Consider the following 57,671-nt stretch of genomic DNA (forward strand, 5'->3'; position numbering starts at 1 on the left):
AAACCCATCTCCTCACCCCGCAACCCAGGTTATCCCCCCCCCCCCCCCCCCCCCCCCCCCCCCCCCCCCCCCCCCCCCCCCCCCCCCCCCCGCCGCCCCGCCTACGGGCACGACGCGCTGATCGCCTGCGACCGGCTGGTACGGGTCTTCACCACCGACGGCGTCGAGGTGCAGGCCTTGCAGGGGCTCGATCTGCTGGTCGCCGAGGGCGAGTTGATGGCGCTGGTCGGCGCGTCCGGCAGCGGCAAGTCCACGCTGATGAACATTCTGGCCGGTCTGGACGTGCCGACCGCCGGCGCCGCCAGGGTCGCCGGCCGCGATCTGCTGACGATGGACGCCAGGGCCCGGCTGGGCTACCGCCGCGAGGTCGTCGGCTTCGTCTGGCAGCAGACCGCCCGCAACCTCCTGCCGTACCTGACCACCCTGCAGAACGTCATGCTGCCGATGCAGCTGAGCGGCGGCCGTCGCCGGGCGGCCCGTACGAAGGCCGCCGAGCAGCTGCTGTCGATGCTCTCCCTGGACCACTGCCAAGACCGCCGGCCGCACCAGCTCTCCGGCGGTGAGCAGCAGCGCACCGCCATCGCGGTGGCGCTGGCCAACACCCCGTCGGTGCTGCTGGCCGACGAGCCGACCGGCGAGCTGGACTCGCACACCGCCGAGCAGGTCTTCACGGCCTTCCGCACCGCCAACGAGGAGCTGGGCACCACGATCGTGATCGTCACCCACGACCAGGCGGTGGCGGGCGAGGTGCGGCGCACGGTCGCGATCCGCGACGGCCGTACGTCGTCCGAGGTGCTGCGGCGCACCGAACGGGACGCCGCGACGGGCCGGGAGTCCCTGGTCGCCCGCGAATACGCGATGCTCGACCGCGCGGGCCGCCTGCAGCTGCCGGCCGAGTACACCGGCAGCCTGGGCATGGAGCATCGCGTCCTGCTGGAGCTGGAGAGCGACCACATCGGGGTGTGGCCGGACCGGCCGGCCGACGCGGAACGGGCGGCCGGGGATTCTGGGGAGGTGCCTGGTCAGGGACCTGGGCAGGCGCGGGATCCCGGGGACGCTCGGCGCGCGGACCGGGACTCCTAGGGGTCCCTCCAGGGGGGGGCAGCCCTTCAGGACGGCGGACGGGGCGGGCGGCCCCGCCCCCTCAGACCGGCGTGACCGTGAGCCCCGACAGGCCCGTGAGCCCGGCCGGTCCCCCGGTCCGTACGGCGATCGATCCGTACGGGGTGCTCAGCCGCAGCCAGCCGCCCGCGGAGAGCAGGCTCAGCGACGGGGCTTGGGGCCGCTCGTCCTGGACGGCGGCGGTGGTGGGACGGCCGGCCAGCGCCCCGGCCCGCGCCGGACGCAGGAAGCCCAGCGACTGGGCGGCGTGCGCGGCGCGCAGCGGGAGGTGGGTGTCGCCGAGGGTGCGCGACCAGATCTCCCGGCCGATGCGGTCGCGTTCGGCGCGGGTGCGGTGCTGCGGCGGCAGCGCCTCGTCACGGGCCCGGAACTCGGCGACCGCGGCGGCCACCGCGCGCACCAGCGCCTCGGGCGCCGGCAGTCCCGGCACCCGCTGCCAGCCGCCGCGCGGCGGCAGCAGCCCGGTCCACGGCGGGCCCGTGACGGCGGCGGGCACGGTCAGCGTCCCCGCCGGCTCCTCGATGCCTTCGAGGAGGTCACCGGCCGAGACGGTGGTGTCCAGGTCGACGTCTCCGGCGAGCCGGGCGGTGCGGATCGCCAGCACCTCGAAGGACGGCGGGCGGCCGAAGACGGCGAGCACCCCGCCGCCGGCCTGGAGCCGTACCGCCGCGGCGCGGTCGTAGTGGATCAGCCGGGCGAGGAAGGCGGCGAGGTCCGCGGCCTCCCCGGCATCGGCCAGATGCAGCGCCGTCATACCGCGACGGATCCCTCCTGACGCGACGCGTCGTCCAGATACTCCTTGAGGATGCCCTTCTCCTCCGCGCTGAGGCGCCGCGGACGGCCCTCGGCGAAGTCGAACGGGACGACGACGGTCGCGGCCCGCGCATAGAGCGCGTCCTCGTCCTTGACCTCGTAGCCGACCGTCAGCGACGCGGCGCTGATCCTCGTCACCCACAACTCGACGGTCACCGGGGAGTGCCGGTGCACCAGCGGCCGCAGATAGTCGATCTCGTGCCGGGCGACGACCGAGCCGCCCTTGAACGACGGGCTGCCGCCCCCCGGCGCCAGCCGGCGCATGAAGTCGATCCGCGCCTCTTCGAGGTAGCGGACGAAGACCACGTTGTTGACGTGGCCGAACGCGTCCATGTCCGACCAGCGCAGGGGGCAGGAGTAGAGGTGACGCACGACGGTCAGCCCCGGGTGAGCTTCTTGTACGTGGCGCGGTGCGGGCGGGCTGCTTCCGCGCCGAGCCGCTCGATCTTGTTCTTCTCGTACGACTCGAAGTTGCCCTCGAACCAGAACCACTTGGAGTCGCCCTCGTACGCCAGGATGTGGGTGGCGACGCGGTCGAGGAACCAGCGGTCGTGGGAGACGACCACGGCGCAGCCCGGGAACTCCAGCAGCGCGTTCTCCAGCGAGGAGAGCGTCTCGACGTCGAGGTCGTTGGTCGGCTCGTCGAGGAGGAGCAGGTTGCCGCCCTGCTTGAGGGTGAGCGCCAGGTTCAGGCGGTTGCGCTCACCACCGGAGAGCACCCCGGCCGGCTTCTGCTGGTCCGGGCCCTTGAAGCCGAACGCGGAGACATACGCCCGCGAGGGCATCTCGACCTGGCCGACGTTGATGTAGTCCAGCTCGTCGGAGACCACGGCCCACAGGGTCTTCTTGGGGTCGATGTTCTCGCGGCTCTGGTCGACGTAGGAGATCTTGACGGTGTCGCCGACCTTGATGTCGCCGGAGTCCGGGGTCTCCAGGCCCTGGATCATCTTGAACAGCGTGGTCTTGCCGGCGCCGTTCGGGCCGATGACGCCCACGATGCCGTTGCGCGGCAGCGTGAAGCTCAGGTCGTCGATCAGGACCTTCTCGCCGAAGGCCTTGTTGAGCTTCTCCACCTCGACGACGACGTTGCCCAGGCGCGGGCCCGGCGGGATCTGGATCTCCTCGAAGTCCAGCTTGCGCATCTTGTCGGCCTCGGCCGCCATCTCCTCGTAACGCGCCAGACGCGCCTTGGACTTGGCCTGCCGTCCCTTGGCGTTGGAGCGCACCCACTCCAGCTCTTCCTTCAGGCGCTTGGCACGCTTGGCGTCCTTCTGGCCCTCGACCTTCAGACGGGTCTGCTTGGTCTCGAGGTACTTGGAGTAGTTGCCCTCGTAGCCGTGGGCGCGGCCGCGGTCGAGCTCCAGGATCCAGCCGGCGACGTTGTCGAGGAAGTACCGGTCGTGGGTGACGGCGACGACGGTGCCGGGGTACTTGGCCAGGTGCTGCTCCAGCCACTGCACGGACTCGGCGTCCAGGTGGTTGGTGGGCTCGTCGAGCAGCAGCAGGTCGGGGGCCTCCAGCAGCAGCTTGCACAGCGCGACGCGGCGGCGCTCACCACCGGAGAGGTTGGTGACCGCCCAGTCGCCGGGCGGGCAGCCCAGCGCGTCCATGGCCTGCTCCAGCTGGGTGTCCAGGTCCCACGCGTTGGCGTGGTCGAGGTCCTCCTGGAGCTTGCCCATCTCCTCCATCAGCGCGTCGGAGTAGTCGGTCGCCATCAGCTCGGCGACCTCGTTGAAGCGGTGCAGCTTGCCCATGATCTCGGCGGCGCCGTCCTGGACGTTCTGCAGCACGGTCTTCGACTCGTCCAGCGGCGGCTCCTGAAGGAGCATGCCCACGGTGTAGCCCGGGGAGAGGAAGGCGTCACCGTTCGACGGCTGCTCAAGACCGGCCATGATCTTCAGCACCGTGGACTTACCGGCGCCGTTGGGACCCACGACACCGATCTTCGCGCCCGGCAGGAAGCTCAGCGTCACGTCATCAAGGATGACCTTGTCGCCGTGCGCCTTGCGCGCCTTGCGCATCGTGTAGATGTACTCAGCCAAGAGAAACCGTCCGGCAGATTGGATCGAAAAGGGTCTGTGAGCGGCACCGCCCGGGGCCTTCGTAGGACATGGCCGAGGGAGGGCAGATACACCCCATCTTGCCGTACGTCCATCCCTGGAAGGAAACGGGTTCCGACGAGCGGACGCCCGTGGCCCCGGAGCCGTACAACGCTCCGGGGCCACGGGATGTTCCTCGACCACCGCCCGGTCACCGGACGGTCGCCGATTGTTACTGGGCGGGGGTGCCGGTCTTCTTCTTGCGGAGGAAGAACACCGCGGCGCCGCCGACCACGACCAGGACGACCGCGATGCCCGCGATCATCGGCGTGGCATTGCTGGAGCCGGTCTCGGCAAGGTCGCCGTGGCCGCCGCCGGTGCTGCCGCCGACCGAGGCCGGGCTGGGCTGCGGGGAGGGCTTGCCACCGCCGCTGCCGGCGGTCTTGCAGTCCAGAACACCGGTAAAGGTCTTCTTGAAGCCGCCCGCACCCTTGATCGTGATCTCGTACGGCTGGTCCTCGGCCACCGGGACGGTCACGGTCTGCGACTTGCCCGGGGCGACCTCGTACTGCTTGCCGGACAGCTGGAAGCCGAACGCCTCGTCGCCCTTGTTGGTCGCGGTGACGTCCACGCCGCCCTTGGAGCAGTTCTTCTCGGCGGTGATCGCCGGGATGGCGCCCTGCTTCTTCCAGGAGACCGTGGCGGCCGCGGAGACCGTGGACTCGCTGGAGCCGGCCAGGATCTGGGTCTGGCTCTTGGCGTGCTCGCCGATGCCGGTGAAGGCACGGCCGACCGGGACCTTGGTGGCGGCCTGCGCGGTCAGCGAGGTGCTGCCGTCCGCGGCGCCCTTGGGCACGTCGAAGAAGAGCTGGGTGCCGTCGGTGGCGCTGGTGACCGGCTTGCCGTCCTTGCCCACGACCTTGACGCCGGCCGGCACGTCGGCGGCCGGGGAGATCGTGACGCTGTCGGCGTTGGTGTGCACGGTGACCGGGCCGAGCTTGCTGCCGGACTTGCCGGAGACGGCCGGCGGGTCCAGCGTCAGCGAGGCCTTGGGCTCGGCGACGTTCTGCGCGTTCTTCTCCAGGAAGTCGGCGAGCTTCTCGGCCGCCGGGTCGACCGCGTCCACCTTGGCGTGGTCGGAGAAGCGCCAGATCGCGACCTGGGTGCCGGCCGCGGCGGTCTTCTCGGTGAGGTTCCCGGCACCGGCCTTGGCGGCGAGCGCGGCCAGGTCGTTCACCTGCGGGTAGGAGTTCTGCAGGATCCAGCGGATCTTGCCGGCGTCCCCGTTGTTGTGCAGCGACGAGGCGCTCCAGGGCACTTCCTGGTACTTCGCCTGCTGCTGCGTCGGGTTGTGGATGTCGATGCAGTACGTCTGGAGGGTGCCGCCGTTGTCGACCGACATCTCGAAGAGCCCGGCGCCGACGCGCTGGTCCCCGCCCTCGTTGTGCACGACCGCCTGGTCGAAGGTCTTCAGACCACCGAGCGTGGCGGTGGCACCACCGTGCGCGGGGGTCGTCTCGTCCGCCGCGGCAGTGCCCGCGGTGGCTATCGCACCGGCCGCGACCAGGCCCGAGGCCACGACCGCGGCGGCAAGGCGGGCTGCGCCCCGCCCCTTCATCGAAAGCATGAATTTCCCCTCTGGGCGAGGCGGTCGAGTGGGGAAGATGCCTCGCCGAAAAGATCGCAAAGAACTCAGCAGCCGAACGTCAGCCCCCGTGAGCCCCCGTGAGTACCTGTCGGATCTTATGGAGCGGGCGCATCAGGGTCCCCACTAATGGCATCTCATAAGCGATCCGAATCGCAATCGTTACCGACATCAAGCACCCTGACCTGGCATTATCGACAAATCCCTGATCCCTTTCAGGGCACTGACGCCGTCTGCGGCGAATTGCCCGTATCCCGGGGAGCCGATGCGGCGCCGACGGACAACGGGGTTTCCCGCGGGCGCTGTTGGCGCAGGGCCGGAGGCTGCGACTGCGACTGCGACTGCGACGGCGGCTGCTCAGGTGACTGGGACCGCGGCTGCGGCTGCTCCTCCGGCTGCGGCGGTGGTGTGCCCGTCGGCACGAGGTCCCCTCCCGTGCGCGCCGCGCGCAGGACTCTGCGGAACGCCGCGGTGCCGCGCGAGAGATCGTGGCCGATCGCCACGGCGTCGACCTCGGCCGAGAACCAGCGCTGCCCGCCCCGCTCGGCGGACTGCTCCCCTTCGCGCAGCCGCAACCGTCCCTGGACCACGAGCGGTTCGCCCACCGCCACCGACGCGGCGACGTTGTCCGCCAGCGCACGCCACGACCGGACCGTGTAGAAACTCGTCTCCCCGTCCGCCCAGCGCTCCTGCGCCTTGTCCCACCGCCGGGACGTCGCCGCCAGCCGGAACCTCGCCACCGTCACGCCCGCCGTCGTCTGCCGGTGCTCCACCGCCGTCGCGGCGTTGCCCACCAGCGTCACCATCGTGTCGTTCACGGAACACGCCTCCCCCGCGTCCTGCGCGCTCGCCCTGTGCCGCGTGCGCTGCGTTGCTCTCATGCTGCACGGCTCGGGCGCGGCCCGCGGCGGCCTGTGGACGGGTGGCCGAGTGTGGACAACTCGGCCACCCGCAAGGGGGGTCAGGCGCCCGACGCCACCGCGTACTGCTCGCGCACCTCCCGATAGCGCAGCAGCTCGGCGGCGACCGGCTCCAGCACCCGCGCCCGCCCGCACCCGGCCGCCGCACCGCGCAGCCGCCGCTCGGCGTCCTGCCCGTAACGCCTGGCGGGGCCGCGCGCCACCACCTTGCACAGCCACAGCAGGGCCGGTCCGCCCACCGAGCCGATGACCGCGAGCAGCAGCGCGAAGAGCCAGGCCGTCGCGCCGACCACTCCGGTGAGCGTGCCCAACAGCCACAACACCCCGACGACTTGGAGGACGGACAGCATGCCCTGCAGGGTGGCGGCCACCGTCCACCAGCGCGGCTTCACCACCGGCCCGGCCCGCAACGCCCCCTCGGCGTCGGCGGCCACCTTGTCCAGCGCCTCCGGCAGCCCGTACGCGCCCCGTTCCGCGGCCTCGCGGACCGCCTGCGCCCACGGCGCCGGCAACCCGTGCGCCGCCTCACCGGCAACGGCCCGTACGGCCTGCTCCACCACGGGCCGCGCCGCCGCCCGGCCGTCCCCCGCCGCACCACCGCCACCGGCCGCCCCGAGGCCGACCACCGAATTGGGGCCCCGGCTCCTTCCCCGCCGGCCCCGCATCCGCGCCCACGGCGACCCGCACGCCCGCTCCGCGTGGCGCAGCCAATCGCGTTCCGCCGCGCGCCCGGTGGCCACCGCCCCCACCGCCTCGGCCACCCGGTCGTCGAACTCCTCCCGGGCCCGCTCCGTCAGCCCGACCCGGCTGCGCGCCACGTACACCGACCGCAACCGCTCGGCCGCCGCATCGACATCGGCCGCCAGCCGCCGGTCCGCCGCCCCCCGTTCCGCGACGAACTGCGCGAGCGCCTCCCGTAGTTCCCCCACGCCCTGGCCGGTCGCGGCCGACAGGGTGAGCACCGCCGCCCCGGGCTCCCCGTGCTCGCCGAGCGCGAGCCCGTCCTCGTCCAGCAGTCGGCGCAGGTCGTCCACCACCTGGTCCGCGGCGTCCCCCGGCAGCCGGTCCACCTGGTTGAGGACGACGAACATCACCTCGGCGTAGCCCGCCAGCGGCCGCAGATAGCGCTCGTGCAGCACCGCGTCCGCGTACTTCTCCGGGTCCACCACCCAGATCACCGCGTCCACCAGCTCCAGCATCCGGTCCACCTGGGCACGGTGCTCGGTGGCCGAGGAGTCGTGGTCGGGCAGGTCGATCAGGATGAGTCCGCCCAGCCCGGCGCTGCCGTCCGCGGGGGCGTGCCGACGGTGCGCGGGCACGCCCAGCCGGTGCAGCAGCCCCTCCGCGCCCGGCCCGCCGCCCGGCCACACACAGGCCACCGGGTCGGCGGTCGTCGGCCGCCGCGGACCGACCTGCGAACGGTGCGCTCCGGCCAGCGCGTTGAACAGCGACGACTTGCCGCTGCCGGTGGCCCCGGCGAGGGCGACGACGGTGTGCTCACCGGACAGCCGATACCGCTCGTCGGCCACTTCCAGCACCCGGCCCGCCGCCTCCAGCGTCCGCCCGTCCAGCCGTGTCCGCGACAGCGCGATCAACTCCCGCAACGCCTCCAGCCGCCCCCGCAACCCACCCCCGGCGGCCCGCGGTCCCCCGTCGGCGACCCAGCGGTAGCCGCCCCTGCCCGCCCCGGGAGACGGGCCCCACGATCCGTCGCACGACGCGTCACGCGACGCCGACTCGGCGCATGCTCCGGCGCCCGAACCGGCGTGCGCGCCGACGTATGACGGCGTACGCGACCCGGCGGGCGAAGCCCCACGAGAGGCCCCACGCGAGGCGGTACGAACGCCGCCTGACCCGACGCCCCCATCGATACACGAGCCGGCGGGCGAACCCGTGCCGTGCCCGCCGCGTGCATCGACGGGCGAGGCGGTGCGCGAGAGCGCGCGGGACCCGACGCGCGACCCGGCCCGCGGCGCGCCACACGATGCGGCGCCCGATACGCCACCCGATGCGTCCTGCGCCTCGACGCATGACTCACCACCCACTTCCGCAACCCCCGCCACACCACCCGGCGCGAGCCCGTCGGGGGGCTCCGCCCCGGCCTCGTCCCCGCCCCGCCGCACGCCCGGCCCGCGCACTCCCCCGTCCCGCACCCGCCGCGCGATCAACCCGTCATCCCACGCCCGCCCCCCTGCTCCCCCCACCGACCCCACCCCACCGGCAGCCTCCCCGCTCACGTCCTCCCCTCCCGCGTCCGCTCCGTCCGCCCGCACCTCACCCGCCCGCTCCCCCGTCTCCTCCTCCCCGGTCCCGTCCCTGCCGCTCTCCTGCACCCCGGCCGCCCGTCCGATCCCCGCTCCCGGCCCCGTCACCGTCGATCCGCTCACCCCGACACCTCCTCCTTCGCCATCTGAAGCCCCAGCCCGCCCCCGGGCACCGCACCCACCGCCATCTCCTCCCGCTCCCGCCGCTTCTCCGGCTCCCCCCGCTTCCTCGTCCCCCGCTGCCGCTCCCTGTGCAATACGGACACCGCGGCGATCAGCTCGGCCTGCTGTTCCGGCGGGACGGTGAGCCGGTCCAGCGGCACCAGCCGCCGCTCGCGCTCACCGTCCAGCGCACGCTCCAGATAGGTGGTCAGCAGCCGCCCGCCCCGCTCGCAGAGCCGTAGCGCGGCCTGCGCCCCCAACAGGTCGGCGAGGTTCTCGCCCGCCGTACGGGCGCGCCGCCCGCCGAGCAGCTCGGCGGCCAGCAGGGCGGCCGATTCCTCCGGCTCCACCGAGCCGACCCGGTCACCGGCCTGGCCGCCGCGCGCCTCACGGGTCTCCTCCTCGGCCAGCTCCTCCAGGCACCGCCGCCAGCGACGGACGATCACCCCCAGGCGCCCGGCCGCACCCGCCGCGCCGGCGGCCGCGGTCAGCGAGACCTCCGCCGCCGCGGGATCGCGCCGCCAGGCGTCCGCGGCCCGCTCGTCGGCCTCCTCGACGGCGCAGGTCAGCAGCGAGGCGAGCCCATGGGTCAGCGCGTCGAGCAGCTCGTCCGGCCGACCGCCGAGCCCATGGTCACGCCAGTGGGCACGCGCATCCCCGGCCAGCACCTCACCGGCCGCGATCTCCCGCCGTACCCGCATCGCGGCCCGCTCGTACGCCTCTTCGACCCGTCCGGTCAGCCTCAGCGCCGCGGCGTGCTGAGCAGCGGCGGCCCCGGCCAGCGCGGGCAACCGGCTGCCCAGCGAGGTGATCACGCCGGCGGCGGTACGTTCCGCGGCGGCGACGCGGGCCACGGGGTCCTGGGCGTGCCGCTCCAGCCACTCCCGCAGCGCCGCGACGGCCGTGGCCGGCAGCAGTCCGCTCCCGCCGCCCGCCGACTCGGGCAGCTCGGGAATGGTGAACCGCGGCACCTGGCCGAGCCCGGCGCGCTGCAGCAGTTCCGCGTACCGCCCGGAGATGTCGGTGGCGATCTGATGCGGCACCCGGTCCAGCACCGTCACCAGCGTGACGTCGTACTCCTTGGCCGTACGCAGCAGATGCCAGGGCACCGCGTCCGCGTATCGGGCGGCCGTGGTGACCAGCACCCACACATCCGCCGCACAGATCAGCTCGGCGGCCAGCTCCCGGTTGCGCGCGACCAGCGAATCGATGTCGGGCGCGTCCAGCAGCGCCACTCCGCTGGGCACCGCCGCATCCGCCTCGATCCGCACCGTCAGCGCCCCGGCCTCCCCCGCCGCTCCCCGCCCGCCCCCTTTCCCCTTCTCTTCTTCCTCCCCCGTACCGCCGTACCCCCTATACGCACCCGCCGCCCCGGCCCCCTCCTTCTCGTACTCCGCCCCCCGCTCGTACTCCCCCTCACCGCCGTCGTCCTGCTCGGGCACCCACACCCGGGTGAGCTGCGGCAGCACCCGCGGCCCGGCGAACCAGTGGACGTCGTCCGGATGGCAGACCAGTACCGGCGTACGGGTCGTCGGACGCAGCACCCCGGCCTCCGAGACCCGTCGCCCCACCAGCGAATTGACCAGCGTGGACTTGCCCGCCCCGGTCGATCCCCCGATCACCGCGAGCAGCGGGGCCTGAGGAGCGTGCAAGCGGGGAATCACATAGTCGTCGAGCTGGGCGAGCAGCTCGTCCCGGTTTCGCCGGGCCCGGGCCGCGCCCCTGAGTGGCAGCGGAAAGCGTGCGGCATCGACGCGGTCGCGCAGAACGGACAGTGCGTCGATCAGCCGGGGTCGTACGTCCAAGGTCGCCACATGTGCAGAATGCCCAATTTCGTTGGGTTTTTGAAGCGTATACCCCCTCGTGCGCGCCGCAAGAACCCCCACAGAACGGGACGAGTGACGCATGGGACGATCGCGACAAGCGAGACGCAGGCATAACGAGTGCACAACACCCGACGCACGAGACGCCAAAAGCGGTGCAGGATTCGTACCTGCCTGCGATTATCGGGACCGCTTCACCGAACCTCCACAACGTGCCACGGAGGTGAAGCAACCGGGACGAGGCACCCGGACCTCTATCCTTGTCCGCGGTCCGTGATCCACGCCCACACCGGCCCCCGTAGCTCAGTGGATAGAGCAGGTGCCTTCTAAGCACTTGGCCGCAGGTTCGAGTCCTGCCGGGGGCGCTCCGCAAGACCCTCCCTTCGGGAGGGTCTTTTTGCTGGTCAGGGCGGGTGTGGCCACCCACTTAGATCAGCCGCCCCTCCCTGGTACCCATGGAGAGGGTCCGACCGTGTCCGGCTGTCACCGGGTTTCCGCGGGTGGCAGTGTCGAATACGGGGCACGGTTTCCCGCTCCGCGACCCGTGCCGGCGGGACACATCGTTGAGCCCGTTGGTCAGGCAGGTGTTCCGCAGGCCGTAGACCCACCCACTTCCAAGCGGTGATCGTGGGGTGTGACACCGGCAGCCTCATGGGGGCGCGGGAACGGCATCCCGTGCGCTTCGCCATCCGCAGCGGATCACGGAGCCGGCGAGCATGGCGCCCTGTTCACCCTGGAACAGTCGGACCCGAAAACTACAGGCGTCAGCTTGACGAAAAGCCAGCGAGGTCAACCCCTCTCCCACTAACGTGCTCACATGCAGAGGCGGAAGAACTACAGGGACGTCCTGTTCTCGGTTGAGACGGTGAGGGCCGCCGCGCAGTCGTTCCTTGCGCTTGGGGAAATCGAAGTCAAGGGAGTGACGCGAGAACTGGCAAGGGGGGACGATCACTGGGATTTCGACTCCGACGAAGAGTACTTTGCCGAATGTAGAAGCGGCTACACGGAAACGACCTACAGCCTCAGGTGTTCGAATGGATATCTCTTCCGCCTCTCATCCTCGCCCCTCCTGAAGACCATGATCTCGGTGTCCGCCCCCTCGCGCGCCGAGATTGAAAGAGTGATCGACATATTCGACCGAGCCGTCGAAACTGGAGAGGTCGAGCGATTTCAGCGGACCTGGAAGCCCAGCACTGGGAAGAAAAAGGACTACCGGGACACCCTGTTCTCCACCGAAACGCTCAAAGATGCACTTCTGAGCTTTACGTCCCTCAAGAGGGTGCAAGTCCGTTCGGAAACGCGAGAACTGACACGCGGGCAAGAAAGCTGGGAATTCGACACCGATGAGGAATTCTTTGCCGAGTACCGGCGCGGGTTCCAAGGTGCATCGTTGACGCTGCACTGCGACAACGATCACTACTTTCACGTTCGCTTCTCGGAAATCACCTCAGGTACGACCGTTTCGATCAAGGCTCCCACTCGGGCCGAGGTCGAGGGAGTCTTTTGGGAGTTTGATCGCGTGGCCGAGTCATCCAGGATCGCGCGACCGGAAAAACCCGAGACGCAGCCCTCGCCTTCCATATTTATCGGCCACGGGCGTAGCGCAGCATGGCGAGACCTGAAGGATCACCTGGTCGAACAACAAGGGTACTCGGTACAGGCCTACGAAACGGGAGCTCGCTCCGGGCATACGATCCGCGACATTCTGGACGACCTTCTCAACAGTAGCTCCTTCGCCATCCTGGTCTTAACGGGGGAGGATGAACTGAGCGGTGGAGACATCCGGCCCCGGCAGAACGTGGTCCACGAGTTGGGCTTGTTTCAGGGGAGGCTCGGATTTCCCCGTGCGATCGCCGTGGTCGAAGAGAGCATCGATCTCTTTTCGAACATGGACGGAGTCCAGCAGATCCGTTTCTCGAAAGGCGAGATCCGCCAAGTGTTCGGGGACGTGCTGGCAACGCTTCGCCGCGAGTTCGGCGACTCTCGCTAGACGTGCCCTATGGCCCCCACGGGCGCGCCATCGAGAAGTTGGAAGAACACGGTCCGCTGACCCCTTTCATGAAGGTCGGCAAGACGAAAGCAACATCGAAGTCCTCTCCACCGCATGGGCGCGAGGAACTCGACGCCTGCGAGAGATGGACGCACGGATCGCCACAGGGGTGGCGGACCTGGGGGAACGCCCACTTCGCGCATGCCGCTCCCCCCGGATGCCGCCACTTGGACAGGCGGGTTCATAGGGGAGAGCAGCGTGCTCAGGTCAAGCCGATGGACTCTCGCTTCCCCTTGCGCGGGGAAGACGCCGGCTCATCGTCGAGTCAGGCTTCGATGCGATTCTCGGCCTTGCGGCCCTTGTTCCAGGCGTGCGCGACGAGGCGGTACGCGGTGGCCACTCGGGAACCCGTGCCGCTGTTGTTGAATCCGCCGCGCGACGCCTGGCTAAGGATCTCGGAGCGCCACTTGGCCGCTGTGCCCATGCCCATGCCCACGGTCTTCTGGCCAGCTCCTTGTCGTCGACAAGGTCGCCCCATCGGCCAAGGAACATGCCGATGCCGCCGAGGAGCATGCCGTCCCAAGTCTCCGCTGCACGGCCCCACGCTGCCTCCGCGACCGTGAGCGTGCGGTCGAACACCGTCGAACCGTAACGGTCCACGATCTGCAGCACACCCGACACGGCGCCCACGCCGTTCGTGGACGTCGAACCGAGGGTCAGTCCGTGCTTTTCCAGGATCCTGTCCGTGTCGACGAACTGAGGTACCCCGCCGGTGAGCCCGACGTGGTACTCGTCGATAGGACGCGGCTTATGGGATTCCCTGTTCTTGATCAAGAAGAGGATCGCTTCCTGAGCCTGTGTCAGGCCGTGATGAACCTCGGCCATGAGGGCAGGGATCCCCGCCAGCGCGCATGCGCGCCACCGGTGCTGCCCGTCAACGATGTACAGGTCGCCATCAGAACGTTCGGAGACGATTACTGCGTTCCTCGGACCGTGACTCTGGGCCTGCGGTGGAGAGTTGGCAGCAGTGGGCAGGCCAGGCAGTACCCGGCAGTGCCGTAGCCCCGGACTGCATTGGGCACCTCTGATCGCGACTGTCCGGGGCGCTGGACACCGACGGGATTCAACACTCCCGAATGGTGCAGCCCGTCGGTGGAGCCAGCCCCAGTCTCTTCTAGGCACGTGGCCACAAGTTGGAGTTCTGCCGAGGGCGCCAGGCGAGAGCTTCCCCTGGACTTCTTGTTGGACGGTATGGGGTGCCTATCGGCGGCTCGCGCCTCTGGGTGACGATGCCGGCCGTGGTCGCAACCAAGCCGGTCCGCGTCGCCTTGCCCGGCGGGCGTCAGTCGCTCGGTGGGAGCGCTGACGAGGAGAAGGTGGTCGGTGTACGCGTTACCTCTGATCGCCGGGGGTGGGTATGCGGCGGGGAGGGTGGGTGAGGAGGGAGAGGTAGTCGTCCAGGGTGATGGCTGCCGAGATGTCGTGGCCCTGTTGGAGCAGGGCGGTGACGGTGGCGGGGTCGTTCAGGGCGGTGTTGCGGGCGGAGAGGGTCTCTTGGGTGGGTGGGGCGAGGAATTCGCCTGCGCCGCGGCCGCCTTGCTGGCACTGGGTGACGTAGGGGCGGAGTTTTTGTTCGTAGCGGGCGAAGGCTGTTGAGTGGTCGCCGTCGGCCGCGGCCAGCTCGCCGGCGAGGATGTAGGCGCCGATGATCGCCGAGCCGGTGCCCATACCGCCCAGCGTGGCGCCGTATGCGGCGTCGCCGAGGAGGGCGATGCGGCCCGTGGACCAGTGCGGGGCGTCGACTCTGCTGATGGAGTCGAAGTAGAGGTCGTCGGCGTCCCGGAGGGTCTCGATCAGCTCTGGGGTGCGCCAGCCGGCGCCTTCGTAGGCCTGGGCTATGGCCGTCTTCCGGGAGTGGGGGTCGCGGGTGCGGCGGTCGTGGAGCAGTGCGTCGTCGGAGGCGAAGACGCAGAAGACTTCGCCGGTGTAGCCGGCTTCGCGGGCGCGGCGCGGGGTGCGGCCGACCGTTGCCAGGCGTCCGGGTTCGTTGTAGCCGACTGGGCGGCCGGCGAGGTCGGCGGCGGATTCGGGCAGGTCCCAGGCGGCGACGTAGTAGCCGAGGTGGCTGACGAAGTCCGACTCGGGGCCGAAGGCCAGCCGGCGCACGGTGGAGTGCAGGCCGTCGGCGCCGACCACGAGGTCGAAGGTGCGCGGCGCGCTCCGCTCGAAGGTGGCGTGGACGCCCTCGGCGGTCTGGCTGAGGGAGGTGAGGGAGTCGTTGAAGACGTACTCGGGCGCCGGTCCGCCACCGTCCGCGGCCAGGCTGTGTTCGTAGAGGAGGCGGGACAGGTCCGAGCGGAGGATTTCGAGCTCGCCGCCGGCGAACTCGGGAGGCAGGACGGCTGTCCGGCGGCCCTGGCCGTCGATGAACGTCGTGGCCACGCCGGTGCCCGTGGTGTGGTGTCTGACCGCCTCCAGGACTCCCATGCGCTCCAGAACCGCCAGCTGTGCCTCTCCCCGGAAGTCCACGGCGAAGCCGCCGCCGCGCAGGGCAGGGGCCAGCTCGACCACGGTGGGGCGGTAGCCGTAGCGGCGGAGCCAGTAGGCGAGGGCCGGGCCGGCCACGCTGGCGCCCGAGATGAGGACCATGGGGCGGTGTGCCGCCCGCTGTCCTGCGTCCTCGTCGGCGACCTTGCCTGTGACCTTTTCCGCGTTTTCGCCGGCGGCCTCTCTTGCGGCTCTTTCCGCGATCACGTCCGCACGCTGATGCGCCGTCCGCGCCGTGTGCGCTGCCCGTGTCATTGCGGCTTCCCCCGTGGATTCACCGTGCTGATGTACCGACGAGAGAAACTGTATCCGGCGGACACTGATTTGTGTACCCCGGACGCAGTTTTAGGATGCGGGGGTGGCTGGAGACGACGAGAAAAGCAGCGTGTTCGGGGACCAGGCGGCCAGCGTGGAGCTGCTGTGGGGCGGGCGGGAGCGGCCCAGCCGGGGGCCCAAGCCCGCGTTGAGCCTGGAGCGGATCACGCGTACGGCCATCGCCGTCGCCGACGCCGGCGGGCTCGGGGCGGTCTCCATGCAACGGGTCGCCGGGGAACTGAACTTCACCAAGATGTCCCTGTACCGCTACGTGCCGGGCAAGAGCGAGCTGGTCGCCCTGATGATCGACGCGGCGATGGGGGAACCACCGGTGGCGCACGGCACCCCGGCAGGGGGCGATGACGCCCGTGGCTGGCGGACCGCGTTGCGGGAGTGGGCGGAAGGGGTGGCGGCGGTGTACCACCGGCACCCCTGGCTGCTGGACGCCGCCGTGGGAGCCCGCGTCATGGGCCCCCACGAACTCGCCTGGACCGAGCGGGCGGTGGCCGCGCTCGCGCGGACCGGACTGAGTGGTGCCGAGCAGTTGGACGCCGTGGTCGTGGTGAGCGGGCACATCCGGGCCATCGCTCAGGTGTCGGTTTCGATGGGGCTGGGCGGCGCGCGGGCGAAGGAGCCCGAGCAGGCCGTCAGTGCGGCGCTCAACGAGTTGCTCGTCAGCCGCGGTGACCGCTTCCCGGCGGTCGCCGCGGCCGTGAGTGCCGCCGCGACCGACCGGGCCGCACGCGACCAGGCCTGGGAGTTCGGCCTGGAGCGGATCATGGACGGCCTGGAGGCCTATCTGGGCAGGGGGTGAGGCCTACGGCGCGCCGACGGGTGCGGGCAGGGCGCGCAGCCAGTCGAGCAGGAGGTGGTTGACCTCCTCGGGGCGTTCCTGCTGGACCCAGTGGCCGCAGCCTTCGAGGATGTGGGAGGCGGACAGGGCGGGGAGGGTGCGGGGGAAGGCCTTGATGGCGTCGGCCATCCAGTTGGTGGGGGCGTCGAGTTCACCGCCGATGAAGAGGGCGGGCTGGGTGAGCGGAGCGCCCTGCCAGGCGGCGAGGTCCTCCCAGTCCCGGTCGACGTTGCGGTAGCGGTTGAGGCCGCCGGTCAGGCCGGTCCGCTCGAACTCGTCGGCGTAGAAGTCGAGGTCGGCCTCGGTGAGCCAGGAGGACGGGGTGGTGCCGGCGGGGAAGCGGTCGGAGAGCTTGCCGCCCGGGGGGACCGAGAAGAGCGGGGAGACGCCCCCTTCGGAGGGGGACTTGGCGTCGCCGGAGAGGCCGGCGTAGAAGCCGGTGAGCCAGCCGCGGACGTCCGGTTCGATCTCCGCCTCGGCCCGGCCGGGCTCCTGGAAGTAGTTGATGTAGAACTCCTCGGCGCCGCCGAGCATCCTGAAGGCTTCGGTGGGCCGGACCGCGCCGCGGGGGGCGTACGGCACGCTCAGCAGCGCCACGGCGGTGAAGAGGTCGGGCCTGAGCAGCGCCGTGTTGGCGGCGATGGGTGAGCCCCAGTCGTGGCCCACGACGACCGCGGACTCCTCGCCCAGCGCGCGCAGCACGCCGACGTTGTCGGCCACATGGGCCAGCATCCGGTAGGCCGGGATCTCGCGGGGCTTCGACGAGCGGCCGTAGCCGCGGACGTCGATGGCGACCGCCCGATAGCCGGCGGCGGCGAGCGCGGGAAGCTGGTGGCGCCAGGAGTACCAGGACTCGGGGAAGCCGTGGACCATCAGGACGAGGGGGCCGGTGCCCTGCTCCACCAGGTGGATGCGGCCGCCGGGGACCTCCACCGAGCGGTGCACCGCGTCCGGGAGCGGGGAAGCGGGCGGGGTGGGCGTCGGCTGGGCGGGCTGCGACATGCGTCCTCCTTGGGGGCGGGGGTGGTCGGGGCTCTCTCAGGCGCTGCTGGTCCAGCGTGACCGGTCCGCCACGATCATGGGGTGCGTTTCACGGGAGCGGCTGCGGAGCGGCTTCGTAGTGGCTCCGTGGTGGCTGCGTAGTGGAGTCGTCTGCTGGCCCGCGCGGCTCCTTTCCGCGGGCCCGCGCCCGTTGCTCCTCCCTCGCCCCGTACGGGCGCCGCCCCCGACGCCCTACAGCCGGACCGTCTTCCTGGGCTGTTCCTTCGCCCCCGTCAGCAGGCCGTGCAGCGTGGCGAATTCGTCGACGCACTTGGCGGTGCCGTTGACCACGCAGTCCAGGGGCTCGTCGGCGACCGTCACGGGGACGCCCATCTCCTGGCGCAGCCGCTGGTCCAGGCCGCGCAGCAGGGCGCCGCCGCCGGTCAGCGCGATGCCGTGCTCGATGATGTCGCCGGAGAGCTCCGGGGGGCAGGCGTCCAGGGTGCGGTGGACGGCCTGGACGATCGCGTCGACCGGTTCGGCCAGCGCGTCGCGGACCTCCTCCTCGGTGATCTCCTGGATCCGGGGCAGTCCGCTGACGTGGTCGCGGCCGCGGACGGTGTACGAGGCGCGGCGTTGCGGTGCGCCGTCCTCGTCGACGTCGACGGGCGTCCAGGCCGCCGAGCCGATGGCGATCTTGATGTCCTCGGCGGTGCGCTCCCCGATGGCCAGTGCGTGCTTCTTCTTGACGTAGGCGGTGATCGCGGCGTCCAGGGCGTCCCCGGCCACCCGTACGGACTGCGCCGTGACCAGGCCGCCCATGGAGACGACGGCGACTTCGGTCGTGCCGCCGCCGATGTCCACCACCATGCAGCCGACCGGCTCGTCCACCGGGAGGCCGGCGCCGATCGCCGCGGCCATCGGCTCCTCTATCAGGTGCACTTCGCGGGCACCGGCACCCCGGGCGGAGTCGATGACCGCGCGCCGTTCGACGCCCGTGATGCCGGACGGGACGCAGATGACCACCCGGGGCTTGGAGAAGCGGCGGCTGGGCAGGGCCTTCTTCATCAGGGCGCGCAGCATCCGCTCGGCGGCGTCGAAGTCGGCGATCACGCCTTCCCGCAGTGGGCGCATCGCGGTGATGCCCGAGGGCGTGCGGCCGATGGTGCGCTTGGCCTCCAGGCCCACGGCGATGACCTCGCCGGAGGCGTTGACGGCGACGACGGACGGCTCGTTCAGCACCACGCCCTTGCCGCGGGCGTACACCAGGGTGTTGGCGGTGCCGAGGTCGATGCCTATGTCGTACGTACCGGACGAAGTGCTGGACGCCATGGGGAGTTCGTGTGCTCTCTCGCGACGGGGACGGGGGGAGAAGGGGGACGGGAAGCGTGAGGAAGGGGGACGGGGGCGCGCCCCAGGGCAAGCGGTGAGGAGCGGGGTGGGGCGGGCGGCTTCTCGGTCTTCGGGCTTGTGGGATGGGGCCTTGCGCGGCAGAGGACCCCATTGGCCACCAATGGGGTTCAATGCGGGCAATTAATAAGACTACTGAGGGCCCGGGATGGTTCCCGGTGTCGTCCGGTCGCCGTCCCGCGACGGCGGGGACAGCGCCTCCGCCAGGTCGTCGAGGGCGTCCAGCAGCAGGTCGGCGGCGCGCACCGCGACGCCCTGGCTCTCGTCCTCGGCGTCCCAGCGCTCCCACACGGTGCGTGCTGCGCTCCAGTCCAGGTCGCGCTCCTCGCGTACGGCCCGCGCGGCGCGCTCCAGAGCGGGGCGCAGTTCGGCGGCGAACGCGGCGGCGCCGGCGGAGGGTTCGGCGTCCTTGTCGGGGAGGTGGGCCTCCACGATCATCGTGACCCGGCCCATCGTGGCGAGCGCGGCGCTGGCCGCCTTCGCCGCGGTGAGCGACAGTCCGCGATGGCGTACCGGCTCCTTCTCGGCCCGGGCCTCGCTCTCCTCCCAGGCCGCGCGGGCGGCGCGGGCGTCCAGCAGGGCCTCGCGCACATGCCGCGGGCGGCGCCCGGCGGGCCGCGCGCAGGTGTCGAACACCGCCAGTGCGTAGCGCCCGTTGGCCTGAAGCCACTCGGCGAGGCGATCGCGCAGCTTGGGGGTCTCCCAGGCGGGGAACAGCGCGTACGACAGCATCGCGAGCAGTCCGCCGACGAGGGTGAGCACGATGCGCTCCTGGACGGTCTGCTCCCAGCCCTCGCCGGCGATGCCGAGCAGGAAGACGACGTAGCCGGCCACGCACGCCGAGGTCACCGAGAAGCCGGTGCGCATCAGCAGGTACATCAGCCATACGCAGACCACGGCGAGTGCGGCGCTGAGGTACTCGCTCGGGTGCGCCAGGGCCATCAGCGCGCCCGCGACGGCGACGCCGACGAGGGTGCCGCTGAAGCGGGCGACGCCCCGGGAGTAGGTCTGGGCGAAGTCCGGGCGCATCACCATGACCGAGGCGAGCGGGGCCCAGTAGCCGTGGCCGAACGGCAGCGCGGTGCCCAGCAGATAGCCGGCGGCGGCGACCGCGGCGACCCGCAGGGCGTGCCGGAAGATGTGCGAGGACCAGCGGGCCTCGCGGCGCAGGGCACGCAGCGCGACCGGCACGAGCTTGGGGACGCTGGGGCGCAGCAGATGACTGCCTTCTTCCCGCCCGCCCCGCCCTCGTTCCGCCTCGGTGGTGGGGCGGGTGGCCTGGACCGGCTCGTCGGTGAGCTCGACGGCGTCGGCCAGCAGGGAGATCAGGCGGTAGGCGGAGCGGCGGGCGGCGCCCTTGAGCATCGGCCCGGTCGCCGGGACTTCGAGGGTGGCCATCGCTTCGGGGGGCAGCCGTACGGGCTTGGCGTGCCGTACGGCGTGCGCGACGGCGTCCAGGACGGTGCCCGCGGCGCCCAGCAGGTCGCGGGCGCGGTCGCGTTCGGGGCCCTCCAAAGGGGCGCCGACGACGGGGTCGGCGAGCGAGGCGAGGACCGGCCGGACGCGTTCGGCGAGGCCGCGGGGGCCGTGCAGCTGGACGGGGCGGCGCCTGGCCTGACGCGGCGTCACGGTCGAGGCGAGCCGGGCGTCCATCAGCGGCGCCGGGTCGAAGGCCGCGACGGGGTCCTGCCGCAGCCGGCGGGCGTAGTCCGCCTCGGCGGCCAGGGCGTCGGCGAGCGCGTCGCGCTGGGTGCCCCAGGGGCGGACCGGGAAGACGACGATGAGGGCGGCCTGGACGAGACCGCCGAAGAAGATCAGTGCGGCGTGCACCAGGGCGCCCAGGACGGTCGTCGGCAGGGTGACGGTGACCAGCATGATCGCCACGGTCTGGGTGCCGGCCAGCCCCGAGACCGGGCCGATCGCCCAGGCCATCCCGGCCAGGAAGGTCCAGCCGGCGAGCAGCAGGACGAACCAGGCGGTATGGGCGGCGGCCAGGTAGCCGAGGAAGGTGGAGACCGCCAGCGCGCCGGCGACGGCGAGGGCGAGGACCGGACGCGGCCGCATGCTGCGCTGGAAGGTGACGATGCCGGAGGCGAACGCGCCGAAGGCGGAGGAGACCGCCAGGGTCGGATCGCCCCGCCACAGGCACAGCCCGATGACGATGGCGACACCGGCCGAGCCGCGGACCGCGATCAGCGGGGTGAGCTTGGTCCGCTCGATGGTCAGCCCGGAGCGGGCGGCTTCCTTCAGCGCACTCGACCAGGTCATAGCGGCAGGATACGGGCCATGGGTGACGGTTCCGCCGTGGCGGGGAGGGGCCCGTCCGCGCGCGTCCCGGCCGCCGCCCGCCGGGAAAATCCTGGTAAACCCGCCTTCCGCCCCGCGTAAAACATCCCAGGTCACAAGGGGATTCCCGGATTCCGGTGCGGGCGGTGCGAGCAACCCGACACCCCTGAGGGGAAACCCGCACCCGCCCCGGCCCCCTCTTGCCCGGTGCCCGGGACGACTCCCGGGCGGCCGGGAGGGCTCCCGGCAGGTTCGGCAAGGAGAAGGCCCCGTGCGCACAGCCCTGTTCCGTCCGGTGATCGCGCTGATCACCCTCACCGTGCTCGCCGCCACGGCCGGCTGCGGCACCGACGCCGCGCCGGCCTCCCCCGTACGGTTCGGCGACGGCCCCAAGGCGGGCGCCGCGCTGCACACCAGCACCAACGGCAGGCACTCGCTGGTGCAGTGGCCCACCCGCCCGATCACCTTCACCGAGCAGAGCCGGGTCGGCGGCGCCGGCCGGAACACCCCGATCGGCATGACCACCCTGCACGGCCCGAAGTCCGGCTTCACCGGGAAGGTGTGGGTGTGGGCGCCGCCGGAGTACTACGACAAGCGCAACGCCGACAAGGGCTTCCCGGTCATGGAGGCGCTGCCCGGCGCCTACGGCTACCCCGTCAACTACTGGATCGGCTCCGACCTCAAGCTGCAGGAGAACCTCGCCCAGTGGTCCCAGAACGGCACCAGCCTGCCGTTCATCGTGGTCATGCCGGTGCTCAACCCCGACAACAAGCAGTACTACGACGGCAGCGACATACCGGGCCGCCCCAAGATCGGCACCTGGCTCAGCCAGGACGTGCCCGACCTCGTACGGCAGAACTTCCGCACCCTCAAGACCCGCGACGCCTGGGCGATCATGGGTTCGTCCTCGGGCGGCTTCGCGGCGCTGAAGAACGTGCTGCAGCGCCCCGACACCTTCAAGGTGGCGATCCCCAACGGGCCGGACATCGTGCCCGACTCACCGCTGTGGAACGGCCACGCCCGCGAGGAGCGGGAGAACAACCCCGAGGTGCTGGCCCGCCGGCTGATCGCACGCGGCGGACCGCCGGTCTACCTCGCCTTCCAGGACGGCTCCCAGGAGCACACGGTGCTGCCGAAGGTCCACGAATTCATCGCGCGGTACGGGCACGGCCCGGTGCACACCCGGCTGCAGATCGTCCCCGGCGGCACGCACAGCGCGGCCACGTACGTGCGGGGCCTCGGCGAGGGCACGATGCGCTGGGTCAGCGCGCACATGCAGGGGCCGACCGCCTGACCGCGGCGGCCGGCCCGGGACGTGACGGCGCCCGGTTCACCGGCCGCAGTCGACGTCCTGCAGCTCGATCGGGTGGGAGTCCAGGCCCACATAGGCGGTGAAGGAGTCGCGGCTCCCACCGCCCCACACGGTGGTGACCGTCGCCCAGCCGACCCCGGCGGACTGGGCGGTGGTCACCCTGCCGACGGTGATCTCCCGCGGGACGTTCTGGGCACACAGCAGCAGGTCGTAGCCCTCGGTGTGGGCGGCCCGGTCCTTGAGGTAGGCGGATACCTGGTGCTCCCGGGAGTAGTCGCTGGGCCCGTGGTGGCCGTAGAAGGCGGTCAGGAAGCGGTGGATCTCGGCGGCGGTGTGCCGGCCGCCGGCATCCGGGCGGACGGTGCTCGCGGCCGGGCCGGTGCGCGGGTGGGCGGCGGCCGGGCCGGAGGCGGCGAGGGGCAGGGTCAGGCCGAGGGCCGCGGCACAGGCCGCGGCGACGGCGGTGGTACGCGAAGCGGTACGGAGCATGGGATGTCCTCAAACTTCGGGCATGTCGACGCTGTGCCCACACAGACACCCGGCCGCGCCGAATGGTTGCGCCCCGACGCCCGGCCCCGATGCGCCGGTCGCCCCCGCCCGGCCCGGCCGCCCCTCACCCCGCCGTCACGACACCACGTCCTTACGGGCGAACCCCCGGAACGCCAGCGCGCACAGCACCAGCGCATACGACACCGAGACCGCCGAGCCCTGGATCATCCCGGACCACTCCATCCGGGGCTGCAGGGCGTCCGCCCAGGAGTACTGCCAGTGGGCGGGCAGCGCGTCGCGCCAGCCGCCGAGCGCGGTGACCTGGTCCAGGACGTTGCCGACGATGGTCAGCCCGACGGCGCCGCCGACCGCGCCCAGCGGCGCGTCGGTCACCGTCGACAACCAGAACGCCAGCGCCGCGGTGACCAGCTGGCTGACGAAGACATAGCCGACCACGACCGCCAGCCGCACCGCCGCCTGCCCCGCCGGCAACGCGCCACCGGTGGGCAGTTGCAGCGGCCCCCAGCCGTAGGCGGCGGTGCCCACCCCCAGTGCGACCAGCGGCAGCAGCAGCATCGCGGCGGCGCTGAACGCCAGCGCGACGGTGAGCTTGCTCAGCAGCAGCCGGGCCCGCGGGACCGGCGCGGCGAGCAGATAGCGCAGCGAGGACCAGCTCGCCTCCGAGGCGATCGTGTCGCCGCAGAACAGCGCCACCGGGACCACCAGAAGGAAGCCCGCGGAGACGAACAGCGCGGTGGCGGCGAAGTTGGCGCCGGAGGCGGTGGCGCTGTCCATCAGGGTGATCCGGCCGTTGCCGCGGCCGCTCGGGTCGCCGCCGATCGCGAACGCCGCCACCAGCACGAACGGCAGCAGCGTCAGGATCGCGGCGACCACCAGCGTGCGCCGGCGGCGCAGCTGGCGGCGGGCCTCCACGCGCAGCGGGAGGGTGCGGCGCGGCCGGTAGCCCGGCGCGTGCGCCGTGGTGGTCGCGCTCATCGGTCGCCTCCGATCAGGGTGAGGAAGGCGTCCTCCAGACGCCGGTGCGGGCCGAGCCGGTCCACCGCGATCTCCAGCCGCAGCAGCTCGGTCAGCAGCCCGGTGGTGCTGAGGGTGCCGTCCAGCCGAACCAGCAGGCCGCCCTCGGCACGTACCGCCGAGGCGACCCCCGCCAGCGCGTCGACCTTCTCCACCACGGCGTCGCCGACACCTTCCGCGACGCCGACCAGCAGGGTGTCGCCGGAGCCGGTGATCTCCTCGACCGGCCCGGCCTGCACCAGCCGCCCGCGGTCCATGACGACCAGATGCGTACAGCTCTGCTCGACCTCGGACAGCAGATGGCTGGAGACGATGACGGTGCGTCCGGCGGCGGCGTAACGGATCATCACGTCCCGCATCTCGCGGATCTGCGGCGGGTCCAGGCCGTTGGTCGGCTCGTCGAGGATCAGCAGATCCGGCAGGCCGAGCATGGCCTGGGCGATGGCGAGGCGCTGCCGCATGCCCTGGGAGTAGGTGCGCACCGCACGCTGCAGCGCGTCGCCGAGGCCGGCGATCGCCAGCGCCTCGTCCAGGTGCGCGTCGGCGGCGGGCCGGCCGGTGGCCTGCCAGTACAGCTCCAGATTGGCGCGGCCGGACAGATGCGGCAGGAAACCGGCGCCCTCGACGAACGCGCCGACCCTCGACAGCACCGGGGCGCCCGGCCGGACCGCCTGCCCGAAGATCCTCACCTCTCCGTCGTCGGGTGTGATCAGGCCCATCAGCATCCGCAACGTGGTGGTCTTGCCCGCCCCGTTGGGCCCGAGCAGACCGAGCACCTGCCCCTTGTCCACGCCGAAGGACAGCTCCCGTACCGCATAGCGGTCCGCGGACCCGGCGTAGCGCTTGCTCAGCCCGCTGATCCGCAGCGGGACATCGGCGAGCGCTGGGTCGGGGGCGGGCGCCGCGGTGCGGCGGCGGGCGGTGAGCACCAGCAGCGCGGCGACGACCGCGGCCGCGGCGGGCAGCGCCCAGGTCCAGGCCGGCAGCGGGGCGGCCGCACTGCGCATCTCGGGCGCGGTGGGCACCCTCAGCGCGCCGCCGCCCCGCAACGCGACGGTGTAGGTGGTGGGTTCGGACGGTGAGGCGTAACCGAGGTCGGTGGCCGAGAGCACCAGCCGCAGCCGGTGCCCGGCGGCGAAGTCATGGTCGACGGCGGGCAGCCGGAGCCGGACGGTCCGGCCCTCATGGGCGCCGGCGACGCGGTACGGCGCGACGAGCTGGGCGGGCAGCACCTGACGGCGGCCGTCGGGGGCGACGTCGTAGAGCTTGGCGAAGAGCACCGCGTCCGGCGCCCCCGACCGCACCCGCACCGTGGCGGTGGGGCTGCCGGTGAGCCGGACGGAGTCGGTCAGCGGCGCCGAGTCGAAGCGGGCGTACTGGCCGGGGAAGTCCAGGGACAGACCGCCGGTGCCCAGGGCGGAGAGAGTGCCGAGCGCGCCGACGCCGGGCACCGCGGAGATGGCGGGCGGACCGGCGCCGGCCGGATTGCGGAAGGTCTGGGCGGGGCCGGTGAGCGGGATGCGCCGCACCTCGCCCGCGAGCCCCGGGTAGCGCTCCGCGCTCGCGCCGCGCAGCCGCACCGTGCCGTCGGTGGAGTCCACTGCGCCGGTCCGGCTGATCCGGAACGCCGGCCCGGTGTCGGCGCCCTTGTCGCCCTTGAGGTAGCGGTCGAACCAGGCCTTCGTACGTGCCTGGAGCCGGGCGCTCTCGCGGTCCCCGCCGTCGTGGCCGCCCGAGATCCAGTCGACGTCCACCGGCGCCCCGTTGCGCCGGATCGCCTTGCGCGCGGCGTCGGCCTGGTCGAGGGGGAACAGCGAATCGGTCTGGCCCTGCATGAGCAGGGTCGGCACCTTGATGCGGTCGCCGACGGCGGACGGGCTGCGGTCCGCCAGCAGCCGCCGGGCCGCGGCGTCCGGCGTGCCGCTCTCGGCGACCCGCTCGTACATCCGGCACAGCGCGGGCTCGAACCTCCCGCAGCCGCGGTACGAAGCGGGCGCGGTCGGGGCGGCTCCGGGCGCGCCGGTGGGGGCGCCCGCCGAGCCGGTGGTGAAGAAGATCCCCGCCCACAGCTTCTTGAACACCCCGTGCGGGAAGAGGGCGTCGGCGAGGTTCCAGTACGTGATCTGCGGGGCGATGGCGTCGACGCGCCGGTCGTGGCCGGCCGCCAGCAGGGAGATCGCGCCGCCGTACGAGGCGCCGGCGACGCCCACCCGGGGGTCGCCGGCCTTGTCGAGCCGCACCTCGGGGCGCTCGGCCAGCCAGTCGATCAGCCGGCTGACGTCGGCGACCTCGCCGTCCGCGGCGTTCAGCCCGATCTTCCCGGTGGACTTGCCGAAGCCGCGCGCCGACCAGGTCAGCACGGCGTACCCGTCCCGGGCCAACCGCTCGGCCTGCGGGCGCAGATCGGCCTTGCTGCCGCCGAACCCGTGGCCGAGCAGCACCGCGGGCCGCCGCCCGCCGGAGCCCTGCCGCGCGGTGAAGAAGGAGGTGTCGATCCGCACCTCCTTCTTGCTGCCGGGCCTGTGCGGCATCGTCAGCAGACGGTCCTCGCGGTGGACGGCGGGCGCCGCGTCCGAGGAGGCGGCGGCCCAGGTGCCGCCTCCCGCCAGCACGGCCAGCGCGCCCACCGCGGCGTACAGCCGCCGCCCGCGCAGTCGCAGTCTGAGACCTCGGAGATCCATACCGGAAATCCTAGGTACCGGCCGCGGCGGGCGGCCGGTACCCCGGACCGAATCCGGCCCTCTCCCCGGGGAGTAGGGTGCGCCGGCCGCGTACCGCGAACGCGGTACGCGGGGTCCGAACGGCGGCCGCCCGGCACACCGCTCTTCGCGGGTGCCGGGCGGCCGTCGTATCAGTACTGCGGCGGACCGAAACCGCCCTGCGGGGGCGGCGGCGGGTTGCCGGGCGGCTGCCAGGCGGGCGGGGCCGGCGGGACCTGCGGGCCGGGCGGCGGCATCTGCGGGGCCGGCGGCATCTGCGGGCCGGGCGGCGGGACGAAGCCGGGGACGGCGAACTGCGGGGCCTGGGCCGGCGGATACCAGGCCGGGGCGACCGGCTCGCCGCGGCCCATCAGCACCAGCAGCGCCACCGAGCCGAGCAGGTCGAGCAGCAGCTGGATGTCGCCGATGATGCTCAGGCCCGGCATGCTGTCGCTCAGCTCGAACAGGGCGCCGTTGCCGGCCAGCCCGATCACCGTCAGCAGGGCGCTGGGCAGCGTCACCATCGACAGCCCCATGGCCAGACCACGGGCCGCGCTGCCCCGCATCAGGCTGTTGAGCCCGGCCAGCGCGGTCAGCGCGAGGAACACCAGGGCCGACCAGCCGGGCGACATGGCCAGCAGGGAGCTGAGCACCCCCCGGCCCAGATAGAGCATCTCGAAGGAGCTGGTGCCGCCCTCCACCAGCATGTAGAGGTGCCAGGCCACATTGCACAGGACCATCGCGCCGAGCAGCAGCCCGGCCACCACGCCCGCCGTCGGCGCCGGGCGCATCGGCGGGTCGCTGGGGGAGGTGCGCGGCCAGGACCGCATACCGGCGAGCAGCACGATGCCGGCGACGACGGTCACCAGGAACAGCAGCACACTGCTGATGAAGACGCCGTCGAACGTCGAGGTGGCGGTCTCGGCGTGCAGGAACCACTTGTCGTCGCTGGTGTGGCTGCCGACGCTCACCGCGGCCTGCAGGGCGGTGGCCCAGGTGAAGGTGGTGGCGACGGCCAGCAGCCCGCCGGCCACCCGCTGCCCGGCGAACGCGGCGAGCGCCGCCGCCAGCTGCACCACTGCCAGGCCGAGGTGGAACGGACCGGTGACCTGGTTGGTGCCGCCGCGGCTCTGGAAGGTCCAGGAATCCCAGAGGCCGACGAGGCCGAACTCCCCGACGTCGACGGCCAGCCAGTACGCCGTGTAGAGGAAGAACAGCAGGCAGAACGCCCCGCCGGTGATACGGGCGCCCTTGGCGAGCGCCATGGATTGGTGCATTTCTTCCCCCGATGGAGTTGGTGTGCGGCGAGGATGCACGGTAGCAACGGGCCGAACCCCCTGCCGAGGGGGTCCGGCAAGGGGTTCGGCAGGGGGTCCGGTCAGCGCGTCCGGCAGGGCCGTCCGTCGGCGATGACGTCAGTGGTTGCTGGGGAAGCCCAGGTTGATGCCACCGTCGGACGGGTCAGGCCAGCGGGTGGTGACGACCTTGCCGCGGGTGTAGAAGTGCACGCCGTCGTTGCCGTAGATGTGGTGGTCGCCGAAGAGCGAGTCCTTCCAGCCGCCGAAGGAGTGGTAGCCCACCGGAACCGGGATCGGCACGTTCACACCGACCATGCCGGCCTCGACCTCCAGCTGGAAGCGGCGGGCGGCACCGCCGTCACGGGTGAAGATCGCGGTGCCGTTGCCCCACGGCGAGTTGTTCATCAGCGCGATGGCCTCGTCGTAGGTCTCGACGCGGACCACCGACAGCACCGGGCCGAAGATCTCGTCCCGGTAGGCGTCCATCTCGGGCGTGACGTTGTCCAGGAGGGACACACCGAGCCAGTGGCCGTCCTCGTAGCCCTCGACGGTGTAGCCGGTGCCGTCGATGACGACATCGGCGCCCTGGGCCGCGGCACCGGTGACGTACGAGGCGACCTTGTCGCGGTGCACCTTGGTGATCAGCGGGCCCATCTCGGAGGCCGGGTCGTCGCCGGGACCGATCCGCAGCTTGTCGGCCCGCTCCTTGATCTTGCCGATCAGCGGGTCGGCGGTCTCCCCGACCGCGACGACCACCGAGATCGCCATGCAGCGCTCGCCCGCTGAGCCGTACGCGGCGTTGATCGCCGAGTCCGCCGCCAGGTCGAGGTCCGCGTCCGGCAGGACCAGCATGTGGTTCTTGGCGCCGCCCAGCGCCTGCACGCGCTTGCCGTTGGCGGTACCCGTGGTGTGGATGTAGCGGGCGATGGGGGTGGAGCCGACGAAGGAGACCGCGGCGACGTCGGGGTGCTCCAGGAGGGCGTCGACCGCCACCTTGTCGCCGTTGACGATGTTCAGCACGCCGTCGGGCAGCCCCGCCTCCGCGGCCAGCTCGGCGAGCTTGAAGGCGGCGCTGGGAACCTTCTCGCTCGGCTTGAGCACGAAGGTGTTGCCGCACGCGATGGCGAGGGGGAACATCCACATCGGCACCATCGCCGGGAAGTTGAACGGCGTGATGCCGGCGACCACACCCAGCGACTGGCGGATCGCCGCCACATCAACCCGGGTGGAGACCTGGGTGGACAGCTCGCCCTTGAGCTTCTCGGGGATACCGCAGGCCAGCTCGACGATCTCCAGACCGCGGGCGACCTCGCCCAGCGCGTCGGAGTGCACCTTGCCGTGCTCCGCGGTGATCAGCCGGGCCAGCTCCTCGCGGTGCGCGTCGACCAGCTCGCGGTACTTGAACAGCACCGACGTGCGCTTGGCCAGCGAACTGGTGCCCCACGTGCGGAACGCTTCCTTGGCGGCGCGGACCGCCGCGTCGACCTCGTCGACCGACGCGAAGGCGACCTGCTTCTCCTGGGCACCGGTGGCCGGGTTGTAGACCGGGCCGAAGTTGCCGGAGACACCCTCGACGGGCTTGCCGCCGATCCAGTGGCTGATGGTCTTCATGCGAGGGGCCTTTCTGGGGTGACGACTTCGAACGGGGGTCAGGGTCAGAGGTGGCGGCGGCGCCCGGCGGCGTGCCGGTCGTACGCCTCACGGGCGGCGACCGCCGCCGGACGTGTCGCGGTCTCGGCAACAGGAACATCCCACCAGGCCTGCGCCTCCGGCGCGCCCGGCACAGTGTCGGCCGTTTCGGTCTCGACATAGACACATGTGGGCCGGTTCGAGCTCCGCGCCTCGGCGAGCGCGGTGCGCAGCTCGGCGACGGTGGCGGCACGCAGCACCCGCATACCGAGCGAGGCGGCGTTGGCGGCCAGATCGACGGGCAGCGGCGCTCCCGTGTACGTACCGTCCTTGTCACGGAAACGGTACGCCGTTCCGAAGCGTTCGCCGCCGGTCTGCTCCGACAGACCGCCGATCGACGCATAGCCGTGGTTCTGGACGAGGATGATGTTGATGTTGATGCCCTCCTGGACCGCGGTGACGATCTCGGTGGGGTTCATCAGATACGTACCGTCGCCGACCAGCGCCCACACCGGCCGGTCGGGCGCGGCGAGCCGGACCCCGATCGCGGCGGGGATCTCATAGCCCATGCAGGAGTAGCCGTACTCCAGGTGGTACTGCCGAGGCGACCGGGCGCGCCAGAGTTTGTGCAGGTCACCGGGGAGGGACCCGGCAGCGTTGATGATCACGTCGGTGTCGTCGACGAGGGCGTCCAGCGCGCCGAGGACCTGCGTCTGGGAGGGGCGCACGGAGGCGTCCGGGGCGCCGTACGCGGCATCCACCCGCCGCTCCCAGTCCGCCTTCGCCGCCCCGTAGGCCGCCTCGTACCCCTCCTCGACGCGGTGCCCGGACAGCGCCAGGGTGAGCGCTTCGAGCCCGGCGCGGGCATCGGCCACCAGGGACAGGGCACCGAGCTTGTGGGAGTCGAAGGAGGCGATGTTGAGGTTGAGGAACCGGACGTCCGGCGCCGCGAAGAGCGTCCCGGAGGCGGTGGTGAAGTCGGTGTAGCGGGTCCCGACACCGATGACCAGATCCGCCTCGCGGGCCAGTGCGTCGGCGGTGGCGGTACCGGTGTGACCGATGCCGCCCACATCGGCGGGGTGGTCGTGGCGCAGCGAGCCCTTGCCCGCCTGGGTGGCGGCCACCGGGATCCCGGTGGTGTCGACGAAGGCCCGCAGCGCCTCCTCCGCCTCGGAGTGGTGGACCCCGCCGCCCGCGATCAGCAGGGGCCGCCGGGCCCCGCGGATCGCCCGTACCGCCTCGGCCAGCGCGCCGACGTCGGGGGCGGGCCGGGGAATGCGCCAGACCCGGTCGGCGAAGAACTCCTCGGGCCAGTCGTACGCCTCGGCCTGCACGTCCTGCGGCAGCGCCAGCGTGACCGCGCCGGTGTCGACGGGGTCGGCGAGCACCCGCATCGCCTGCAGCGCCGCCGGGATCAGCGCCTCGGGGCGGGTGACCCGGTCGAAGTAGCGCGACACCGGGCGCAGCGCGTCGTTGACCGACACATCACCCGCGTGCGGAACCTCCAGCTGCTGCAGGACGGGGTCTGCCGCCCTGGTGGCGAAGGTGTCACCGGGCAGCAGCAGCACCGGCAGGCGGTTGACGGTGGCCAGCGCGGCGCCGGTGACGAGGTTGGTGGCGCCGGGGCCGATGGAGGTGGTGACGGCCTGCGCACCGAGCCGGTCGCGCTGCCGGGCGTAGCCGACCGCGGCATGCACCATGGCCTGCTCGTTGCGGCCCTGGAGGTACGGCAGCGCCTCACCGGACTCCAGCAGCGCCTGCCCGATCCCGGCGACGTTGCCGTGGCCGAAGATGCCCCAGCAGGCGTTGATCAGGCGGTGCCGGCGGCCGTCCCGCTCGGTGTACTGGTGGGCGAGGAACTCGACCAGGGCCTGCGCGACCGTCAGGCGGCGCGTGGTGGGGGCGTTCATCGGGCGTCTCCTGCGGGCGCTTGGTAGAGGGGGAGGCGGGCGTCGACGGGCTGGTCCGGCCAGGTGCCGCGGATCCAGCCGTGGTCGGGGTGGTCGCAGATCAGCCACTCGCGGGTCTCGCCGGGCCCGGCCATGACGTTGAGGTAGTACATGGTGTGGCCGGGGGCGGCGATGGACGGGCCGTGCCAGCCGTCGGGGATCAGCACCGCGTCACCGCTCGCGACCTCGGCGAGCACGTCCGTACCGCGGCCGCGCCCCGACGGGCTGACACGCTGGTAGCCCACACCGTCCGTGCCGTGCGCCGCCGCGATCTCGAAGTAGTAGATCTCCTCCAGCTCGCTCTCCTCCCCCGGGCGGCACTCGTCGTGCTTGTGCGGCGGATAGGACGACCAGTTGCCGCCCGGAGTGAGCACCTCCACCGCGATCAGCCGGTCGCACTCGAAACCCAGTCGGCGATCGCCCCCGGCGGGGGCCGCGGCCCCGAAGTTGTTGACCTGGCGGGAGCAGTTGCCGGTGCCGCGCAGTTCCACGGGGACATCGGAAGCGGCACCGTAGCGGGCGGGCAGGCGGCGCTCGCAGCGCGCCCCGGTCAGCGCGAAGCGGCCGCCCGCCCCGCTGGTGATCTGCACCTGCGCGTCCCTGGGGACGTAGGCGAAGTCGGTGACGCCGCTGAACACGCTCTCCCGGCCGGTGAGTTCGAAGGACTCACCGCCGTCGCCGCCGTCGGTCAGCACCGTGCAGCCGCCGGACAGCGGCAGCACGATCCATTCGCTGTCGCCGGTGGCGAAGGAGTGGTGGCCACCGGGCGGCAGTTCCAGCACGCGCAGCGAGGAGTACCCCCAGCCGGCCCGTTCGGGGTCGATGTCCAGCGCGTACGGTCCCGCGGCCGCCTCACCGGCCCTCAGGTGGAATTCCGTGCTCACATTGCTCATGGATCGAGTCTCCTGCGGAAATCGCGGCGTTTGCAGTACCTCGTCGGACTCCCCCGGACTCCGCCCCGGTGCACCGGCGGCCGGGAGGTGCCCCCGGCTCACAGCAGGCCCACGGCGGTGTCCACGGCGGCCGCGACGTCCCCGTCGGCCGGGTAGAGCAGGGAGCGCCCGACGACCAGGCCCTGCACGGTCGGCAGCCGCAGCGCCTTGCGCCACTTCTCGTAGGCGGCCTCCTGGTCCTTGACGGTGCTGCCGATGTCGCCGCCGAGCAGCACGGTCGGCAGGGTGGTGGTCTCGCAGACCCGCGCCATCGCGTCGGCGTCGTCGGTGACCGGCAGCTTGAGCCAGGTGTACGCGGAGGTGCCGCCGAGGCCGGAGGCGATGGCGACGGAACGGGTCACGGCCTCGGGGCTGAGGTCGTTGCGGACCTTGCCGTCTATCCGGGAGGAGAGGAACGGCTCGACGAAGACGGGCAGTTCCCGCGCGGCCATCTCGTCGATGGCGCGGGCGGTGGCCTCCATGGTGGTCAGCGACCCCGGGTCGTCGTAGTCGATCCGCAGCAGCAGCTTGCCCGCGTCGAAGCGGAGCCGGGCGAGGTCCTGCGGCCGATGGCCCGTAAACCGGTCGTCCATCTCGAACGAGGCGCCCGCGATGCCGCCCCGGTTCATCGAGCCCATCACCACCTTGCCCTCCAGGGCGCCGAGCAGCAGCAGGTCCTCCAGGATGTCCGCGGTGGCCAGCACCCCGTCCACACCGGGCCGCGACAGCGCCAGCACCAGGCGTTCGAGCAGGTCGAGACGGTTGGCCATGGCGAGCTGCCGGTCACCGACGGCGAGCGCGCCGCGGGCCGGATGATCGGCGGCGACGATCATCAGCCGGCCGCTGTCACCGAGGAGCGGGCGACGGGCGCGGCGCGCGGCGGCCTCCGCGACGGCTCCGGGGTTCCGGGCCCGCAGCGTCGCGAGGTCACTGATCCGAGGGGTCAAGGCTCAACTCACCTTCTTGAGTGCACAGGTGGGGCGGGGTGGCGCGGGGCCGCGCCGTCGGCGGCTGCCGGCGGGCCAGGGCCCATGGGGCTACCGCCCCGCGAGGAACGCCTCGACCTCGTCGGCCGTGGGCATGGCGGAGGAACAGGCCAGACGGGAGGCGACGATGGCGCCGGCGGCGTTGGCGTACCGCATCATCGGCTCCAGCTCCCAGCCGGAGAGCAGCCCATGACACAGCGACCCGCCGAACGAGTCGCCGGCGCCGAGCCCGTTCACGACCTCGACGGGGGTGGGCGGGACCTCGGCGGTGCGGCCGTCGCGGTGGACGGCGAGCACTCCCTTGGGCCCCTGCTTGATGACGGCGAGCTCGACGCCCATCTCCAGCAGCGCCTGGGCGCACTCCTTCGGCTCGCGCACTCCGGTGGCGACCTCGGCCTCGTCGACGTTGCCGACCGCCACGGTGGCGTGCCGCAGGGCCGCTTCGTAATACGGGCGGGCGGTGGCCATCGCCGCGGCGCCGCTCGCCCCGCCGTCCCCGGAGGCGCCGCCCTCACCGCCCCAGAACATCGGCCGCCAGTCCAGGTCGAAGACGGTCGTGCCGGCCTCGGCGCGGGCCTCCAGCGCGGCGAGGGTGGCGCCGCGGCTGGGCTCCTCGCACAACCCCGTGCCGGTGATCCAGAAGATCCGGGCCGCCGCGATGGCGTCCAGATCCAGTTCCTCGGGGTGAATGACCAGGTCGGGGGCCTTGGGGCGACGGTAGAAGTAGAGCGGGAAATCGTCCGGCGGGAAGATCTCGCAGAAGGTGACCGGCGTCGGATACTCCTCGACGGGAGTCACCCACCGGTCGTCCACCCCGAACCCGCGCAGCGCCTGATGGACGTAGTCCCCGAACGGGTCGCGCCCGGTGCGGCTGATGACCGCGCTACGGCGCCCGAGCCGGGCGGCGGCCACCGCGACGTTGGTGGCCGAACCACCGAGGAACTTCCCGAACGTCTCCACCTGCGCCAGCGGCACACCGGTCTGCAGCGGATAGATGTCGACTCCGATGCGACCCATGGTGATCAGGTCGTACGGCTCGGTCATATGCGCCCCTTCGGGTCGGCCGGCGCGGCGGGTCGGCGGGTTCGCCGGGATCGGCGGGTTCGGCGGGTTCGGCGGGTTCGACTCTGAGGAAAGGTCTAACGGTGAGCATCAGACCCTGTCAACAGTTTGTCCTTACATTCTGACGTCAAGGACCGCGAAAGCCGCCCCCGGGGTGCGTCCGATGCGCGCCCGATGCACCCCTGAGACGACCCCCAGGCGCGCCCGAGGTGCCCCGGAGGTGCCCGCGAGGCACCCGCGAGCGCTTCCCAACACACCCGCCCCGCCCGACCCGCCCGACAAACTCCTCCATCACGCCACACCCCCAGCCCCCACACCCACGCACTCACCCCCAGCCCCAACCCCCACCCGCACCCCACACCTCCAGCCCCCGCCCTCACCCGCCCGCCCGCCCGCCCGCCGCAACAAAGTCCTTAAGTCCTTATGTCAGGACGAAGTCTTGACACTCCCCGGGGTGCCAGAGAGGCTGTGCCCCACAACCCACCCAGCGCCTCCCGGTCACCGCCGACCGGCGAGAGGAGAGCCGCAGCATGACCGTTCCCCATGCCGCCCCCCGCGTTCTGGACCGCATCCGCATCGGTTCCGCCCCCGACTCATGGGGGGTGTGGTTCCCCGACGACGACCAGCAGGTCCCCTGGCAGCGCTTCCTGGACGAGGTCACCGAGGCCGGCTACGAGTGGATCGAGCTCGGCCCGTACGGCTACCTCCCCACCGACCCCACCGTCCTGCACGACGAGATCGCCCGCCGGAGCCTGAAGGTCTCGGCCGGCACGATCTTCACCTCGATGCACCACGGCCCGTCCGTCTGGGACAAGACCTGGGCGCACGTCTCCGAGGTCGCCACCCTCACCCAGGCCATGGGTGCCAAGCACCTGGTCGTCATCCCCTCCTTCTGGCGGGACGACAAGACCGCCGAGGAACTCGAACCGCGCGAGCTGACCGTCGAGCAGTGGAAGCACCTGACGACCGGCATGGAGCGGCTGGGCAAGCGCGTACAGGACGAGTTCGGGCTGGACATCGTCGTCCACCCGCACGCCGACACCCACATCGACACCGAGGAGCACGTCGAGCGGTTCCTGCACGTGACCGACTCCGACCTGGTCAACCTCTGCCTGGACACCGGCCATTACGCCTACTGCGGCGGGGACAGCGTCAAGCTGATCCGCACCTACGGCGAGCGGATCGGCTACCTCCACCTCAAGCAGGTCGACCCGGACATCCTCAGCGACGTCGTCGCCAAGGGCACACCCTTCGGCCCGGCCGTCCAGCAAGGCGTGATGTGCGAACCGCCGCTCGGCGTGCCCGCACTGCCGCCCGTCCTGGAGGCCGCGCAGGAGCTGGACGTCGACCTCTTCGCCATCGTCGAGCAGGACATGTACCCCTGCCCGCCCGACCAGCCGTTCCCCATCGCCGAGCGCACGCGCCGCTTCCTGCGCTCCTGCGGCGCCTGAGCGGGTCGGCGTCCGAGTGTCAGCCGCACTCGCCCGCAGTCACCCGCAGCCACCCGCGCTCGCCTGCCGTGCTCGCCTGCCGCTGCACTCGGCTGCTGCCGCACTCGCCTGCTGCACTCGGTTGCTGCCACGCTCGGCTGCTGTGCTCGCCCTGCGTTCACCTGCTGCGTTCGCCTGCTGCGCTCGCCTCGCGACGCCTCCTCACATCTCCGGCAACGATTACGGAGAGTAATCAGTTCCAGAGTACATCACGCTCTGTAGCACTCTGAAGCACGTAAGGACTTGAGGACGACATGACTTCGTACGGAACGCTCGGTGTGGCGGTCATCGGCACGGGCCGGATGGGCGCCGACCACGTACGCCGGATCAACGAGGTGATCAGCGGCGCCAGGGTGGCGGCGGTGGTCGACATCGACGCGGCCCGGATCAAGCACCTCGCCGACGGCATCGAGGGGTGCACCCCCTACACCGACCCCGCCGCCGCCATGGACGACCCCTCGGTGGACGCCGTACTGATCGCCTCCCCGGGCCCCGCGCACGAGTCGGCGCTCCTGGAAGCCTTCGCGCGCGATCTGCCCGTCCTGTGCGAGAAGCCGCTGACGCCGGACGCCGCCTCCGCGCTGCGCGTCCTGGAAGCCGAGCAGGCGCTGGGCCACCGCCGCGTACAGGTGGGCTTCATGCGTCGCTACGACGCCGACTACCGCGCCCTCAAGTCCCTTCTGGACCAGGGGACTTACGGGCGCCCGCTGATGCTGCACAACAAGCACCGCAACGCCGACACCCCGCCCGGCTTCACCAACGCGATGATGATCAACGACTCGGTGGTGCACGAGATCGATGTGACCCGCTGGCTGCTGGAGGAGGAGATCACGGCGGTACGGGTGTTGCGTCCGGCGCCCACCGGGAACGCGCCCGAGGGTCTGAGCGACCCGCAGCTGGTCCTCTTCGAGACCGCGGGCGGCCAGGTCGTGGACACCGAGATCTTCGTCAACTGCGGCTTCGGCTACCAGGTCGGCTGTGAGGCGGTCTGCGAGAACGGAACCGCCCGGATCGGCGACGACCACGGGGTGTTCGCCAATGCCGCCGGCCACTGGGGCGGCGCCATCACCCCGGGCTTCGTGGAGCGCTTCGAGCAGGCCTACGACCGGCAGGTGCAGCGCTGGGTGAACGCCACCCGGCGCGGCGAGGTCGAGGGTCCCAGCTGCTGGGACGGCTATGCGGCGGCCGCGGTGTGCGAGGCGGGCGTGCTCGCCCAGGCCAGCGGCGAGCGGGTGGCGGTCGAGCTGATCGAGCGGCCGGCGCTGTACCGGTAGGGGCCGGTGGCGGCGCACGATGCGCCCATCGCGGTGCCCGTGGTGACGCCAGTCGCGGCGCCCATCGCGGTGCGCGTCGTGACGCCCATGCGGTGCCCATCGCGGTGCCCGTCGTGAAGTCCATCGTGGCGCCCATCGCGGTGCCCATCGTGGGTGATGGCCGCCCCTGTTGTGGTGGTTGCTGCTGTCGCGCCGTGCAGCTGAGGCGTGTCTCATGCCGTGCCGTACTGCCGTGGCGCCTCGTGCCGTGCCGTGCTGCCGAGGTGCCTCGTGCGGTGCCATGCCGTGCAGCTGGGTGCGCCGCCCGTCCCTCCGTCACGTATCTGCTCGCTTCTGATCCGCTGAAAGGCCCCCGCACATGCATTCCGCGCCGGACGCCGTTCCGTTTCGCCGTAGCCGTACCGTGCACCTCGCCCGTGGCGCCGACCCGCGACGACGCTCCATACCGGTCCGCGGCACCCTCCCGGCACCCGAACCGCCCTCCCTGGGCGGCGGGTTGACCGCCCGGACGGGCCGGAGCTGACGATGGCCGGTCCGACCAGCCAGGCGGCCTCCGCCGACCCGTGCGTCGGCCCGCGGTCCCGCCGCGCCAAACGCTTCATCGTCGCCATCGCCGCCATCGCCGCGCTCGGCGGTGCCCTCTTCGGCTACGACACCGGAGTGATCTCCGGTGCCCTCCCCTTCATGGAGGTCCACTTCGGCCTCACGTCCCTGGGTGAGGGCGTCATCACCAGCGCGCTGCTGATCGGCGCGGCCTTCGGCTCGCTGATCGGCGGCCGGATGTCCGACGCGCTGGGCCGGCGCGACTCCCTGCTGTGGGCGGGTGCCGTGTTCATCGGCGGCGCGCTGGCGGTGGCGCTCTCCCCCACGGTCGCCGTCATGACGGCGGCGCGTTTCGTCCTCGGCCTCGCCGTCGGCAGCGCCTCCGTCATCACCCCGCTCTACCTCTCCGAGATCGCGCCCCCGCACATCCGCGGCCGGCTGGTCTCCTTCAACTCGCTGATGATCGTCAGCGGTCAGCTGCTCGCCTACCTGATCAACGCCGTGCTGGCCCGGTGGGAGGCCTGGCGCTGGATGCTGGGTCTTGCCGCGCTGCCCGCGGTGGCGCTGTTCGTCGGCCTGTTCTTCCTCCCCGACACCCCGCGCTGGTACATCAGCAAGGGGCGGCGGCACGACGCGGCCGGGGTGCTGCGCCGTACGCTGCCCGCCGACGACGTCCCCGCCGAGCTGGCCCGTATCGACCGGGCCCGCAACCTGGAGGCGGGTGCGCAGCACGGCGCCTGGCAGCAGCTGCGTACACCCTGGGTGCGGCGCCTGCTGCTGGTGGGCATAGGGCTGGCGGCGGTCCAGCAGATCACCGGCGTCAACGCCGTGGTGTACTTCGCGCCCAAGATCCTGGCGTCGACGGGGCTGGGCACCGGCGCCGCGATCACCGCCACCATCGCCGTCGGGGCGATCTCCGTCCTTGCCACCGCGATCGGGATGTCCCTGATCGACCGGGTCGGGCGGCGGCCGATGCTGATCACGGGCCTGGCCGGGATGACCGTCTCGCTCGCCCTGCTCGGGGCGTCCTTCCACCTCCCGCGCTCCACCGCCGTCAGCGCCCTCGTCCTGTGCCTGATGGTGCTGTACATGGCCTTCATGCAGGCCACGTTGAACACCGGGGTGTGGCTGCTGCTCGCCGAGATGTTCCCGCTGAAGGTCCGCGGACTGGCCATGGGCGCGGCGGTGTTCGTGATGTGGGTGGTGAACTTCGCGGTCGCGCTGGTCTTTCCGGTGCTGCTCGATATGGCCGGCGCCGACCTCACCTTCTGGTTCTTCGGCGCGATGTGCGTGGTGTCCCTGGTCTTCTGCAAGCGGTACGCGCCGGAGACGAAGGGGCTGGCGCTGGAGGATCTGGAGCATGAGCTACGGCGGGCAGCGGGCGGCGGGGCGGGAGAGGCCGAGGAGAGCAAGGAGGCTGACGAGGCTGAAGTGGGCTCGGGGGCGGAGGAGGCGGTCCCGGAAGCCTCCGGCCGTTGACGACGAGGTCCGTGCCTCGTCACAGCCGTCCGCGCGCCGTCACGGCTGTCACCGTTGCGCGGGCCTTTCGTCACAGTCGATCAACAGCCCCTCCCCGGCGGTCACTCGGTGTCGTTGTCCGGGCACAGGGTGAGTGATCACCAGGCCGTACGCGGCCCCCCCGACGGCTCCCCCGGGCCGCCCCTGCGTACGGCGCTCAGGAGGTGACGGACATGACCGACCGCAGGCTCTGGTCGTACAAGGAGATCGCCGCGCACATCCAGGTGCAGCCGGACACCGTGCGCTCGTACCGCAAGCACGGGCTGCTGCCGGAACCGGATCTGGTCGAGGGCGGAAGACCGTACTGGTTCGCCGACACGGTCAGAGCATGGGTGGCTCAGCGGCCCGGCCAGCGCGGCCGGCGCTGACGCCGCCTGACAGGCCCCCGGGCCCCGGCGCCCTGCCCGGTGCCGGGGCCCGGATCGCGCGTGTCCCGGCGCGTGCCGTGGTTCTACGATCGTGGTATGCCCCAGAATCCCCGGCCCGCGGCGTCCGCCCGGATCGCGGTGATCGGCGCCGGCGCGATCGGCGGCTACACCGCCGCCCTCGCCGGGTGGGCCGGCCTCGACGTGACCTTGTGCGTACGCAGCCCGCTGCGCGGTCTGACCGTCGAGAGCGGCGGCGAGGTCCGGACCGCGGCGGTGCGGATCGTCACCGACCCGGCGCAGGTGACGCCGGTCGACTGGGTGCTGCTGACCACCAAGGCGCAGGACACGGCGGGTGCCGAGGGCTGGTTGCGGCGGCTGTGCGGCCCCGGGACCGCCGTCGCGGTGCTCCAGAACGGCATCGATCAGGAGGAACGCGTCGCTCCGCTCGTGCCCAGGGGCACCGGCATCCTGCCCACCGTCGTCTACATCTCGGCGGAGCGCACCGCGCCCGGCCGGGTCCTGCACCACGTCGCCAGCGAACTGCATGTGCCCGAGGGCCCGTTGGGCGACCGGTTCGCCGCCGCGCTCGCCGGCACCGGGCTGCGGGTGCACCTGGTGCGCGACTTCGCCACGGCCGCCTGGCGCAAGCTGTTCACCAATCTCGCGGCGAACCCGATCACCGCCCTGCTCCAGCAGCGGATCGGCATCTTCGCCGACCCCGAGATGGCCGCGCTCACCCGTGACCTGTTGTCCGAGGCGGCCGCCGTCGCCCGGGCGGAGGGCGCGGACATCGGTGACGAGGACATCACCAGGACCCTGGAGCTGTACGCCACGGCGCCCGCGGACGGCGGTTCCTCGATGCTCTACGACCGGCTCGCCGGCCGTCCGATGGAGCAGGAGTTCATCACGGGCGCGGTGGTCCGCGCGGGCGAACGGCACGGCATCGCGACGCCGTTGAACGGCATGCTGCTGACGCTGCTGCGGGCGGTGGACCGCGAGCTGCGGGGCGAGCGGCCGGCCCGGGACGGCGGCCCGCCGTCCGCCGCGGCGGCTCCATCGGACACTCTCTAGGCGCGGGGCGGTGCCGTGGAGCCTCTGATCTCCAGTGCCGGTGCGACGAGTTGGTGGGCGGCCGGGGTGTCGGGGCGGTCCATCCGGTCCAGCAGGCAGCGCGCCGCCCGGCGGCCGACCTCGTGGCTGGCGTTGTTGACCGAGTTCAGCCAGAGGTGTCGGATGCGGGCGAGGTAGGTGTTGTCGTAGCCGACCAGGGAGAGGTCGGCGGGCACGGACAGCCCCAGTTCCTGGGCGGCGGAGAGCGCGCCGACGCAGGATATGTCGTTGAACGCGAAGACGGCGGTGGGGCGTTCGGCCCCGCGCGAGGGGTTGAGCAGCCGCACCGCGGCCCGGTAGCCGCCCTCTTCGGTTCCGTCGCCGTGCTCCACGACGGCGCCCGCTGCCCGGCCGTGGGCGCGCAGGGCGGCCTCGAAGCCGCGCCGGCGCAGCTCGCCGACGACTCCCTGCCCGGCGATATGGGCGATGCGCCGGTGGCCGAGGGAGAGCAGGTGTTCGGTGGCGAGGCGGGCGCCGCGCTCGTCGTCGTTGGCGACGATGTCGACGCGCGGCAGCCGCGGTTCGTGGTTGCCCGCGATGACGGTGGGCAGTCGCTCGGCGACCTCGGCGAGCCCGTCGGTGTCCGGGAGGGTGCCGACGACGACGATGCCGTCGACCCGCAGCTCCTGGAAGGTGCGGGCGAAGTCCTGTCCGGCCCGTCGGTCGAGGCGGCCGTCGGCCATCAGCATCCGCAGACCGTGCGCCTGCAGCAGCGAGTCCAGGCCGTCGAGGACCTCGACGAACCAGGGGTTGCGCATGTCGTTCAGCAGTACGCCGACGGTGTGGGTACGGCGCGCGACCAGGCTGCGGGCGGCGGCGTTCGGCCGGTAGCCGAGTTCGTCGATGGCGTCCAGTACGGCCTGCCGCTTGGCGTCGCTGACCCGTGGGGAGCCCTGCAGCACCAGTGACACCAGCGACTTGGACACGCCCGCGCGCTCCGCGACGCCGCGGATCGTCGGGAGCCGTCCGCCTCGTCCGTCGGCGGGTCCGTTGGACCGTTCCATGAGGGGGAATCCTTCCATCGGGGCGGGGAGGCGTCAATGTGCCCGCCCCGCGCACCCCCTCGCAGCCCTGCACAAGGGTTGACATGCGGACATCCGGACATGCAGGGTGCCCGCAACGGCGGGCATTGGACCGTTCCAACGGTTCGTTCCCATGATTGTCTCTCCCCTCCCTGGAAGGACCGGGCATGAAGATCGGCCTCATCGGCACCGGGCGCATCGGCGCGTTCCACGCCGCCACCCTCCAGAACGTCCCGGGCGTCACCGACCTCGTGGTCGCGGACGCCGAGACCGCGCGGGCCGCCGCGCTGGCGGACACCCTGGGCGTACGCGCGGCCGCGAGCATCGCGCAGATGTACGCGGACGGGCTGGACGGCGTGGTGATCACCGCCGCGACCAGCGCGCACGCCGCACTGATCCACCAGGCTCTGGACGCCGGCGTACCGGTCTTCTGCGAGAAGCCGGTCGCACTGGACGTGCCGGGCACCGTGGGTGTGGTGGAGCGGGCGCAGGCCGGCACCGTGCCCGTGCAGATCGGCTTCCAGCGCCGCTTCGACGCGGGCTACCGCGCCGCGCGCGCGGCGCTGCGGTCCGGCGAGCTGGGCTGGCTGCACACGCTGCGCGCCTGCACCAGTGACCGGACCCCGCCGCCGGCCGGGTACATCCCCACCTCCGGCGGGCTGTTCCGGGACTGCTCCATCCACGACTTCGACATCCTGCGCTGGCTGACCGGCCGCGAGGTGGTCTCGGTCTACGCCCAGGGCGCCAACCGCGGCGCGTCCTTCTTCGCCGACGGCGACGATGTCGACACCTGCGCGGCACTGCTGCGCTTCGACGACGACACCCTGGCGACCGTCACCGCGACCCGCTACAACGGCGCGGGCCATGACGTCCGGCTGGAGGTCTGCGGCTCAAAGGGCGCCCGCTTCGTCGGCCTCGACGACCGTGCGCCGCTGCCGTCCGCGGAGCCGAAGCTGTCCTGGCGGCGGGCGGCCGACCCCTACGCCACCTTCATGGAGCGCTTCCATGACGCCTACGTCACCGAGCTGGGCGTGTTCGCCGAGGTCGCCGCGGGCCGGGCGCCGAACCCCTGCCCGCCCGCGGAGGCCCTGGAGGCGCTGTACGTCGCCGAGGCCTGCGAGCGTTCGCGGCGGACCGGTGAGCCGGTCGCCGTCGCGGACGTGCGCGGCACGGCCGGCCCGGTGGCGTTGGACGCGTGAGCGACCTCGGGGTCGTATCGCTCGGCACGCTGGTGTTCGCCGCGCTGCTGGTGGGGGTCTCCAAGACCGCCGTCAGCGGCGTCGGCGCGCTGAGCGTGGCCCTGTTCGCCGCCGTACTGCCCGCCAGGGAGTCCACCGGCGCCCTGCTCCCGCTGCTCCTCGTCGGGGACGTACTGGCCGTCCGCGCCTACCGCGAGCACACCGACTGGCCGGCGCTGCTGCGGCTGCTGCCGTCGGTGGCGGCCGGTGTGCTGCTCGGTGCCGTGTTCGTCGCCGGGACCGGTGACGACGTCATCCGCCGCACGATCGGCGCGCTGCTGCTGACGATCGTGCTGCACCACCTCTGGCGGCGCCGGCGTTCGCGCCGTGCCCATGGGCCCGGGGCGTGGGCACCGGCTGCCTTGGGCAGCGGGCCGGGTGCGGCGCTGGAGGCGGACACGGGGCGGGCCGCGGCTCGGGGTACGGGCGCGGCGGACGGGCGCCGGGGGTGTGCCCGCACCCTGTTCTTCGGGCTCGTCGCCGGATTCGCCACCATGGTCGCCAACGCGGGCGGTCCAGCGATGTCGCTCCATCTGCTGTCCGCGGGCTTCACGATGCTCGGCTTCCTGGGGACGGGGGCGTGGTTCTTCCTCCTGGTCAATCTCTTCAAGCTGCCGTTCAGCGTCGGGCTGGGACTGCTCACGCCCGACGGCCTCGCGCTGGACGCGGTGCTGGTGTGCGCCGTGCCGGTCGGGGCGGCCCTCGGACGGGCTCTGGTGCGCCGCATCGACCAGGCCCGCTTCGACCGCCTGGTGCTGGTGTGCACCGCCGCCTCCAGCCTCAACCTCCTTCGCTGACCCGCCGCCCCACCGCGGGCCCGCCGTCGGCTCCCCGCCTCGCCGGCGGGCCGGTGGGCCGGTCGGGTGACGAGCCGACGGCAGGAGAGCGCCGCGCAACTCCCGCACCCACTGCATCACTCTCCGTAATCGCTCCATGCCTGAACCGTACGCCCGGCCACTGACAATCGCTCCCGCCGCCAAGCCGCGGGCACCGTGCCGCCGCGCTCAGGCCGCCGCGGTCGACGAGGTCCGGTCGTCGCGCCCCTCGCCGTCCCGTTCGCCGCTCCCCTCGGGCCGCTGCCGCAGCGCCCGGCGGCGGGCCGCCCACTGGATCGCGGTGCCCACCGCGGCGACCGCGCAGGAGACGCCCAGGCCGATCGCGGCGGCGTAGAGGCGGTTGTGGGCGACCGCGCTGCCGACGTAGCCGAGGCCGACGGAGTACGTCGCCCAGGTCGCCTCGGCGATGCCGGCGCCGAGCGCGTACTTGCGCAGCGGATAGCGCAGCACCCCGGAGGCCAGCGCCCCGGCGATCCGGCCGCTGGGCAGGAACCGCACGGCGATCACGAACGGTACGCCGTAGCGCTGGATCTGCTGGGAGGTCCACTCCAGCAGCGCCCGGCGGCGGGGGTTGCGGCGCATCCAGGTGCGTACGGGCTCGCCGAACCGCCGTGCGGCGAGGTACATCAGCAGGTCTCCCAGCAGGGCGCTGCCCGCCACGATCAGCAGCACCTGGGGCAGGAAGAGCTCGCCACGGGAGGCGAGCACGCCGGCGGAGACGAGCAGGGCGGAGTTGGGTACCAGCGGCGGCAGCGTGGTGAGCACCAGCAGGCCGTAGAGGGCGAGTACGTCCATCCGGCCGCCTCCTCGGATCCGCCCCGAGTCCGTAACCCAAGGTTGACGCGGGGCGGGGCGCTCGGCAACGCGGTGGGCGTGCCGCAACACTGGATCGATACCCCCTAGGGGTATACAGTACCCAGGGTCGGGAACACCGGCGTCCGCCGGGGCCCGTGCGCCACCATGTGACACTCCGGCTGTCGCCGGCACATGGAGGACCTCGGCACCACGATCCGGCACCGCGAACCGGCACCAGACATCCGCACCAGACACCGGCACACAAGGAGACCCCCATGAACGAGAACAGCTCCTGCTGCACCCCGGAAGGCTCCCGCCACTCCGGCGGCACCGACGTCCAGGTCGGCGAGGTGACCACCACCTACAAGGTCACCGGCATGACCTGCGGCCACTGCGAGGGTGCGGTGTCGTCCGAGATCGGCGAGATCGCCGGCGTCAGCTCGGTGCGGGCGGTGGCGTCCACCGGCCTGGTGACCGTGACCTCCAAGGCCCCCCTGGACGAGGAGGCCGTGCGTGCGGCCGTCGACGAGGCCGGCTATGAGCTCGTGGGGCAGGGCGTCTGACGCCTGATCGCCGCTGACGGTACGGGTACCGTCAGCGGCGGCTCGCACCCCGGCCCGCGATCAAGAACATTCACACAGCCTTTACAACTGGCACAACGCCCCCACCTCGGGGCACAACACCCATACCCCCGGGACCCGATCTCCAGATCGTGGTCCTTGACCGCATTCGCCCCCATATGGCAAGAGACCCAGATCACACTCATCGGAACGTAACCATTGAGGGGGGTCGCGAGTCTAACCGTGCAGTGCAGGCACCCCGGCGGGGCTTGCACTGCGACAGCCGTGCCGATCTTGGGGGATCGTGCCCGGCTACGCGTGGCCGGGGCGACGTGCCCGGGGAGCTTTGAGCGGCCCTCCCGATGTGCGCGTCCCGGCAGAGCGCGGTGCAACCCGGAGCGCCCGGACGGATCCCGTGGGGGGAATCCAACCGGGATATGGGAAGCGCCCCGCACTCTGGACCCGTGGGGGGATCCGGAGGCGGGGCGCTTTCGTCTATCCGGGGCAGCGGCGGCCGACGGCCGTCAGCGCTGCTCGACCGGCACGAAGTCGCGCTCGACGGCGCCGGTGTAGATCTGCCGCGGGCGGCCGATCCGGGAACCGGGCTCCTTGATCATCTCGTGCCACTGGGCGATCCAGCCGGGCAGCCGGCCGAGCGCGAAGAGCACGGTGAACATCTCGGTCGGGAAGCCCATGGCCCGGTAGATCAGGCCGGTGTAGAAGTCGACGTTCGGGTAGAGCTTGCGCGAGACGAAGTAGTCGTCGGAGAGCGCGTGCTCCTCCAGCTTCAGGGCGATGTCCAGCAGCTCGTCGGACTTGCCGAGCGCGGAGAGGACGTCGTGCGCCGCCGCCTTGATGATCTTCGCCCGGGGGTCGAAGTTCTTGTAGACGCGGTGCCCGAAGCCCATGAGCTTCACGCCGTCTTCCTTGTTCTTCACCTTGCGGATGAAGGAGTCGACGTCGCCGCCGTCGCGCTGGATGCCCTCCAGCATCTCCAGCACGGACTGGTTGGCGCCGCCGTGCAGGGGGCCCCAAAGGGCGCTGATACCGGCCGAGATCGAGGCGAAGAGGTTCGCCTGCGAGGAGCCGACCAGGCGCACCGTGGAGGTCGAGCAGTTCTGCTCGTGGTCGGCGTGCAGGATCAGCAGCTTGTCCAGGGCGCTGACGACGACCGGGTCGAGCTCGTAGTCGGCGGCCGGCACCGAGAAGGTCATCCGCAGGAAGTTCTCGACGTACCCGAGGTCGTTGCTCGGGTAGACGACCGGGTGGCCGACCGACTTCTTGTAGGCGTACGCCGCGATCGTCGGGAGCTTGGCCAGCAGCCGGATCGTGGAGATGTGGCGCTGCTGCTCGTCGAACGGGTTGTGGCTGTCCTGGTAGAAGGTCGACAGCGCGCTGACGACCGACGACAGCATCGCCATCGGGTGGGCGTCACGGGGGAAGCCGTCGTAGAAGCGCTTGACGTCCTCGTGGAGCAGGGTGTGGTACGTGATGTCCTGCTTGAAGGCGGACAGCTGATCGACGGTGGGCAGCTCACCGTTGATCAGGAGGTACGCGGTCTCGACGAACGTGCTGCGCTCTGCGAGCTGCTCGATCGGATACCCGCGGTAACGAAGAATTCCCTGCTCACCGTCGAGATAGGTGATCGCGGATTTATACGCCGCGGTGTTGCCGTAACCGGAGTCCAGGGTCACCAGACCGGTCTGGGCGCGCAGCTTCGAGATATCGAAGCCCTTGTCGCCGACGGTGCTGCCGACGACCGGGTAGCTGTATTCGCCGTCCCCGTAACGCAGTACTACAGAGTTGTCGCTCACGTCATCCCTCACCGACGTTGTGCCTCTTCTTCGAGGTGCCCTGACTGCCTATACCTTCCCCCATTTGGACCTTGGATGTGCACTCGGGGTCGGCCATAGGGCCTCATTACGGCACTCAGTGCCGCGTGAGTGTCCATCCTGCTCCCTTTCGCCCCGATTGGGAAAGAGGAGTGACATCACATCGCCCCGGCGAGCCGGTGAGCCAGAGCCGTACACCGCCGACCGGCGGATACCGTGCGTACGGCCTGCCCGAGGGCCTTCCGGGAGCCGACCAGCACCACCAAGCGCTTCGCCCGGGTCACGGCGGTATACAACAAATTGCGCTGCAGCATCATCCAGGCACTCGTGGTGACCGGAATCACCACCGCTGGATACTCACTACCCTGCGAGCGATGGATCGTCACGGCATAGGCGTGCGCGAGTTCGTCGAGTTCGTCGAAGTCGTAGGGGACCTCCTCGTCCTCGTCGGTGAGCACCGTCAGCCGCTGCTCGTCGGAGTCCAGGGCCGTGACCACGCCCACCGTGCCGTTGAAGACACCGTTGCGGCCCTTTTCGTAGTTGTTTCTGATCTGGGTGACCTTGTCCCCGACGCGGAAGACCCGGCCGCCGAAGCGGCGCTCGGGCAGATCGGGGCGGGCGGGGGTGACGGCCTGCTGGAGCAGGCCGTTCAGGGCGCCCGCACCGGCCGGGCCGCGGTGCATCGGGGTCAGCACCTGGACGTCCCGGCGCGGGTCCAGACCGAACTTCGCCGGGATCCGGCGGGCGGCGACATCGACGGCCAGCCGTCCGGCCTCTTCATTGTCCTCCTCCACGAACAGGAAGAAGTCGGCCAGCCCGGTCGTGAGCGGGGGGACGCCGGAGTTGATCCGGTGGGCGTTGGTGACCACGCCGGACTCCTGGGCCTGCCGGAAGATCCGGGTCAGCCGGACGGCGGGCACCGGGCCGGGCTCGGCCAGCAGATCCCGCAGCACCTCGCCGGCGCCCACCGACGGCAACTGGTCGACGTCCCCCACCAGCAGCAGATGGGCGCCCGGCGGGACCGCCTTGACGAGCTTGTTGGCCAGCAGCAGGTCCAGCATCGACGCCTCGTCGACGACCACCAGATCGGCCTCCAGCGGCCGGTCGGCGTCGTAGGCGGCGTCCCCGCCGGGCTTGAGCTCCAACAGGCGGTGGACCGTGGAGGCCTCCGCCCCGGTCAGCTCCGCGAGCCGCTTGGCGGCCCGGCCCGTGGGCGCCGCCAGCACCACCCTGGCCTTCTTGGCGCGGGCCAGCTCGACCACTGACCGGACCGTGAAGGACTTGCCGCAGCCCGGACCGCCCGTGAGCACCGCGACCTTCCGCGTCAGCGCCAGGCGCACCGCCTGCTGCTGCTCGGGGGCCAGCTCGGCGCCCGTACGCCGGGCCAGCCACGCCAGCGCCTTGTCCCAGTCGACGTCCCCGAACGCCGGCATCCGGTCCTCGTCCGTCCGCAGCAGCCGCGTCAGCCGCCCGGCCAGCGCCGTCTCGGCGCGGTGGAAGGGCACCAGATAGACCGCGGTGACCTCCGCGCCGTCCGCGCCGGGCACCTTCTCGCGGACCACGCCCTCCGGGTCCGCGGCCAGCTCGCCCAGGCAGTCGATGACCAGGCCCGTGTCCACCTGGAGCAACTTCACCGCGTCCGCGATCAGTTGCTCCTCGGGCAGGAAGCAGTGCCCCTGGTCGGTGGACTGCGACAGGGCGTACTGCAGGCCCGCCTTGACGCGGTCGGGGCTGTCGTGCGGGATGCCGACGGACTGGGCGATGCGGTCGGCGGTCAGGAAGCCGATGCCCCAGACGTCCGCGGCGAGGCGGTAGGGCTGGTTGCGGACGACGGAGATCGAGGCGTCGCCGTACTTCTTGTAGATCCGCACCGCGATGGACGTGGACACCCCCACGCCCTGGAGGAAGACCATGACCTCCTTGATGGCCTTCTGCTCCTCCCAGGCGTCGGCGATCTTCTTGGTGCGCTTGGGGCCGAGGCCGGGGACCTCGACGAGCCGCTTCGGCGCGTGTTCGATGATGTCGAGGGTGTCCACGCCGAAGTGCTGGGTGATGCGGTCGGCGAAGACCGGGCCGATGCCCTTGACCAGGCCGGAGCCGAGGTAGCGGCGGATGCCCTGGATCGTCGCGGGCAGGACGGTGGTGTAGTTCTCCACGGTGAACTGCTTGCCGTACTGCGGGTGCGAGCCCCAGCGGCCCTCCATCCGCAGCGACTCCCCCACCTGCGCCCCGAGCAGCGCGCCGACCACGGTCAGCAGATCGCCCGCGCCGCGGCCGGTGTCGACGCGCGCGACGGTGTAGCCGCTCTCCTCGTTGGCGTAGGTGATCCGCTCCAGGACCCCTTCGACCACGGCTGCGTTGACCATGACCCGACCGTACCGCCGGGGTCCGACACCGTGCGTGGTGCCGCCTCACCCCCGGGCGCCGTCGAAGAGGCCGGGCACCATCGAGGGGCCCGTCCGATGGCCGGGCCCCTCGATTCCCCCTCCGCGCCGGTCCCTGATCCCCCCGGATCCCTCCCCTGGTCGGGGCCAGCGTCAGCTATGACCGACGGGGGCCGCCAACGGTTGCGCGCATCCGCAGAGTTATTTCACCGTCACCAGTTGTATGCCCTTCGTTCACCTGCCGACGTGCGTCCGGAAGCGGTCGACCACCTCGGCCAGCACCTCGGCGCCGTCCCGGGCCCACAGCGCCGGGTTGAAGATCTCCACCTCGATCGGCCCCCGGTAGCCCGCCGCCTCGACCCGCTCCCGAAACCACCGCAGGTCCACCGCCCCGTCGCCGAGTTGCCCGCGTCCCAGCAGGGCGCCCTCGGGCAGCGGGGTGACCCAGTCGGCGAGCTGGAAGGCCGCGATCCGCGTGCCCTCGGTGCCACGGACCCCCGTCCCGCCGGCCTCCTCGCCGTCCGTCGGCGTGCCGTTGGTCCTGGTGCCGCCGCCCGCGCGGTCGATCTGTGCGCCGACCGTGTCGTCCCACCACAGGTGGTAGGTGTCCACGACGACTCCCACCTGGTCGGCGGGGAACCGCTCGGCGAGGTCGAGCGCCTGCGCGAGCGTGGAGACCACGCAGCGGTCCGCCGCGTACATGGGGTGCAGCGGTTCGATCGCCAGCCGTACGCCGCGCTCCGCGGCGTACGGCGCCAGTTCGGCCAGCGCGTCGGCGACGCGTTCCCGGGCGCCGGGCAGATCCCGGCTGCCGGCCGGGAGACCCCCGGACACCAGGACGAGCGTGCCGGTCCCCAGGGCGGCCGCCTCGTCGAGGGCCGCCCGGTTGTCGTCCAGGGCCGCGGTCCGCTCACCGGGGTCCTCGGCGGTGAAGAAGCCGCCCCGGCACAGGCTGGTGACCCGCAGCCCGGCGTCCCGTACGAGCCGGGCGGCCGCGGCCACCCCGTACTCCCGGACCGGGGCGCGCCACAGGCCCACGCCCCGCACTCCCGCGCGTGCGCAGCCGTTGGCCAGGTCGGGCAGGGACCACTGCCTGACGGTCTCCTGGTTGAGGCTCAGGCGGTCGAGGGGGGCTGGGGTGACGGCGGGGGTCATAGGGGCCTCACGGTCCTTGCGGCCGGCTCGTCGGCGCCGTGGAGCGCGAGCAGACCGCGCATCCGGGCGGCGGCCAGCTCCGGGTCCGGGAACAGGCCCAGTGCGTCGGCCAGTTCGTGGGCGCGGCGCAGATGCGGCAGTGAGCGGGCCGACTGCAGGCCGCCGACCATGGTGAAGTGCGACTGGTGGCCCGCCAGCCAGGCCAGCAGCACGACCCCGGTCTTGTAGTAGCGGGTGGGCGCCTGGAAGAGGTGGCGGGCCAGCGCGACGGTCGGGTCCAGCACGGCGCGGAACGCGGCGGTGCTGTCGGGGCCTTGGGCGTCGAGGCGGCGCACGGCGTCGGCGGCCAGAGCGGCGAGCGGGTCGAAGACGCCCAGCAGGGCGTGGCTGAAGCCGTGGTCGTCGCCGGCGATCAGCTCGGGGTAGTGGAAGTCGTCGCCCGTATAGCAGCGCACGGCCCCCGGGAGGCGGCGGCGCAGCCGTACCTCTCGGCCGGGGTCCAGGAGGGAGACCTTGACCCCGTCCACCTTGCCGGGGTGTGCGGCGACGAGGTCGAGGAGGGTCTTTGTGGCGGCGTCGAGATCCGTGCTGCCCCAGTAGCCGTGCAGCGCCGGGTCGAACATCGGGCCGAGCCAGTGCAGGATCACCGGCCGGGTGGTCTGGCGCAGCAGGCCGCCGTAGAGCTCCAGGTAGTCGTCGGGTCCGGTGGCGGCCGCGGCGAGCTGACGGGACGCCATGAGGACCGGCCGGGCGCCGGCGTCCTCGACGAGGGCGAGCTGCTCCTCGTAGGCGGCCCGTACGTCGGCCAGCGTAGCTCCTTGGGGCGGTAGTTGGTCGGTGCCCGCCCCGCAGGCGAGCAGGCCGCCGGCCGCCCGGGCCTCGGCGCCGGAGCGCCGGATGAGTGCGGCGGCGCCGGCCCAGTCCAGGCCCATGCCGCGCTGCGCGGTGTCCATCGCCTCGGCCACACCCAGGCCGTGCGACCACAGATGGTGGCGGAAGGCGAGGGTGGCGTCCCAGTCGAGGGCGGCCGGGCCGTCCGGGTGGGTGTCGGCGAGCGGGTCGGCGACCACATGGGCGGCGGCGTAGACGGTGCGGGAGCGCAGCGGGGGCGGCGCACCGCCGGGGGGCGCGGACGGGGTCGCGCCGGCCGCGGGCCCGGGGCGGGGCCGGTCGGCGGCCGGCGCGTTCACAGGCTCAGCTCCGGTACGTCCAGGCGGCGCCCCTCCGCCGACGAGCGGCGCCCCAGTTCGGCGAGTTGGACACCGCGGGCGCCCGCTGCCAGGTCCCAGCGCCAGGGTTCGTCGCGGACGACGTGCCGCAGGAACAGCTCCCACTGCGCCTTGAAGCCGTTGTCGAAGGTGGCGTTGTCGGGGACCTCCTGCCACTGGTCGCGAAACGGCTCGGACGCCGGAACGTCGGGATTCCACAGGGGCCTGGGGGTGGTGGAGCGGTGCTGGACGCGGCAGCGGCGCAGCCCGGCGACGGCCGAGCCCTCGGTGCCGTCCACCTGGAACTCCACCAGCTCGTCGCGGTGCACCCGGACCGCCCAGGAGGAGTTGATCTGCGCGACGACGCCGCCGGCCAGCTCGAAGATGCCGTATGCGGCGTCGTCGGCGGTGGCGTCGTACGGGGCGCCCGACTCGTCCCAGCGGCGCGGGATGTGCGTGGTGATCCGCGCCTGGACGGTGCGCACCGGCCCGAACAGCTCGTGCAGGACGTACTCCCAGTGCGGGAACATGTCGGCCGCGATGCCGCCGCCGTCCTCGGCACGGTAGTTCCAGGAGGGGCGCTGCGCCTGCTGCCAGTCGCCTTCGAAGACCCAGTAGCCGAACTCGCCCCGCACGGACAGGATGCGGCCGAAGAAGCCGCCCTCGACGAGGCGGCGGAGCTTGCGCAGGCCGGGCAGGAAGAGCTTGTCCTGGACGACGCCGTTCTTGACGCCGGCGTCCCGGGCCAGCCGGGCGAGTTCCAGTGCGCCCGCGAGGTCGCCGGTGGTGGGCTTCTCGACGTACAGGTGCTTGCCGGCGGCGATCGCCTTCTTGGCGGCTTCGGGGCGGGCGGCGGTGGTCTGGGCGTCGAAGTAGACGGCGATGGAGTCGTCGGCCAGTACGGCGTCGAGGTCGCAGCTGAACTCCTTCAGGCCGTGGCGTTCGGCCAGTGCCCTCAGTTTGTGCGGGGAGCGGCCGACGAGCACCGGCTCCGGCCAGATCACCGTCCCGTCGGCCAGTTCGAGGCCGCCCTGTTCGCGCAGGGCGAGGAGGGAGCGGACCAGATGCTGGCGGTACCCCATGCGTCCGGTCACGCCGTTCATGGCGATGCGTACGGTCGTGCGTGTCACGGCCCGGCCTCTCTCAGGATGCGAATCGTGTGAGCGGGGGTGTTCGTGCGCTGTCAGGTCGTACGTACCGGTCTGCACCGGCGGCCAAACGGAGAAAAGGGGTGCGCGGACCGGCCCCGCCCGCGTACCCTTGACTCAGTCAAGGATGAGGTGGTCGACGATGACAACCGGTACGGCATCCGATACGGCGCCCGGCGCGGCGTCCCGCTCCGCGGCCGACATCCGCGAGCTGCGCAGATTCAACCGCTTCTACACGAACCTGATCGGTGCGCTCGACTACGGCCGGCATCTGTACACGCCCTTCACCCTCACCGAGGCCCGGGTGCTCTACGAGCTCGCCCACCACCAGCGGGTGGACGCCGCGGACCTGCGCTCCTCGCTGTCCCTGGACGCCGGGTATCTCAGCCGGCTGCTCGGGAAGTTCGAGCAGCGCGAGCTGATCAGCCGCGGCCGGTCCGAGCGGGATCCCCGCCGGCAGCGCATCACCCTGACCGAGGACGGCCGGGAGGCGGCCGGCCTGCTGGAGGAGCGCTCGCAGGACGCCGCGGGCTCGCTGCTGCGCGACCTCCCGGCGGCGGACCGGGCCCGCGTGGTCGCCTCGATGCGGACGATCCGCGCCCTCCTCGGCGAGGGCGCACAGGACGGCGAGGGCACGGAGCCGGCGCAGGACGCGGCGCCGCCGCGGTCCGCGCGGGAGACGGCGGCTCCGGCACCGACACCGCGGGGCCGGGCGGACGGCCGGGCCCCCGCGCCCGAGGTCGCGCTGCGCACCTCCCGCCCCGGGGACCTGGGCTGGATGGTGGAGCGCAACGCCGCGCTCTACGCCGCCGAGTACGGCTTCGATCTGAGCTACGAGGCACTGGTCGCCCGGATCGTCGCGGAGTACGCGGAGAACTTCGACCCGCAGTGGGACCGCACCTGGATAGCGGAGCTGGACGGCGAGCGCGGCGGCGCGGTGATGTGCGTACGGGACGGCAGGCCCGGGGTCGCCCGGCTGCGGCTGCTGCTCGTGGAGCCCGGCGCCCGGGGGCACGGCCTGGGGCGCCGACTCGTCGACTCCTGTGTGGACTTCGCCCGGGACGCCGGCTACAAGGAGCTGGTCCTGTGGACCAACTCCGTGCTCGCCTCGGCCCGCAGGATCTATCAGCAGGCGGGGTTCGAGCTGGTCTCCGAGTCGCCGCACCACAGCTTCGGGCGCGACCTGGTCGGCCAGGACTGGCGGGTGGCGCTGTGACGGCCGTGCGATGGGCGTTCTCCACTCTCGGGGTGCCCGGCATGCCCGTGGCCGACGTCCTGCGGCTGGCGACCCGCGCCGGGTATCAGGGGGTCGAGCTGCGCGCCCATGCGGAGGAGCCGGTGCACCCGCTGCTCGGGATGCGTGAACGCGCCGCGGTGCGCGGGCAGTTCGCCGACGCCGGTGTCGAGGTCCTGGCCGTCGCCGGATACGCCCAGGTCGCCGCCGCGCGGGACGCGGCGGGCGAGGAGGAGCTGGCGCACGAGCTGAGCGAGCTGGTGTGGCTCGCGGCCGATCTGGGGGCGCGCTTCGTGCGGGTGTTCCCCGGGGGCGGGGGGCGGCCGGCTGCCGAGGCGGAGGCCGATGCCGCCCGGCGGCTGGCCGCGGTGGCTCCGCTCGCGGCCGAGCGGGGCGTCCGGGTGTTGCTGGAGACCCATGACTCGCACCGCACGGGCGCGGCCGCCGCCCGCATCCTGGGCCCCGTGGGCCATCGCCATATCGGCGCGCTGTGGGATGTGCTGCACAGCTGGCTCGGCGGCGAGGAGCCCGCCGACACCCACGCCGCGCTCGCCCCTCAGCTGGGCTACGTCCAGGTCAAGGACGTCGTCTCGGCGAAGGACACCACTCCCGTCCCGCTCGGGGCCGGCTCCGTGCCGCTGGACGCCGTCCTGGCGGCGCTCGTCCGGGGCACCCAGGGCCCCGCGCACGCGTTCGAGGACGCCGGAGGGCAGGGCCAGGGCCCGGGCGGCTGGCTGTGCTGGGAGTACGAGAAGCGCTGGTATCCGCAGGCCGCGGACCTCCCCGACCTGCTGGCGCCGGGCCGCGCACACCTCCAGCGCCTCCTGGAGGCCGCCGCCCCTGACCGGCCCGCCCCGGCCCGTTCCGCCGCGCGCGTTCTGACGCCCCCTCACACACCCGGGCCCGCCCCGCAAGAGCTGGGCGCCGCCTCGGATGGAGTCATTGACCGACAATAGTTTTCCGGCTATCCGTGTCTCCTTGGAAGTTTCCTTCAACGAGTCGAGGAAGCCCCCCGGAAGGAGCGCAGATGCACTCCAGACGTACCGTCCTGACCACCGCGGCCGCCGCGGCCGCCGCCGCTGCCGCCGGCGCCGTGCCCGCCGGCGCCACCCCACCCGCCGCCGGGCAGCAGCCCGTCGCCGATTCCGGCACCCGGGCACGGCTGCGCCGCCTGATCGCCCGTATGACGCCGGAGGAGAAGGCCGGCCAGCTCTTCGTGATGCGGGTCTACGGGCACTCCGCCACCGACCCCGACCCGGGGGACGTGGCCGCGAACCAGAAGGAGATCGGCGTCGCCAACGCCGCGGAGCTGATCGCCAAGTACCACGTCGGCGGCATCATCTACTTCGGCTGGGCGCACAACACCCGCGAGCCGCATCAGATCGCCGACCTGTCCAACGGCATCCAGAAGGCCGCCGCCGCCCAGCGGGCCCCCGTGCCGCTGCTGATCTCCACGGACCAGGAGCACGGCATAGTGGCCCGGGTCGGCGCCCCCGCGACGCTGCTGCCCGGGGCGATGGCGCTCGGCGCGGGCGGCAGCGCCGCGGGAGCGCGTACGGCGGGCCGGATCTCCGGCCGGGAGCTGTACGCCATGGGCATCCGGCAGGACTACGCGCCGGTCGCCGACGTCAACGTCAATCCCGCCAATCCGGTGATCGGCGTCCGCTCCTTCGGTGCCGACCCCGAGGCCGTGGCCCGTATGGTCGGCAGCCAGGTGAAGGGCTATCAGGACGGCGGGATCGCGGCCTGCGCCAAGCACTTCCCCGGGCACGGCGACACCGACACCGACAGCCATGTCGGGCTGCCGTACATCCACCACAGCGCCGAGGAGTGGGAGCGGCTGGACGCGCCGCCGTTCAAGGCGGCGATCGAGGCCGGCATCGATTCGATCATGACGGCGCACATCGTCGTGCCCGCCTTCGACCCGAGCGAGGACCCGGCCACCCTCTCCCGCCCGATCCTCACCGGCATCCTGCGCGAGCGGCTCGGCTACGACGGTGTGGTGGTGACGGACTCACTCGGCATGGAGGGCGTACGGGTGAAGTACGGCGACGCCCGGGTGCCGGTCCTGGCGCTCAAGGCGGGCGTCGACCAGCTGCTGAACCCGCCGGATCTGTCCGTGGCGCACGGCGCGGTCGTCAAGGCCATGGCGGACGGCGAGCTGACCAAGCGAGACATCGACGCCAAGCTGATGCGCATCCTGCTCCTCAAGGAGCGGCGCGGGCTGTTCCGGGACCCGTACACCACGCACCGGGCCGTGGACCAGGTGGTCGGCACCCGCGAGCATCTGGCCGCCGCGGACCGGATCGCGGGCCGTACGACCACGCTGCTGCGCAACGACGCCGGCATCCTGCCGCTGTCGCGGCGCCGGCATCCCCGGGTGCTGGTGGTGGGGGTGGACCCGGCCGCGCCCTCGGGCACCGGCGGTCCGCCGACCGCGGTGCTGGCCAAGGCCCTGACCGAGCTGGGCTTCACGGCCCATGCGCTGACCACGGGCCCGACGCCGGACCAGCGGCGGATCGACGAGGCGGTGGCGGCGCTCGGCGAGCGGGACGCGGTGGTGGTGGCGACGTACAACGTCTCCGCCGGGTCCTCCCAGCGCAAGCTGGTCGCCGCGCTGCTGGGCACCGGCAAGCCGGTGGTGCAGCTGGCGGTCCGCAACCCGTACGACATCGCCCAGCTCGACGGCGTCCGGGCGGCCCTGGCGAGCTACTCCTGGACGGATGTGGAACTGCGGGCGGCGGCCCGGGTGATCGCCGGGCGGCGGGACCCGGCGGGCCGGCTGCCGGTGGCGATAATGCGCGCCGACGCCCCCGGCCAGGAGCTGTTCCCGATCGGCCACGGTCTGGCCTATCCCTGACCCGCCCCGGCGCCGCCGGCGGTCACGGCGCGCTCCCCTGCTCGCGGGGAGCGCGCCGTGGCGTTTCTCTCAGCGCGTCACGGCCGCAGCATCGGCACGCGACGGATCTCCTGCTTGTCCAGCTTCTTGTTGTACGGGGCCAGCGGGGTGGCCCGGCCGCTCGGGGCGGGGACGCCGGCCCAGTCGAGGAGCTCGGCGGTGGCCTTGGTACGGTCGGCCTCCTTCAGCTTGGCGATGTTGGCGCCGTGGTTGCCGCCGGGGACGGTGAACCGGTACGCGTCACGGGCGCCCGCGCCGAGCTCGAAGTGCTCCGAACTCCACGGGTCGTACTCGCCGTTGACGAACATCATCCGTTCGGCGTGGTGGCGCACCCAGCGGTCGACGTCGGGCATCGCGCGCTGGTCGAAGCGCATCGGGATGCCCTGGGGGACGAAGCTGCGGGAGTTGTTGATGCCGGGGTACTTCAGCAGGCCGGCCAGGTTCGGGTAGGCGTAGCCGGGCTCGCCGAGCTGGGTGCCGGCCTGGTAGTAGTACG

The 57,671-nt window shown here is 72.2% G+C and carries 44 protein-coding genes and 1 tRNA gene (1 of these 45 only partly in view); 16 read left to right on the forward strand and 29 right to left on the reverse strand.

Annotation, left to right across the window (positions count from 1 at the left end; genetic code table 11):
• Window positions 1-117 precede the first annotated feature (117 nt).
• Window positions 118-1,083, forward strand: a complete 966-nt coding sequence (locus AC0680_RS16155) for an ABC transporter ATP-binding protein (RefSeq protein WP_478628936.1) — start codon at window positions 118-120, stop codon at window positions 1,081-1,083.
• A gap of 61 nt (window positions 1,084-1,144) precedes the next feature.
• On the opposite strand, the gene AC0680_RS16160 is transcribed toward AC0680_RS16155, so the two are convergent.
• The 7 genes from AC0680_RS16160 to AC0680_RS16190 all read right to left on the reverse strand — a co-directional run bounded on the left by AC0680_RS16160 (window position 1,145) and on the right by AC0680_RS16190 (window position 10,770).
• Window positions 1,145-1,876 carry a DUF8010 domain-containing protein gene (locus AC0680_RS16160; RefSeq protein WP_478628816.1) on the reverse strand — a complete coding sequence of 244 codons (732 nt, stop codon included), beginning with the start codon at window positions 1,874-1,876 and terminating at the stop codon, window positions 1,145-1,147.
• Window positions 1,873-2,307 (reverse strand): acyl-CoA thioesterase, encoded by a 435-nt coding sequence (locus AC0680_RS16165; RefSeq protein WP_478628819.1) that lies wholly within the window; start codon window positions 2,305-2,307, stop codon window positions 1,873-1,875. Before AC0680_RS16165 ends, AC0680_RS16160 begins: the two co-directional genes overlap by 4 nt.
• 5 nt (window positions 2,308-2,312) lie before the next feature.
• The gene (ettA, locus tag AC0680_RS16170) at window positions 2,313-3,977 is read right to left on the reverse strand and encodes an energy-dependent translational throttle protein EttA (RefSeq protein WP_478628821.1); all 1,665 of its coding nucleotides are present in this window, start codon (window positions 3,975-3,977) and stop codon (window positions 2,313-2,315) included.
• 229 nt (window positions 3,978-4,206) lie between these two features.
• Window positions 4,207-5,601, reverse strand: coding sequence for an LAETG motif-containing sortase-dependent surface protein (locus AC0680_RS16175; RefSeq protein ID WP_478628823.1), 1,395 nt, complete (start codon window positions 5,599-5,601; stop codon window positions 4,207-4,209).
• A gap of 233 nt (window positions 5,602-5,834) precedes the next feature.
• Window positions 5,835-6,437, reverse strand: coding sequence for a single-stranded DNA-binding protein (locus tag AC0680_RS16180; RefSeq protein ID WP_478628825.1), 603 nt, complete (start codon window positions 6,435-6,437; stop codon window positions 5,835-5,837).
• A gap of 143 nt (window positions 6,438-6,580) precedes the next feature.
• The gene (locus AC0680_RS16185; RefSeq protein ID WP_478628826.1) at window positions 6,581-8,143 is read right to left on the reverse strand and encodes a YfjP family GTPase; all 1,563 of its coding nucleotides are present in this window, start codon (window positions 8,141-8,143) and stop codon (window positions 6,581-6,583) included.
• Between the two features lie 779 nt (window positions 8,144-8,922).
• Window positions 8,923-10,770, reverse strand: coding sequence for a dynamin family protein (locus AC0680_RS16190; protein WP_478628938.1), 1,848 nt, complete (start codon window positions 10,768-10,770; stop codon window positions 8,923-8,925).
• A gap of 310 nt (window positions 10,771-11,080) precedes the next feature.
• Here AC0680_RS16190 and AC0680_RS16195 point away from each other — a divergent pair.
• Window positions 11,081-11,153 (forward strand) — tRNA-Arg (locus AC0680_RS16195).
• Window positions 11,154-11,605: 452 nt separating this feature from the next.
• A complete protein-coding gene (locus tag AC0680_RS16200; protein ID WP_478628827.1) occupies window positions 11,606-12,778 on the forward strand; it encodes a TIR domain-containing protein in 1,173 nt (390 codons plus the stop codon).
• A 325-nt stretch (window positions 12,779-13,103) separates the two neighbouring features.
• On the opposite strand, the gene AC0680_RS16205 is transcribed toward AC0680_RS16200, so the two are convergent.
• Complete coding sequence (locus AC0680_RS16205) at window positions 13,104-13,274, reverse strand: hypothetical protein (RefSeq protein WP_478628830.1); 171 nt, start codon at window positions 13,272-13,274, stop codon at window positions 13,104-13,106.
• 896 nt (window positions 13,275-14,170) lie between these two features.
• On the reverse strand, window positions 14,171-15,532 hold the full coding sequence (locus tag AC0680_RS16210; protein WP_478628832.1) for an FAD-dependent monooxygenase: 1,362 nt from the start codon (window positions 15,530-15,532) through the stop codon (window positions 14,171-14,173).
• A gap of 151 nt (window positions 15,533-15,683) precedes the next feature.
• Here AC0680_RS16210 and AC0680_RS16215 point away from each other — a divergent pair, with 151 nt between their 5' ends.
• Window positions 15,684-16,454: a TetR/AcrR family transcriptional regulator gene (locus AC0680_RS16215; protein WP_478628833.1), complete on the forward strand. Its 771-nt coding sequence runs from the start codon at window positions 15,684-15,686 to the stop codon at window positions 16,452-16,454.
• 3 nt (window positions 16,455-16,457) lie between these two features.
• On the opposite strand, the gene AC0680_RS16220 is transcribed toward AC0680_RS16215, so the two are convergent.
• The 3 genes from AC0680_RS16220 to AC0680_RS16230 all read right to left on the reverse strand — a co-directional run bounded on the left by AC0680_RS16220 (window position 16,458) and on the right by AC0680_RS16230 (window position 21,152).
• Window positions 16,458-17,495 carry an alpha/beta fold hydrolase gene (locus AC0680_RS16220; RefSeq protein ID WP_478628836.1) on the reverse strand — a complete coding sequence of 346 codons (1,038 nt, stop codon included), beginning with the start codon at window positions 17,493-17,495 and terminating at the stop codon, window positions 16,458-16,460.
• Between the two features lie 231 nt (window positions 17,496-17,726).
• Complete coding sequence (gene mreB, locus AC0680_RS16225; RefSeq protein ID WP_478628838.1) at window positions 17,727-18,806, reverse strand: rod shape-determining protein MreB; 1,080 nt, start codon at window positions 18,804-18,806, stop codon at window positions 17,727-17,729.
• A 210-nt stretch (window positions 18,807-19,016) separates the two neighbouring features.
• Window positions 19,017-21,152 (reverse strand): FUSC family protein, encoded by a 2,136-nt coding sequence (locus AC0680_RS16230; protein WP_478628839.1) that lies wholly within the window; start codon window positions 21,150-21,152, stop codon window positions 19,017-19,019.
• Window positions 21,153-21,441: 289 nt separating this feature from the next.
• Between AC0680_RS16230 and AC0680_RS16235 the strand changes: the two genes are divergently transcribed.
• Window positions 21,442-22,464, forward strand: a complete 1,023-nt coding sequence (locus tag AC0680_RS16235; RefSeq protein ID WP_478628841.1) for an alpha/beta hydrolase — start codon at window positions 21,442-21,444, stop codon at window positions 22,462-22,464.
• Between the two features lie 36 nt (window positions 22,465-22,500).
• On the opposite strand, the gene AC0680_RS16240 is transcribed toward AC0680_RS16235, so the two are convergent.
• The 9 genes from AC0680_RS16240 to iolC form a co-directional block, all read right to left on the reverse strand.
• Window positions 22,501-22,971, reverse strand: coding sequence for a hypothetical protein (locus AC0680_RS16240; RefSeq protein ID WP_478628843.1), 471 nt, complete (start codon window positions 22,969-22,971; stop codon window positions 22,501-22,503).
• A 135-nt stretch (window positions 22,972-23,106) separates the two neighbouring features.
• Window positions 23,107-23,967: an ABC transporter permease gene (locus AC0680_RS16245; protein ID WP_478628846.1), complete on the reverse strand. Its 861-nt coding sequence runs from the start codon at window positions 23,965-23,967 to the stop codon at window positions 23,107-23,109.
• Window positions 23,964-26,687, reverse strand: coding sequence for an alpha/beta fold hydrolase (locus AC0680_RS16250; protein WP_478628847.1), 2,724 nt, complete (start codon window positions 26,685-26,687; stop codon window positions 23,964-23,966). Before AC0680_RS16250 ends, AC0680_RS16245 begins: the two co-directional genes overlap by 4 nt.
• Window positions 26,688-26,857: 170 nt before the next feature.
• Window positions 26,858-27,982: a hypothetical protein gene (locus AC0680_RS16255; RefSeq protein WP_478628850.1), complete on the reverse strand. Its 1,125-nt coding sequence runs from the start codon at window positions 27,980-27,982 to the stop codon at window positions 26,858-26,860.
• A 138-nt stretch (window positions 27,983-28,120) separates the two neighbouring features.
• Entirely contained in the window at window positions 28,121-29,614 is a 1,494-nt protein-coding gene (locus tag AC0680_RS16260) for a CoA-acylating methylmalonate-semialdehyde dehydrogenase (RefSeq protein ID WP_478628852.1), read from the reverse strand.
• 44 nt (window positions 29,615-29,658) lie between these two features.
• Window positions 29,659-31,542, reverse strand: a complete 1,884-nt coding sequence (gene iolD, locus AC0680_RS16265; protein WP_478628853.1) for a 3D-(3,5/4)-trihydroxycyclohexane-1,2-dione acylhydrolase (decyclizing) — start codon at window positions 31,540-31,542, stop codon at window positions 29,659-29,661.
• A complete protein-coding gene (iolB, locus tag AC0680_RS16270) occupies window positions 31,539-32,474 on the reverse strand; it encodes a 5-deoxy-glucuronate isomerase (RefSeq protein ID WP_478628855.1) in 936 nt (311 codons plus the stop codon). Before iolB ends, iolD begins: the two co-directional genes overlap by 4 nt.
• Before the next feature lie 98 nt (window positions 32,475-32,572).
• Window positions 32,573-33,460 carry a Cgl0159 family (beta/alpha)8-fold protein gene (locus AC0680_RS16275; RefSeq protein ID WP_478628857.1) on the reverse strand — a complete coding sequence of 296 codons (888 nt, stop codon included), beginning with the start codon at window positions 33,458-33,460 and terminating at the stop codon, window positions 32,573-32,575.
• 90 nt (window positions 33,461-33,550) lie between these two features.
• Window positions 33,551-34,543 carry a 5-dehydro-2-deoxygluconokinase gene (iolC, locus tag AC0680_RS16280; protein ID WP_478628860.1) on the reverse strand — a complete coding sequence of 331 codons (993 nt, stop codon included), beginning with the start codon at window positions 34,541-34,543 and terminating at the stop codon, window positions 33,551-33,553.
• A 548-nt stretch (window positions 34,544-35,091) separates the two neighbouring features.
• On the opposite strand from iolC, the gene AC0680_RS16285 reads away from it, so the two are divergent.
• The 5 genes from AC0680_RS16285 (at window position 35,092) to AC0680_RS16305 (ending at window position 40,825) form a co-directional block, all read left to right on the forward strand.
• Window positions 35,092-36,012 (forward strand): sugar phosphate isomerase/epimerase family protein, encoded by a 921-nt coding sequence (locus AC0680_RS16285; RefSeq protein WP_478628863.1) that lies wholly within the window; start codon window positions 35,092-35,094, stop codon window positions 36,010-36,012.
• A 293-nt stretch (window positions 36,013-36,305) separates the two neighbouring features.
• Window positions 36,306-37,325 carry a Gfo/Idh/MocA family protein gene (locus tag AC0680_RS16290; protein ID WP_478628865.1) on the forward strand — a complete coding sequence of 340 codons (1,020 nt, stop codon included), beginning with the start codon at window positions 36,306-36,308 and terminating at the stop codon, window positions 37,323-37,325.
• 525 nt (window positions 37,326-37,850) lie between these two features.
• Window positions 37,851-39,347 (forward strand): sugar porter family MFS transporter, encoded by a 1,497-nt coding sequence (locus AC0680_RS16295; RefSeq protein ID WP_478628868.1) that lies wholly within the window; start codon window positions 37,851-37,853, stop codon window positions 39,345-39,347.
• Window positions 39,348-39,559: 212 nt separating this feature from the next.
• Complete coding sequence (locus AC0680_RS16300; RefSeq protein ID WP_468977671.1) at window positions 39,560-39,754, forward strand: helix-turn-helix transcriptional regulator; 195 nt, start codon at window positions 39,560-39,562, stop codon at window positions 39,752-39,754.
• A gap of 96 nt (window positions 39,755-39,850) precedes the next feature.
• Window positions 39,851-40,825, forward strand: coding sequence for a 2-dehydropantoate 2-reductase (locus tag AC0680_RS16305; RefSeq protein WP_478628871.1), 975 nt, complete (start codon window positions 39,851-39,853; stop codon window positions 40,823-40,825).
• On the opposite strand, the gene AC0680_RS16310 is transcribed toward AC0680_RS16305, so the two are convergent.
• Entirely contained in the window at window positions 40,822-41,868 is a 1,047-nt protein-coding gene (locus AC0680_RS16310) for a LacI family DNA-binding transcriptional regulator (RefSeq protein WP_478628874.1), read from the reverse strand. The two genes, AC0680_RS16305 and AC0680_RS16310, sit on opposite strands and share 4 nt — an antisense overlap.
• Before the next feature lie 185 nt (window positions 41,869-42,053).
• On the opposite strand from AC0680_RS16310, the gene AC0680_RS16315 reads away from it, so the two are divergent.
• Together AC0680_RS16315 and AC0680_RS16320 are read left to right on the forward strand one after the other, a co-directional pair.
• On the forward strand, window positions 42,054-43,085 hold the full coding sequence (locus AC0680_RS16315) for a Gfo/Idh/MocA family protein (RefSeq protein ID WP_478628876.1): 1,032 nt from the start codon (window positions 42,054-42,056) through the stop codon (window positions 43,083-43,085).
• Entirely contained in the window at window positions 43,082-43,921 is an 840-nt protein-coding gene (locus AC0680_RS16320) for a TSUP family transporter (RefSeq protein ID WP_478628877.1), read from the forward strand. The genes AC0680_RS16315 and AC0680_RS16320 overlap by 4 nt, the downstream gene beginning before the upstream one ends.
• A gap of 207 nt (window positions 43,922-44,128) precedes the next feature.
• On the opposite strand, the gene AC0680_RS16325 is transcribed toward AC0680_RS16320, so the two are convergent.
• Window positions 44,129-44,755 carry a DedA family protein gene (locus AC0680_RS16325; RefSeq protein WP_478628879.1) on the reverse strand — a complete coding sequence of 209 codons (627 nt, stop codon included), beginning with the start codon at window positions 44,753-44,755 and terminating at the stop codon, window positions 44,129-44,131.
• A 275-nt stretch (window positions 44,756-45,030) separates the two neighbouring features.
• Here AC0680_RS16325 and AC0680_RS16330 point away from each other — a divergent pair, with 275 nt between their 5' ends.
• Window positions 45,031-45,318, forward strand: coding sequence for a heavy-metal-associated domain-containing protein (locus tag AC0680_RS16330; RefSeq protein WP_478628881.1), 288 nt, complete (start codon window positions 45,031-45,033; stop codon window positions 45,316-45,318).
• 521 nt (window positions 45,319-45,839) lie between these two features.
• Here AC0680_RS16330 and AC0680_RS16335 read toward each other — a convergent pair.
• The 5 genes from AC0680_RS16335 to AC0680_RS16355 form a co-directional block, all read right to left on the reverse strand.
• On the reverse strand, window positions 45,840-47,129 hold the full coding sequence (locus AC0680_RS16335) for a citrate synthase (protein WP_384431053.1): 1,290 nt from the start codon (window positions 47,127-47,129) through the stop codon (window positions 45,840-45,842).
• Between the two features lie 176 nt (window positions 47,130-47,305).
• Window positions 47,306-49,513 carry an SF1B family DNA helicase RecD2 gene (recD2, locus tag AC0680_RS16340; RefSeq protein ID WP_478628883.1) on the reverse strand — a complete coding sequence of 736 codons (2,208 nt, stop codon included), beginning with the start codon at window positions 49,511-49,513 and terminating at the stop codon, window positions 47,306-47,308.
• A gap of 252 nt (window positions 49,514-49,765) precedes the next feature.
• Window positions 49,766-50,686: a sugar phosphate isomerase/epimerase family protein gene (locus AC0680_RS16345; RefSeq protein ID WP_478628885.1), complete on the reverse strand. Its 921-nt coding sequence runs from the start codon at window positions 50,684-50,686 to the stop codon at window positions 49,766-49,768.
• Window positions 50,683-51,876 (reverse strand): dihydrodipicolinate synthase family protein, encoded by a 1,194-nt coding sequence (locus AC0680_RS16350; protein ID WP_478628888.1) that lies wholly within the window; start codon window positions 51,874-51,876, stop codon window positions 50,683-50,685. The genes AC0680_RS16345 and AC0680_RS16350 overlap by 4 nt, the downstream gene beginning before the upstream one ends.
• The gene (locus AC0680_RS16355; RefSeq protein ID WP_478628889.1) at window positions 51,873-53,024 is read right to left on the reverse strand and encodes a Gfo/Idh/MocA family protein; all 1,152 of its coding nucleotides are present in this window, start codon (window positions 53,022-53,024) and stop codon (window positions 51,873-51,875) included. Before AC0680_RS16355 ends, AC0680_RS16350 begins: the two co-directional genes overlap by 4 nt.
• A 160-nt stretch (window positions 53,025-53,184) precedes the next feature.
• On the opposite strand from AC0680_RS16355, the gene AC0680_RS16360 reads away from it, so the two are divergent.
• The 3 genes from AC0680_RS16360 to AC0680_RS16370 all read left to right on the forward strand — a co-directional run bounded on the left by AC0680_RS16360 (window position 53,185) and on the right by AC0680_RS16370 (window position 57,136).
• Complete coding sequence (locus AC0680_RS16360; protein ID WP_478628891.1) at window positions 53,185-54,258, forward strand: bifunctional helix-turn-helix transcriptional regulator/GNAT family N-acetyltransferase; 1,074 nt, start codon at window positions 53,185-53,187, stop codon at window positions 54,256-54,258.
• Window positions 54,259-54,299: 41 nt separating this feature from the next.
• Entirely contained in the window at window positions 54,300-55,232 is a 933-nt protein-coding gene (locus AC0680_RS16365; RefSeq protein WP_478628892.1) for a sugar phosphate isomerase/epimerase family protein, read from the forward strand.
• Window positions 55,233-55,303: 71 nt separating this feature from the next.
• A complete protein-coding gene (locus AC0680_RS16370; RefSeq protein ID WP_478628895.1) occupies window positions 55,304-57,136 on the forward strand; it encodes a glycoside hydrolase family 3 protein in 1,833 nt (610 codons plus the stop codon).
• A gap of 77 nt (window positions 57,137-57,213) precedes the next feature.
• Here AC0680_RS16370 and AC0680_RS16375 read toward each other — a convergent pair whose 3' ends face one another.
• A protein-coding gene (locus AC0680_RS16375) for a S28 family serine protease (RefSeq protein WP_478628898.1) crosses the window boundary here: on the reverse strand, window positions 57,214-57,671 show its end. 961 nt of this gene lie beyond the right edge of the window; 458 of the gene's 1,419 nt are visible here — the last part of the coding sequence; its start codon lies off the right edge, out of view — the gene reads right to left on this strand; the stop codon is at window positions 57,214-57,216.

The sequence above is a fragment of the Streptomyces sp. NPDC043738 genome (assembly GCF_056436545.1).

Coding starts and splice junctions, on each gene's coding strand:
- AC0680_RS16160 (WP_478628816.1), bottom strand. CDS start 1,876: ATGACGGCGCTGCATCTGGCCGATGCCGGGGAGGCCGCGGACCTCGCC.
- AC0680_RS16175 (WP_478628823.1), bottom strand. CDS start 5,601: ATGCTTTCGATGAAGGGGCGGGGCGCAGCCCGCCTTGCCGCCGCGGTC.
- AC0680_RS16200 (WP_478628827.1), top strand. CDS start 11,606: ATGCAGAGGCGGAAGAACTACAGGGACGTCCTGTTCTCGGTTGAGACG.
- AC0680_RS16220 (WP_478628836.1), bottom strand. CDS start 17,495: ATGTCGCAGCCCGCCCAGCCGACGCCCACCCCGCCCGCTTCCCCGCTC.
- mreB (WP_478628838.1), bottom strand. CDS start 18,806: ATGGCGTCCAGCACTTCGTCCGGTACGTACGACATAGGCATCGACCTC.
- AC0680_RS16230 (WP_478628839.1), bottom strand. CDS start 21,152: ATGACCTGGTCGAGTGCGCTGAAGGAAGCCGCCCGCTCCGGGCTGACC.
- AC0680_RS16240 (WP_478628843.1), bottom strand. CDS start 22,971: ATGCTCCGTACCGCTTCGCGTACCACCGCCGTCGCCGCGGCCTGTGCC.
- AC0680_RS16245 (WP_478628846.1), bottom strand. CDS start 23,967: ATGAGCGCGACCACCACGGCGCACGCGCCGGGCTACCGGCCGCGCCGC.
- AC0680_RS16250 (WP_478628847.1), bottom strand. CDS start 26,687: ATGGATCTCCGAGGTCTCAGACTGCGACTGCGCGGGCGGCGGCTGTAC.
- AC0680_RS16255 (WP_478628850.1), bottom strand. CDS start 27,982: ATGCACCAATCCATGGCGCTCGCCAAGGGCGCCCGTATCACCGGCGGG.
- AC0680_RS16260 (WP_478628852.1), bottom strand. CDS start 29,614: ATGAAGACCATCAGCCACTGGATCGGCGGCAAGCCCGTCGAGGGTGTC.
- iolD (WP_478628853.1), bottom strand. CDS start 31,542: ATGAACGCCCCCACCACGCGCCGCCTGACGGTCGCGCAGGCCCTGGTC.
- iolB (WP_478628855.1), bottom strand. CDS start 32,474: ATGAGCAATGTGAGCACGGAATTCCACCTGAGGGCCGGTGAGGCGGCC.
- iolC (WP_478628860.1), bottom strand. CDS start 34,543: ATGACCGAGCCGTACGACCTGATCACCATGGGTCGCATCGGAGTCGAC.
- AC0680_RS16285 (WP_478628863.1), top strand. CDS start 35,092: ATGACCGTTCCCCATGCCGCCCCCCGCGTTCTGGACCGCATCCGCATC.
- AC0680_RS16290 (WP_478628865.1), top strand. CDS start 36,306: ATGACTTCGTACGGAACGCTCGGTGTGGCGGTCATCGGCACGGGCCGG.
- AC0680_RS16295 (WP_478628868.1), top strand. CDS start 37,851: ATGGCCGGTCCGACCAGCCAGGCGGCCTCCGCCGACCCGTGCGTCGGC.
- AC0680_RS16300 (WP_468977671.1), top strand. CDS start 39,560: ATGACCGACCGCAGGCTCTGGTCGTACAAGGAGATCGCCGCGCACATC.
- AC0680_RS16305 (WP_478628871.1), top strand. CDS start 39,851: ATGCCCCAGAATCCCCGGCCCGCGGCGTCCGCCCGGATCGCGGTGATC.
- AC0680_RS16310 (WP_478628874.1), bottom strand. CDS start 41,868: ATGGAACGGTCCAACGGACCCGCCGACGGACGAGGCGGACGGCTCCCG.
- AC0680_RS16315 (WP_478628876.1), top strand. CDS start 42,054: ATGAAGATCGGCCTCATCGGCACCGGGCGCATCGGCGCGTTCCACGCC.
- AC0680_RS16325 (WP_478628879.1), bottom strand. CDS start 44,755: ATGGACGTACTCGCCCTCTACGGCCTGCTGGTGCTCACCACGCTGCCG.
- AC0680_RS16330 (WP_478628881.1), top strand. CDS start 45,031: ATGAACGAGAACAGCTCCTGCTGCACCCCGGAAGGCTCCCGCCACTCC.
- recD2 (WP_478628883.1), bottom strand. CDS start 49,513: ATGGTCAACGCAGCCGTGGTCGAAGGGGTCCTGGAGCGGATCACCTAC.
- AC0680_RS16345 (WP_478628885.1), bottom strand. CDS start 50,686: ATGACCCCCGCCGTCACCCCAGCCCCCCTCGACCGCCTGAGCCTCAAC.
- AC0680_RS16360 (WP_478628891.1), top strand. CDS start 53,185: ATGACAACCGGTACGGCATCCGATACGGCGCCCGGCGCGGCGTCCCGC.
- AC0680_RS16365 (WP_478628892.1), top strand. CDS start 54,300: ATGCCCGTGGCCGACGTCCTGCGGCTGGCGACCCGCGCCGGGTATCAG.
- AC0680_RS16370 (WP_478628895.1), top strand. CDS start 55,304: ATGCACTCCAGACGTACCGTCCTGACCACCGCGGCCGCCGCGGCCGCC.